The sequence below is a fragment of the Anaerobacillus sp. CMMVII genome (genome assembly GCF_025377685.1).
GTDB lineage: Bacteria > Bacillota > Bacilli > Bacillales > Anaerobacillaceae > Anaerobacillus.
The window spans coordinates 403,701-448,752 of sequence record NZ_JACEHK010000017.1 but is presented as its reverse complement, the minus strand read 5'-3'; the positions used below and the strand labels follow the sequence as shown (position 1 = coordinate 448,752).

The following is a 45,052-nucleotide window of genomic DNA, read 5'->3' as shown; positions in this document are numbered from 1 at the left end:
TTTTGAAACTTCCATAATATGATTTAAAGAATTAATTAACGCGTTATTATTCTTTACGTTATAAGAGAGTGAGCTATAACTCAGTAAATCATATAAACTAATAACTATGATAGAAGGAGAAAATTTAAATATGTCTTCTTTAGACAAAGAATTTATTGAGATAAAAGCATCTTTATATCTTTTATTAAGGTAAGTCCCTCACGGGGTGCATCAATAATTTGAAAAGTAGTACAAGGTTCTCTTTCTCTAAATTCCTCTTTAATCCAATAACCAATGAAACTAGCTCCCCCTAGTATAGTTATCCTCATTGAGTTCACCTTTCCCTTAAGTCTCGTTTTTCTTTAATAACTTTGCAGGGTTTCCTATAAAAACTGTAGAAGATATATCAATATCCTTAGTTACAACTGCTCCGGCCCCAATAACTACATTTTTCGCAATTTTAATAGATGGTAACACAGAGGCTCCTAACCCAATAAATGAACATTCCCCTAACACAACAAAGCCACCAAAATTAACACCAGGAGATACTTGTGAGAAATCTTGAAGGATAACATCGTGTGCAATAGTTGATGCTTTATTAACAATTACATGCTCTTTTATGCATGCATCAGGATCAACGACTACACCAGGCAAAACAATGCTGCCTTTACCAATATTAGAAAACTGCGAAATGGTTGCTTTGTTACTAATAATACTCCTGAAATTCAAGTCAGGATAATCATTCGCAATCTTCTTTCTAATCTTATTATTAGCAATTGCAATTACAAAAGATATTCCTTTTATGTTGCTTAATATTTGAGCTTGATCAACCGTTCCAACCACAGGAACTCCAAGTAATTTTTTACCATGAGTATTTAAATCGTCATCAAGAATCGCTATGTTATTAGGTGAAAAATCTCTATTTCCAAGTATACAATCTACTGTTAACTTACCCAAACTACCTGATCCAATAACGATAATTTTTTCTCCTGGTAATGTTTGATCATACCAACTCTCTATGGTGTTCATCTATATTTCAACTCCAAATATATTAGTTTAAAAACTAAAATTTGATCTAAAGGAAGATAATACAATTAAAAAAATTTAATATATTACTTATAAAATAAATTCATTAAGTTCCAGTTCCTTTAAATCTATCCATCGTAATAATACTATTTTGATTAACATTCTCTTTCTTAAAGACCTTAATAACAGTTTGAATTAATATTTTTATATCTAGGAGAAAGCTCAACTTTTCTACGTAATAAATATCCTTTTGAAATTTTTCTTCCCAAGAAATCGCATTTCTACCATTTACTTGAGCATATCCAGTAATACCGGGACGTACATTATGTCTACGTGATTGCTCTTCATTATATAGGCTTAAATAATCAACTAGTAATGGCCTTGGACCAACTAAGCTCATATCACCTTTTAATACATTTATTAGTTCAGGTAGCTCATCCAAACTAGTACTTCGCAGAAACCTCCCAAATTTAGTATGCCTCAATTCGTTAGGGAGTAATCTACCGTTCTCATCTCTCTCATCGGTCATCGTTCTAAACTTGTACATCGTAAAGATCTTTTCTCCAAGTCCTGGCCTTTTTTGCTTAAACAGCACTGGACTTCCCAATTTAGTCCTTACAAAAAAGGCTACCACTAAAAGAACTGGGCTTAGCACAATAATGGCTGTTAAAGATAACACAATATCCATCATTCTCTTAATAATTTTTCTATAAATACCACCTCTGGATGGTCCCATCACTTAACCCACAGCTCCTTTACAATCTCTACAACTCTCTTCAAATCTTCATCATTCATCTTAGTGTCACTCGGCAAACAAATACCATTCTTAAACAACTTCTCCGATACGTCAGTTCCAACAAAATCACACTTCTCAAAGAAAGGTTGCAAATGCATCGGCTTCCAAATAGGTCTAGACTCGATATTCTGTTCTCCTAAAGCTTCCATAATATCAATAGGCCTAACCTTTCCGTTTAATGTCATTGAGCTTAACCAATAGTTTGGATTATCCCATTCATTGCTAGGCATGAACTCAACACCATCTAAATCACTAAGTTCTCTATTATAAAATTCATAAATATATTTCTTCTTTTCAACCCTTTGGTCTAAAACCTTAAGTTGCCCTCTTCCAATCCCTGCAACAACATTACTCATACGATAATTGAACCCTAATTCGCTATGTTGATAATGCCTTGCTGGGTCCCTAGATTGAGTAGCCCAAAATCTTACCTTAGCTATTCTTTCTTCATTATCGGAAACAAGCATTCCACCACCAGAAGTAGTGATGATTTTGTTCCCATTAAAAGAGAAGATGCCATAATCGCCAAAAGTTCCAGTATGCTTACCTTTGTAGTAAGTCCCTAAACTTTCTGCTGCATCTTCTATTAAAACAACGTTATGCTTCTTACACAGTTCTACTATTTTATCCATGTCAGCAGACAAACCATAAAGGTGGACGACGATAACTGCCTTCACCTCAGGATACTTTTGAAAAGCCTCTTCCAAAGCTTTAGGGCACATATTCCAAGTTGCATAATCACTGTCTATAAATACAGGAATTGCATTTTGATAGATAATTGGATTTGCCGTAGCCGAGAATGTAAGTGTTTGGCAGAAGACGATATCCCCTTCTTCAACTCCTGCAGCTCTCAACGCTAAGTGGAGCGCACCAGTACCCGAAGTTAGTGCCGCTGCAGATTTTGCACCTACCTTAGTGGCCAGTTCTTTTTCAAATCCATTCACATTTTCCCCTAGAGGAGCAATCCAGTTCGTATCAAAAGCTTCCTTTACATATTCCATTTCATATCCCTCATCACTCATATGTGGTGATGAAAGGAATATTCGATCTCCCATTGCTAAAACTTCCTTCCTTAAGTAAATTAATAATTTGTTATTAGTTATTTAGTACTTAATTAGAAGCTTACTTTATCAAACCAACTACTAAGCAACCAAGCACCTATTGCATCCATTTCGGATACTCTATACACTCAAATAAGGTTAGAGAGTAATGTGTTAGTTAGCTAGATATTAGGCACCCTAGCCAACTAACCAACGATTTCTGACTAACTTATCTATTTATCTCAATCACTAATTCCTCACTCCTGAAATTTGCAATATCCAATAATTGATCTCTCAACTCTTCCTTACTCAACTCGTCCAAACTTGCAACCAACTTATGACATACGGTAATATCCACCAACGGCGTCTTCCCAATATAAATCTTGGGATAAATCTGCTCCGGATGTACCTCATCAGCACCTAAGAGTTCCTCAAACATCTTCTCTCCTGGCCTCATCCCAGTAAAGACAATCGGCATCTCTTCTTCCGTATAGCCAGACAATCTAATTAAGTTCTTCGCCAAATCAACAATCTTCACCGGTTCACCCATATCTAGACAAAGATCTCGCCGCCTTTAGCTAACGCACCAGCCTGAAGCACTAATCTTGACGCCTCCGGGATCGTCATAAAATATCTTACCATCTCAGGGTGAGTAACCGTTACCGGGCCACCATCTTGAATTTGCTTCTTAAATAATGGAATAACACTACCACGACTTCCAAGTACATTTCCGAAACGCACTGCAACAAATCTCGTCTCACTTACCATATCCATATGCTGAATCACCATCTCAGCAATACGCTTGGTTGCCCCCATGACACTCGTCGGATTAACAGCTTTATCTGTGGAAATCATCACAAACTTACCAACACGGGCCTCACTCGCTGCTTCGGCAACATTCTTTGTTCCAATCACGTTGTTTTTCACTGCTTCTTCCGGGTTACGCTCCATTAACGGTACATGCTTATGCGCAGCCGCATGATAAACAACATCAGGGATGTATTTCTTCATAATCGAGAACATCTTCTCGCGATCCTGAACATCTGCGATTTCAGTCTCAACATGGATGTTTGGGTATTGTTTCTTCAATTCTAGTTCAATCGAATAAATACTGTTTTCACCATGTCCTAAAAGAATGATCGTATCAGGAGTAAACTTACAAACCTGACGACAAACCTCTGATCCAATCGAGCCACCAGCACCAGTAACAAGAATTGTTTTCCCTGTTAGCTTCTTTCCAATTTGCTCTGTATCAAGTTCAACCGGTTCTCTTCCTAATAAATCCTCAACTTCAACGTCACGGAACGTATTTACTGAAATCTTCCCAACCATCAGATCCTCTAACATCGGAATGATTTGCGTTCTCGCTTTTGTCTTTGAACATTCGACGAAAATGTCATTTAACTCTTTCTTACTTAATGAAGGAATTGCAATAATAATATGCTTAATTTGATTTTCATTCACAATTCTCTCAATATCAGCACTTGTCCCTAAGACTGGTATTCCTAATAACTCTAACCCTTGCTTACTTGCATTATCATCAATAAACGCCACAGGTGAAAGCTCTGCATCATGATTTTGCAGCAATTGTCTAGCTACCATCGTTCCAGCTGCTCCTGCTCCAATCACTAACGTTGGTATTTGATCCTGTCTTCGTTTAATATACGTATCACGGTACAATCGCCAAGAAAAACGCGAACCACCAATTAATAAAATATGAAGCATCCACGTAATCATTAAAGTTCTCATAAACACAGTCTGACTAAAGACTAATTGAACAACTGCCGTTACTAGTATCGAAAACGTAACTACCTTAAAAATCGCTGCTAATTCCCCCATACTCGCATACTGCCAAACACGATTATAGATTTTATAACGTGCTGCAAAAAAGTGATGAGAAATTAATAATGAAATCGAACTAATAAGAAGAATCGGCGCGAAAAAACTCATTGTAGTAGATAAAATATAATAGCCAGCAAAAATAGAAAGAATAACAATTAACGAATCTAAAAACACGAGCGAAAGCAACCTTCTTTTATACGACACAAACTACACCTCCGAAATGATTTGAAAAAGATATACAATAAAAGCTTAAGCAAACAAGCTACTAGTAACTTCCTCGCTTAAACTTTTATTTGGTAATGAAATAAAGTATGAGGCATCGAACCCCCCCTCACACCACACCAATGATGACTTAACATCTAAGGTTAGTACGTACTAACCCACAGCATAGCCGAGTACCTCCATTGATAACGGTCAGGAGACATCACCAAAAACAAATTAACTTTTGTTTAACACTGCTTTTCGACGATCAATCGCTTCAATCACTAGTTGTTTAATCGTATCTAATTGATCATCCGTCGCATCTTGCTTTATATATCGGATGCTCTTTACGATCGATTTGGGTACTTTTTTATCCAAACAAATCACCTATATCTTTTCATTAAATCTAGTAAAGGTGGGGTAACATCAAATATACACAACTCGACACTACCTACAACCAATCGCCAATCTTCTACTAAAAAAACCTGCCTATCTATTTTAACATAGTAATAAAGAACTATTAAGGGAAAGAATTTGGCAAAATAATTGCGCTTTCGACAATCATTAACTATTTTTGTCGAATAATATTAATTTCATGAAAAACATCCGCTCTTTTTACTATTTACACTACCTCTATATGAAAATTGTTCATTCGGTATTTTCATATTCAGGCAATAAAAATAGACTATAGATCAATCTTTTAGTCTACCTTCAAAATCCCTAAGTTGCATAGCACCGAAGATGCGCCTTACCCATCCCCGAATCATCCAAAAATAACTCAAAACTCAACCCTCAAAAATCAAAGCTGCACTTAAAATATCCCAAAAAACTTCTTCCTCTTAACAATTCTCTCCGGTGGCTCAACATAGACATGCTGACCTTTTACTAGTAACTCAGCGTTTTCTTGAAGATGATATCGATAAAAAGAACCACACTCTTGTTCAACTTTTTCGTAAGCTTCTCTTAAGTGAAAAGATCTATTCGTCGTGTTGTGGGCGTCAGATGCTAAAAAGTGAGCGAGATTATGATTAATTAGGTCAATGCTAAACTCTTGAATTTTTTTTCCGAAGCGCCCCGTAACACTTCCAGCAGTCACTTGAGTTAAAGCCCCATCCTGCACAAGCTTATATACTAACTCTTGGTTTTCAATAAGCTCTGAGTTCCGTTCTGGATGGACAATAATCGGCGTCAGCCCTTGCTGCTGTAAATCAAAGAACAGTTTGTTCGTGTATCTTGGGATATGGTTTGATGGGAATTCCACAAGAATATATTTGTCCTGATTATTCAAAGTTAGTAGTTCACCATCCCGATATGATTCTACCATTTCACCAAAGATACGCGGCTCTTGTCCTGGTAATACTTTTAGAGGAATATTAGAAACAGCTAGTAATTCATTTAACTCTTGCACTTGATCTAAAATACTAGTTTTGAGGTTATCAAATGCTCCGTTACCGTGATGCGGTGTTGCAAATATTGTAGTAATCCCTTCTTCTACAGCTTTTTCAGCCATCGCCAAGGTCATCTCTTTATCTTTAGCTCCATCATCTACTGCAGGCAGGATATGACAATGAATATCAATCATTTGAAAACCTCCTCATCTATTATTGTATCCAGTTACCTTCACAGAAAACTTTATGCCAATATAGCATTATTTCCACTAAAAACTAACCGCTATTTATGTTAGTTCACTTAATTTTTTCCATAATAGTAATAATTTTGACTATGTTTAACATCTTTATTGTTTAATACAGCCCCTAAAATCTTTGCTTTCGACATCTCTAATAATTCTTTTGCCTTAATCGCTTGTTCGATTTCTGTCTTCCCACTACTTACAACTAGGACAACACCATCACAAATATTTGCGAGCAGCTGAGCATCAGTTACTACTAGCACTGGTGGTGTATCTAAGAGGATAATATCATACGGTACTGTTGTCGAAGTTAATAATAATTCCATTGATTTGGAACTTAACAACTCAGAAGGATTCGGTGGTACGGGTCCACTTGTCAGGATATCTAAGTTTTCAACGTCAGTTAACATGATCGCATCTTCTAATTGAGCTTGTTTTGTAAGTACACTCGTCAATCCTTTAGTGTTTGGACACCTAAATGTATAATGAACCGTTGGCTTACGAAGATCGGCATCCACTAATAATACTCTGTTTCCTTGTTGCGCCAAAACGACCGCTAAATTGGCAATCGTCGTAGATTTCCCTTCAGCTGGACTTGTTGATGTAACCATAATATTTCGTAACTGTCGATCGATCGAGGCGAACTGTAAGTTTGTTCGGATCGTACGATATTGTTCTGATATTGGCGACTTTGGGTCTACTTTTGTAATTAAAGCTCGAACGGAATTAGACTGTTCTTTTCGTTTTCTACGCACCAATGTTTTCACCTCGTCTTCGTCTTGTTTCTGCTTTCGCGACAGCTTCTCTATCTAATTCAAATGTAGGGATTGAACCGATCACCGCTATCCCCAAATGCTGCTCGATATCACGTTCCGTTTTAATTGTGTTATCTAAATATTCTAAAAGAAACGCAAGTCCTACACCAATCATTAGCCCGACAACGAACGCAATCGCCATATTTAACTTCGGATTCGGTTTAACCGGTGTTGGGTTTTCCGCTAATTTCGCTTCAGAAAGGATACTAACATTATCTACATTCATAATAGCGATAATTTCACGTTGAAACACAGTTGCTACCTTGTTAGCTATTTGCACAGCTAATGCAGGATCTGGATCTAGTACAGTAATCGCAACTACCTGTGAATTCCCTTGACTCCTAACACTAATTTGGCCGTTTAAAGCCCCAGTTGATCTTGTTAACCCTAATTCATCAATAACCTTATCTAAGATAATTGGGGTTTTCATAATCTCGTTATACGTATTAATTAATTCAATGTTTGAACGGATGTCGCTTTGTGTATAGGATTGTTGATCTGATTTAGATTGATTTACTAATAACTGTGTTGACGATTGGTATACCGGTGTTAGTACCAAATAGCTAATTACCCCAGCCACGGCAACGGCCGCCACTGTTATAAGCAAAATCATTAACAACCGCTTTTTTATCGTTTCAAACAATTCTTTTAAACTAATAGTCTCTTCCATTGGTGCCTCCCGAAATGTAACAATTTTTTCACATAAAAGCATTCTATCACATATTTTTGACAAAGTGAGACAAAAAAAGCAAAAAATTTACAGATAAAATATCCCATTAACAATCCCTACTATAATATATGTAACTAATTAATTACATAAATTTATTATCTATTTCCATTGCTAAAGTACAAATTAATACAAATTCCTACTAATTTTTACAGAAAATCCTGGAATGAGACATAATTATATTGCCACTTTTTTACCTACGAGATATAATCAACTAATACTGAATTTTAAATTAGGGAGAATCTGTCATGACAAAGAAAAAGAAAATAATACTGATCATAAGTCTTATTATTGGTCTTCCCGTATTAGCCATTTTAGGCTATGGGTATCATCTATATAGTTCTGTTTTAAATACAATTGAAGACATGCATCAACCAATTGAAAGAGAAACTAAGCGTCCAATTCAAGTAGATATGGAAAAAAGTGAACCACTCTCCTTTTTATTACTTGGAATTGATGCTAGAGGAACCGAACGCGGTCGAACAGATACCTTAATGGTCATCACTGTAAATCCTAATACAGAGTCAATGAAAATGGTAAGCATTCCACGTGATACACGAACACAGATTATCGGCAAAGGTTTTGATGACAAGATCAACCATGCCTATGCCTTTGGCGGACCTGAAATGACAATCCCTACTGTGGAGAATTTCTTAGATATCCCAATCGATTATTATATGACAGTTAATATGAATGGTTTTAAAGATATTGTTGATGCTGTTGGTGGGGTTACAGTAAATAATCCTTTTGCTTTCAGGGATGGCGGTTTTACGTTTGATGAAGGTGAAATCTTCCTAGATGGTACTCAAGCATTGGCGTTTTCACGAATGCGTAAGAAAGACCCACGTGGTGATCACGGAAGAAATGACCGCCAACGTCAAGTAATGAACGCCATTATTAAAGAAGGTGCTCAAATCTCTTCTGTGACACGAATGGAAGAAATTTTAGGGGCTATCGGCACTAATGTGAAGACAGATTTAAATTTCGATAAGATGAAGAAAATTCAATCAAATTATAGTGATGCAAGAAAAGATTCTGAAGAAATTACAATTAAAGGTTCAGGAGCAACAATTAGTGGAATTTGGTATTATGTTGTTGCTGAAGAAGAGCGATTACGTGTTTCTAACCTTTTAAAAGAACATTTAGAGTTAAATTAATGCTTATAGAGGTAAAAATTCAACAAGAGAATTTTTACCTTTTTATTTGTTACAATTTAGATTGTCTATAAAGTAACATTTTATTTGTATGTTTATTAGTTTACCAACATTGTAGCTAACTGGTTAAATTTAATCCTTTACGGTTTCTTCATAATCATTTAAAATAGTTTAGGTTAACCTTTTTTATTAACATATATCTGTATCTTTTTTTGATAGATAACGTCTTATAAGGTAGAAAAATAGATTTATAAATCATATCCTACACAGGAGGCATCTTATGGCAAACTCGAGAATTGATTTTAAAGATACTAAGAAGAAACAAAAAAGATCGAAGATCTTTAAATTTATAGGTTTTACCTTCTTTGCATTATTCATCGTTGCCGGTGCAGCCGTTGGTTACTTCGTAAACAAAATGGCAAATCTCGCCGAAAGTGCTCAGCATGATTTAGATCGTGGTGCCCACTCTGAAAAACGCGACCGTGCCGTCAATCCAAGCAAGGATAACTTTTCAGTCTTATTTTTAGGATTGGACGATCGCGATGGCAGCTTAAAAGGCAGAACCGACGCTCTACTTTTAGCAACATTCAATAAAAATGAACGTACAATTAAAATGGTCAACGTTCCACGTGACGCAAGAGTGGAAATTCCAGGCAGAGACCGTATGGATAAGATCAACCATGCCCATGCATTTGGTGGCTTAGACTTAACAATCGATACAGTCGAAAATCTATTTGATATTCCTGTTGATTATTTTGTAAAACTTAACTTTGATGCATTCCTTGAAATTGTCGATGCACTAGGTGGCATTGAAGTCGACGTTCCATTTACCTTCAGTGAAATGAACAGTAAAGACCGTAAAGGTTCAATCACAATTCACGAAGGAATTCAAACACTTAATGGTGAAGAAGCACTTGCATTTGCTCGTATGAGAAAAAGTGATCCACGCGGAGATCTTGGCCGTGGCGATCGTCAAAAACAAATTATCGAAGCAATCATTCGAAAAGGCGCAACATTCTCATCCATCACAAAATTTGAAGATGTTATGAATGGCGTTGAATCGAACCTTTCAACAAACTTCAGCTTTGGTAACATGCTAAGCCTTCATAATTATAGCTCAAGCTTAAACAACATTGAGTCATTAACAATTAAAGGTGATAACCTCACACTCAACCGCATCTATTATTATGAGCTTAATCCAGAATCTTTAGCCGAAGTTTCAAGCACCCTAAGAATTCATTTAGGACTTGAAGCACCTCCCCAAACTGTTGATAGCACACTTAGCATCGATACAATGGGTAACTAAAGAACACTAATTGACCGTCAAATTTGACGGTCAATTTTTTTATATCTAAAAAGACTGAAAAATTATTGCTATAATGTTTTTAGGTCAATCCATTTATGAAAGGGATTATAGACAAGATGGTTTCTTTAAGAAATGTTCAAAATACAGATTTAGAACAACTGTTACTTATTGAGAATGAAGGATTTTCAAAAGAAGAAGCTGCAACAAAAGAAGCATTTGTGGAGAGGATTCAGTTGATAGCTGATACCTTTATAGTGGCAGAAAAGGACGGAAAGATACTTGGTTATATTAATGGCCCTATTATTAATCAACCTTATATCACCGATAACCTTTTTAAGGAAATTAAGGAAAACCCGAAAAGCCGAGGATATCAAAGTATTTTAGGATTAGCTGTCTCCAAAAATGCTAGAAACCAAGGAATTGCAAAGATTCTAATTGAGAAAATGGAAGAGCTTGTAGAAAAAAATCAAAGAGAAGGTATCACTTTAACGTGTAAACAGGAACTAGTTTCTTTTTATGAAAAATGTGGATTTGTTAACCATGGCTTGTCTGAATCAAAACATGGTGGCGTAAGCTGGTATAACTTGGTCAAATTAAGAAAGGGTATGAATTGATCCTTATACCAGGTAGCGGAGAATGGTTATATTGTCACTTCTGTAAACCTTGTTGATTTTTAGGTCGTCTTTTGAGAATACATGAGCTAAGAAGGCAAATTCATTTGCCGCAATAGCTCATGTATTCTCAAAAGCTTCACGCAAAGCGTGAAGTGCCAAGCTTATGCTTGGCTACGGACTAAAAAGCAACAACTAATATGTATTAAATAAAAAACAGAAAGACATAAAATGCCTTTCTGCTCTATATTACTTATTCTCTTTATAAACATACCGTTTCTGTTCGTTGGTTTTTGTGATTTTGAAAAACTTAAGCAGTGGCTTATAGTTTTTATTGATCAAACCTAAATATTCAACTAGAAGTTCAATCAGTAAGAACACCACTAACGTAATGAAAATCGCGCCCCAAATCGTCGCCATTGAGAAAAGAATAGCCGCCAGACCAAACACCGAGCTTACTAAATAGATAATCAGAACCGCACTACGGTGAGTGAACCCTCGGTCTAATAAACAATGATGAATATGAGAACGATCAGGAATATAAAACGGAACTCGATTCTGCCTTCTACGAATAATCGCAAACAACGTATCAATGATCGGCACACCCAAAATTAATAACGGGATGAAAAGCGACACTAGCGTAATGTTCTTAAACCCTAGTAACGATAATACAGCAATCATAAATCCTAAGAACAATGATCCCGTATCACCCAAGAAAATCTTCGCTGGATAGAAGTTATAATATAAGAACCCTAGAACACTAAATAAAAGGATTAATGAAAATGCTAACACATACATATTGCCCATCATATAGGCCATGGTCGCTACCGTAAACAACGCAATCGACGTCACCCCTGCAGCTAGTCCATCTAACCCATCGATTAAATTAATCGCATTTGTAATCGCCACAATCCAGAAGATTGTCATCGGAACACTGAAAATCCCGAATTCTAAAACGCCACCGAATGGCAGATTAATAAACTCCATTTGAATGCCACCAAAGACCGACACAACGACCGCAGCAGCAGTTTGCCCCACTAACTTAATTTTCGCCGACAATTCATAAATGTCATCCAAAATACCAAGAACTACGATAATTGCCGCTCCAGAAATAATCCAAATGTGATAATTACTCGTCGGGTTAACAATCAGTACCCCAACAAGGAAACTAATAAAGATCCCTAAACCACCTAGACGTGGCATAATCTTCTCATGCACTTTTCGCTTTGACGGCTTATCAGTCGCGCCAATTTTAATTGCTAACTTCTTTATATATGGTGTAATTGCAAACGAGATTAAAAAACAAATCAAAGCCTTTAATAAAATAAACATAGTTTACTCCTCCGTACCAACTTTATTAACAGCGGTATCCATCAAACTATTATATATGAAGCCTATCGAAAATACCAGTATTATTGTAATCTAAATTTAACATTACTTACTAATAATTGGTAATATTAACAATAAATTTAAACATATCTCCTAATTAGACGTTAGCCACCCTAAAAAAGTTTCAAATAACAGAAATAAACTTGTCCCATCCAATACTTACTCATTCGCACAAATCATATACCAACAACCCAAAACCTTTTCCTTATTATATAGAAAATAAAAAGAAGTAACATGAGCTTTTGGTAGTAGCTTTTTAGTCCGTACCAAGCCCCACTTAGTTTTCAGCCGAAGGCTGAACCTTCCAATACTAAATAATTTTTACAATATAAATAAATAAGCCCAATCCCTATAATTTATTAAACTAAAAAATTATAAACATAACCATATCCAAAAGTAGTAAATCCAGCTTTTTAGACCTTAGCCAAGCCCAAGCTTGGCTTTTCGCGCGAAGCGTGAAACTTACGATAATAAAATGAGCCCCGAGACAAATTCATTTGTCTTAAGGGCTCATTTTATTTTCGTAAGACGGTCTAAAAAGCGATTACCACACCATCTTCGAGAAGAAACATGTGCTTTTGGTAGTAGCTTTTTAGTACGAACCAATCTCCGATTGGTCTATAATGCGAGTAACTCCCGTTACTCTAAGCCTTCAGCGCTGCCTTCCGATACTTATCCTTTTCTTTCTTAGACATCTTTTTGTACATCTTGATAAACTCTTCGTACCTAGGAATGATCCCCTCAGCCTGACCATATTCCTTGATTTGGCCAAATTCCAACCAGAGAATTTTGTCGCAAAACTGCTTCATTTGACCTATCGAATGACTAACAAAAATCATCGTCTTGCCCTTCGTCTTAAACTCCCTCATCTTATCCAAGCTCTTCTCAGCAAAAGCCTTGTCACCAACAGATAAAGCCTCATCAATTAACAGAATGTCCGGGTCAATATTCACAGAAATCGAAAAACCTAACCTCGACTTCATCCCACTCGAGTATGACTTCACCGGCTGATCAATAAACCGCTCTAGCTCAGCAAACTCAATAATATCCTGCTCCATCGCCTTGATTTCCTGCTTTGAAAACCCAAGCATCAAGCACTTTAACTCAATATTTTCCCGACCCGTCAAGTCTCCCTTAAGTCCAGCTGCCACAGCAATCAAAGCCGTTTCACCATTGACCGTAACAGAACCACTTGTCTCAGGAACAATCCCGGCGATTATATTGGATAAGGTCGATTTCCCAGAACCGTTAACTCCGAGAAAGCCGACAACATCCCCTTTTTCTACCTCAAAGCTGATATTTTTCAAGGCGTAAAAATCTTCACCATAATCCTTCGGAAGAAGAATATCCAAGATTCGTTCTGATCTCTTTTTATATAATTTATATTTTTTTACTAAGTTTTTTACTACAATAGCTTTCTCCATAGACGTCCCTTCCATTAGATAAAGTCAATGAAATGTCTTCTGAATTTCATATGCAGGATTGAACCAATCAATAGAAGCACGGCTGTCACAATCCAAAAGTATAACGTATATTGCCATTGATCAATAAAGTACCAGCCCAACCCTAGAAACCCTGCTCGGTAACCCTCAATCACATAAAATAACGGGTTGATTTTCATAATGATTTGTAATGATTCCGGTAAAGTCGTAATGGTCCATAGAATTGGCGATAAATAAAGCACCATTCGCAGCGTTGCTTGTAAAAACATCTGGACGTCTCGAACAAACGTCGACAACGTCGATGTAATTAACGCGAGTGCATAGACAAACATAAATGTCGCAAACGTAAAATAGAAAATCTGTAAATAATAAATCGAGATGTAGTAGCCTGAAATTTGCATCACGAGCATCGTAACGATCAACATCACAAGATGAATATAGAACTTCGAAAAGATCACAAAGTTTGGAATGATACTCATCGGAAACTTCATCTTCGAGAGCATCTTTAATCTCGTATAAATCGATTTCGAAGCCTCGATCGTCGACTGATAGAAAAAGAACCAGATAATAATCCCCGGTAGCATCCATTGTAAAAATGGAACCTCTAAGCCATTGCCGACCAAAATCGGTTCGCGCTGACGGATCCCATACCCAAACACAAACCAATAAATCATAATTTGGATTAATGGATTAATAATCTCCCAGGCGATGCCGAGGTAGTTGTTCTTATTTGAGCTGATCAGTTCATACAGCGATAGTCTTCGTACTAAATAAAAATATTTAATCTGTTCTTGAATAACAGAAATGGTGGATTTCATAAATAGGTCCTTCCTTGTACAGTATCTAATCTTTCATATTATACAACAACCTCTTAAAAATACAATAACTCGAATTAGAGCTTTCGTATTGCCTCAAAAATTCGTTTATTGGCCTTTTGATCCTTATATTTCAAAAACTTCTTCGTTCGCTTTTGATATGTTTCATCCATTTGAAAGTCATTTGTTGCATAGCCCTCGAGCGTCTCAATTAGTTTTGCTTCATCCGCGACAATTGGTCCAGGCAAATCCTTTTTCAAGTTCAAATGGGAGCCTTTTTCCCCTAAAAATTTCGTTTTATCAAACTGGTAATATAAGACCGGCTTGTCCAAGAAACTAAAGTCAAACGCCACACTCGAGTAGTCTGTAATCATGATCATGCTTTCCTTTAAGAGCTGCTGCACATCAATCTCACCTTGATTGACGATCTTCACGTTTTCCTGTTGAAAGTGTTTGCTATATTTTTGCATATTCGGATGCAAACAAAAGACGATTTCAAACTTATATTTTTCGGCTAGCTCATGTAATTTCGGATGGTTGATGAGTGCTCGGTAACGATCAAAGTATTCACTTTTTAGAAAACCTTCTTCTTTCGTTAGCCACTCACGCCAAGTCGGAATGATTAACAACTGTTTTTTTACAGGAACATCATTCGCAAATAACGAATCAAAGCGAGACAAACCGGTTACTTTCACTTTCTCTGGTCGATAACCAAAATCACCCACGATCATCTTTTTCTCAAATTCAGAGCTGACAATAAAGAGGTCTGTTTCAAAGTGCTCCGACTCCACGCCATAATAATGAGTGCTATTTCTCGTCCCCATAACGCCGTGCTGTAAAAAGACTTTTTTCGCCTTTACCAATGACTTAAAGCGGTTTGAACGAATCGGATAAAGATAATCTGGATGATGTGAGCCTACAATTTTCGTCGCCATCAACGTGTAAAAAATATGTTTCATTGATTTAAAGAGAACGATGTTGCCTAGTTGTTTCAGATTTCTCATTTCCGGCGAGTTCTCATCAATCACGTAATAAACCTTCTGTTTCGAGTGTTTTTCTCGCATATACTTAAAAAACTGATAGCCTGTATCTTGCGCTTTGTACGGGATCTCACCGACAAGCCAAATCTCTTTGCGCGTAAAAAATGGTCGGAACCACCCAGCAAAGCGCTGCATGAACTGCAAAAAGTAATAGCTCGCTGTTGTGAATTCAGTGACAATCAATGAGAGATTTCCTTTTCCATGAGTGACACGCGGTGTAATCACAAATCGAGATTGGTCTTGTTTACAAACACTTTCACCGGCAGTTTTTATCTCTGGAGCGGTTAACCTCGCTACGACAGTATTACCATCTGTTAAGGTGAGCGATACATAGATATCATAAATATCATCGGTTAAACGCTCTTGCCATGTCGTTGTATCCAATTGAACCGAGAAGTTATAACGAAGTAATCCGAAATAACTTTCATGATTTGCCGCTTCCTGAAATTCATCTAATGGAAATACGCAGCGTTGATTGGAATCTCGCCCAATCCAAAGTAGCTCGGCAGCCTGTGGCTTTGAGTTTCTTACGTATACTGCGCCGGTGAAACTCATTGCTTGGTTTGTTAGTTCAATTGTCTTCACATCGATGATCGGTTTTTGAATAAATTTTTTATTAACAGCAATTGAAAAATTGTTGTTTTTCGTTAAATAAATTAAATTTTCTAGTCCTTCCGTTCTTGTTTTTTCAAACTCTCCTAGTCTAAGACGGATCGTTTCTGAAAACTCAAGATCACTTGGCAGCATTTCTTTGGCGACTCTTTCAAAATCGGTTTGGCTAATGTCTGCTTCTATATAAAGATCGATGTAGTCGGCCGGGTGCTCCTTCAAGATCGTTGGTAAATGCAGCTGATAGGAGAAGTCACTAGAGTTTGTTGCTGAAGAAAACTCGAGTTCTGTTTTCGAAGCTCGTGAAACAAGAACGAGCCTTTTTACCATCCATTGTTTATCTAAGCTACCTGAAATGAAAAGCGTTTCATGGTCTTGCTTTAGGAGTAGCTCTTTTTTGATGCTACGATAATTCTCGGTCAAACCTTCAAAACTTGTATGATTCATCAAATCCTCACCCACTGCTCGTTATTTTACTTAGGCTCTTTTCGTAAACATTGCTCCTGCGGTTACTCGTCGCACAAAAAAACTTGTTGCTTTTTAACAAAAAATACCTTAGATAAAGATATCACCCTATAAATTGAGTAAGAAAAGAGCGCTACTTACTAAATAAGAGGTGAATTCTTAGTGTTTCTTAGAAAGTAACAAACTTTGCGAAAACAGCTTTTAATTAAGATAATACGATTATACACAAACAATAGTTTGAGTTGAAAGGAATTCATTTATGACTCAATTTGGATTATAATAGCTAAAGAACTGTAAGGAAAGGACATACTATGAACTCTCTACTAAAAAAAATAAAGCATGCCGATTTTATTAAGAAGATTTATAAACTGATTTTTATGTTCTTAAGCTTGATGCCAAGGAAAAAAAAGACAATCGTTTTCGAAAGCTTCTTGGGCAAACAATATAGCTGTAATCCAAGAGCGATGTATGAATACGTGATAGAGCATTATCCCGACTATGATTGTTACTGGAGCTACGATCCGGTGTATGTTAAGCAGTTTCAAGGCTATGATCTGAAGCTGATTAGGCGGTTTTCGGTTTCATGGCTACTGACGCTGTCTCGCGCCAAGTATTGGGTCTCAAATAGCCGCTTGCCGCTGTGGATCCCAAAACCACCGAAGACGATTTATTTACAGACGTGGCACGGAACGCCATTGAAGAAACTGGGAGTGGATATTGAGGAAGTTCACATGCCTGGAACGACAACTGCAGCCTATAAACAGAACTTTACGAGTGAGGCAAGCCGTTGGGACATGTTACTTTCGCCAAACGCTTATTCATCGGCGATTTTCAAACGAGCGTTTCACTTTGAGAAAGAAATGATCGAAAGTGGCTACCCACGGAATGATTATTTGTACAACCATTCGTTAATGGATCTTAGTTCGATTCGTAATAAATTAAACATTCCTGTTGGGAAGAAAGTCATTCTTTACGCACCTACCTGGCGAGATAACGACTACCACGCCAAAGGTAAGTATAAGTTCTCTTTGAAGCTAGATCTAAAAAAGCTGCAACAAGAAGTAGGCGACGACTATGTGATTGTTTTACGCCTACATTACTTAATCTCTGACAATCTCGATCTCTCAGAGTTTGAAGGCTTCGCCATTAACGCCTCAACCTACTCTGATATTCGCGATCTATACGTGATCGCCGATTTGTTGATTACCGATTATTCTTCGGTCTTTTTCGATTATGCGAATTTAAACCGGCCGATGATCTTCTTTGTCTACGATATCGATACGTATCGCGATCAACTACGCGGCTTTTACTTCGATTTTGAACGCGAAGCCCCAGGGCCGTTGGTTAAGGATACAGAAGCAGTGATTGCTGAGATTAGGAAACTGACAGGGAGTAGCTTTTCGTTGCCAGATCACTTTACTAGGCAGTTTACCTACTTAGAAGATGGGGCGGCTGCGAAACGGGCGGTTGAAGCGTTGTTGGAGGGGAAGTAAGGGTGGTTGGCGGATTTCGATACCGCGAAGCTCTTTTGGATGAAATAAGGGATCTGGTGGTCCATAACTAAGTGTGATACGGACAGATAGTTGATCGAAAACAGTACAACTGGTGTCCGCAAAACATTAAAACGCCTGTGATGAAAATTCACAGGCGTTTTTTGGTGTAAAGCTTATTTTAATTTCGATTTGTTATAGACAATGACCTCTTCAGCGACATTCTTAGATGCGTTACCATCATCCCATCGACAAAACTCCGCATGAAACTGTTCAAGACGTTCTTGATATGGCCCGTATTCTTGATCAATATTCTTCAGTGTTTTAATGACCTCATCATTTGTTTGCAAAATCGGCCCTGGCCATTCTGTTTCATGATTTAAATAAAAGCCGCGGAGCGTGTCTTTGTACTTGTCTAGGTCGTAGGCGTAGAACAAGATTGGACGTTTTAAATTCGCATAGTCAAAGAACACGGATGAGTAATCAGTAATCAGGATGTCCGAGATCAGATATAGCTCAGCAATATCATCGTAATGCGAACCGTTATAAACGGCATCCTCTACGCCTTCAATGTCAAGCTGGTCGGCGATTAGATAGTGTGTTCTTAGTACAAAGAAATAGTCATCGCCTAATTCCTCTTTTAAACGTTTCAAATCTAATTTTAACGTGAATTTATATTGTCCTTTACCGTAAAATTCATCATCACGCCAGGTCGGGGCATATAGTACAACCTTTTTGTCTAATGGAATTCCAAGACGCTTCTTGATTGTTTCAGCAATGACATCACGGTCGGGAGAGTTAAGAATATCATTTCTTGGATAGCCATATTCTAGCATTTCATTTTCAAATAAAAACGCACGCTTGAAAATTTCACTTGAATACGCATTGGCTGACACTAAATAATCCCAGCGATGAGCTTCATCTGTAAAGTTCTTTTTATACCGTTCCGTCGTCGTGCCAGGCATATGAACTTCTTCTATATCCATCCCTAGCTTCTTTAACGGCGTTCCATGCCAGGTTTGCAGAAATACTTGGCCATCTCTTTTTGCAAACCACGTAGGCATGCGCATATTGTTAACAATATACTTTGAGCGAGCTAAATAATAAAAGTAAGCTAAACTATATTGCTTCACCTTATGTTTCAGCTCAGGCAAATCTTTTCTCTCGCCATCAAAGCTCCAAATATGCTTGTACTTACCCTGATGGTTTTTATTAATATATTCATAAATGTATTTCGGACTATCTGAATAATTTCGTCCTAAAAAGCTTTCATACAAAATGATATCATCTTTCATTTTCAGCTTAGCAAATGCCTTTTGACCTATTGTTACTTTCTTTTGAAGAGCATTTTGACCTAAGAATGTTTTCAGTGAATTTACCGCAATCCTTGTAGAAGCGAGCAATTTTGCCAGTGAAAACTTACCAGATGCCAAGGCCTTTGTTTCAAGGGATGCATAGACCTTCCCATTTCTTAAAGCAGCAGGCTCGACCTGTTTTAAGGCATTTGCCCAATGAGGTAATACGGTTGCTACCTTCTGTTTGCTTCCCTGATAAATATCTCGTAAATAGGTATAATAATAAGCTTTGATTACCCGATTATCTAACGTAATCTTCAAATGCTCTTGGCTTATAAGAGCCTTTGCTTTTGCATACGCTTGAGGATATTGCGAAATGACTTCTTCCTTATGGATTTGAATTAATGAAGGAGGAAGTGCTGGATCAATCCTCGTTTTTTTAAGGTAAATCGCATCTTGATCATATAAAATTTTCGTAGCCTTATCAAAGGCATGGAAATTAAACGGCATCTCCGAATAAATTTTTAAATTGGAATCAAATCTAATTTCATGGTCGTTGATTAATGACTTTTTAAATAAAATATTCAAAGACATAATTGTCAGATGTTTCGGCTTAGCTTCAGTATTTTTGACATGACGATCCTTCAGTAATCGATTGAACATCGTTACATAAGTACTTGGGGCAACTGGAAACTTTGACACCGATTTTGTATTCCCTATGACGATATCAACTTGCTCTTCTTTCAGATTTTCTGCTAGGCAAAATAACGTCTGTTCTGGAATCCGATCATCACAATCTAGAAAGTAAAGGTAGTCTCCTGATGAGTAGGTTATCCCAGTATTTCTAGCACCAGCAACACCATTATCAAACTGATTCGTAACGATTTTCAACTGAAACTCAGAATTTCCTTCGAAGTTAACCGGGACTTCAAAATCGCCATCCTTAATTATAATCCACTCAAAATCTTGATAAAGCTGTTCGGTCAATACTTTATATAAATCTGATAAAAAGTGAATATCCTCTTGTTTCACTGGTGTTAGGATACTTATTTTACTCACAAAAACACCCTTTCCAAAAATATAATCGCTACCCTTGCGATTGAGTCACATGCGAAAGCAACTCAAAAGCCATACTTAACAAGTAATTTTAACATACTACATAAGTCGACACAAAGTAAAAAAACAGACGTAGAAACGTCTATTTTTCACTTAAGCAGCTTTGTTCATTTTTTCTTTTAATTTTGTTTTCTGTCTAGCAATTGGTTCTTGTAAATACGCTCCAATTTTTCTAAACGGATAGAAAATATAGTCAACAATCTTTCCTTCAATAAATGGTTTCATCACCACATTTACTGGTTTTGAACCTAAGATCAGCGCTAACGCTAAAGCGTACAAAGGTAACATCCAGTAATCAACCGTAGTGAACTGATCTGGTAGATACTTTTCATAAACTGTCCTCACGATACCACCATGAAGAATATAAATGTAAGCAGTCCTCGTTCCTAGATGAGTAAAGAACGTTTTCTTTTTCGGTACAAATGCCAAAAAGGCAAACGCCACACTAAGCGACAAGGCATACATCATGAGGCGACCAAGACCTATATCCCAACGGATATAACCCATTTTCGTATAATTTGCATTTCCGAGCACCCAAGCACGTGCTTCTTGCAACGTAAATAATTGTTCGATAGCGATCCAAACACCGACTAACAAAACAGCCCCGACCACTTTTGCCATCGGACGTTTCACCCACTCAAAATGCTCCTTCTTCATGTAAAAGCCTAGCAAGAAAAATGGGAAGAAAGTAAAGATCCGGTGAATCGCAAAGTAATGTCCAGCACCATCACTGTATCCGATAAACACCCCGATTATCACAGCATATAATAGCGGATATTTAATTCTCGTAAACACAAACAATAGTAAATTCCACACAAATAGAGCTAGTAAAAACCATAACGTATATTGAGGCGACAATAAGTCATAATTTAGCGTGGAAGTTCGCTCATATAAATAGTGATAATAATAAGCGTAAGCCACTTGGAAAATAAAGAATGGAATTAAGATACGCTTCGTGATTTTTTCAATATAACCGTCTCTTAGAAAACCTTTTGATAAAAATCCGGTAAGAATAATTAGCGCAGGCATTCGAAATAAAGAAAGGAAGTTATTTATTTCATAGATGACTGGATGATCTGTACGTACTGGACTGATAAAATGACCAAATACAACCAAAACAACTAATATAAATCTAGCATTATCAAAAAATGGGTCTCGTTCCTTTTTAATACTCACATAGACCTCTCCTTTAATTTTTGGACCTTTCCTAGAAAAGGTATCCTGACAACAAAACGTATATTTATGAATTTCATGCTGAAGATTAACACTACAAAGCGCTTGCAAATACAACTTCTAAGTATTTAACATCCAACCTTAAACATAATTATGTTATTTACATCAAATCTCGACAATAATTTTAACATACAACAGACAATAAATGTATGGAATATTTAAGGATATTTAGATAAAAATACATAGAATACATAGGGGTCTCACATAGGGGGTCTGACCCCCGCTGCGGGAAAGCTTTAAAGCGGTGGGGGTCAGACCCCTATGTATGTTTCTTTTCATATTTACCGAGAATAGAATTCTATGTAAGTTCCCAAACTAGAAATAAGGTTAGATAACAAACTTATACATATCACCTTTAAATTGGTAGGAAGAAGGATTGTTATGAAAGTAAGCATTGCTAGTGTATTGATTGGGATATTACTTCTGAGCTTAATCGGGTATGAAATTCAACCTAATTCGTTTCAAAGCAATGAAGGTGACCATATAATAAATGAAACAACCTTGGTTCAAGCGGAGAGACTAATACAGGTCGATACTAATCCAGAAAGTGTGACGGTCCTTGTAAATAAGCATTACAAGCTTCCAGATGAACATACTCCAGAAGACCTGGTTTACCCAAATGTACCGTTTTACTCGGGAGAAAATGTGGAATGGCATAAGATGCGTAAAGAAGCTGCCGATTCGTTGGAAAAGTTGTTTTCGGCAGCAAAGAGGGACGGACTATCCCTACTTGGAGTATCAGGATATCGTTCATACGATACTCAAAAATCATTGTTTGAACATTATGTAGAGAGGCACGGAGAGGAAAAGGCTCGTACCTACAGTGCCGTTCCAGGTCATAGTGAGCATCAAACAGGACTTGCCATTGATGTTACCGGAGGTGATAGGACTTGTGTGGTAGCTCCTTGCTTCGCATATACAGAAGAAGCAAAATGGCTTAAGGAGAACGCAGCTAATTATGGTTTTATTATTCGTTACTTAGAGGGAAAAGAGCAGATCACCGGCTATATCTATGAGCCTTGGCATTTACGTTATGTCGGAATAGAGATGGCAAAAGAAATAGCGACATTGGGAGTATCCTTAGAAGAGTACATGAATGCCGTACCAGTTGAAGTTGAAAGCACAGGGTTTTAACGTTCATTGGGGTCTGACCCCCGCCGCGGGAAAGCTTTAAAGCGGCGGGGGTCAGACCCCAATGAAGAATAGAATAAGACCATTGAGATATAAGCATCCCAATGGTCTTCTCTTTTAAATGATCTTCTAAGGTCTTCTCTTCTAGCGATTTCTAATTTCAAGTAATACACCGTCTGAAATCGCAAGTGTGCCTCCGATTACTGTCACATTTGTGAACTCAGTAATTAGCTCTCTTGTTGCAGCAGGCAAGGTGTCCCTGTTTGTTAAGATAATCGAATCCCCTAAATGCGAGGCTGCTAAGACAGCGCCGGTTAATCCATCAGGGAAATCATTTCCGCTTACAACAAAGGCATTATTTTTCCGCGGATGTAAGTCTCTCACAATTTGCGCCGCCGTCTCAAATCGATTTCGACCATTAAATTGCTTTGTAACATTCGGCATTTTGGCCACAAGTGAGTCGGCGATTACTAGGTCACCACCGATGACAATTGTTCTTTCTGCTTGATCTAAAACAGTTTTTGTCACATTTGGAATGCTTGTTCTATTTGTTAATAGAATCGGCACGCGGTTTCTCGCTGCATAAGGCGCAATCGCCATTGCATCAGCAAAAGCGTCTACATTAATTACGATGACTTCCTTATGCTGTTGCCCTAAGCGATCAGCAATCAGTTGCGCTGTTGCAAACCTTGTTGGGCCAGAAATACGTTCGATTTGTAAGCCCATCTCCCGTAGCTCATCTTCGGCACGTTGACTCACCGCTAAATGGCCACCTAAAATCACCACTCTTTTCGCCTCTAAACGTTCGATCTCTCGTTTTGTGATCGGCGAAAGGCGATCTGTTCTTGTTAATAACATCGGAGCATTTAACATATAAGCAAGTGGAGCTCCTGCTAGTGCATCTGGGAAATCGTCTCCTCTAGCCAGAACAACTGTATCTGCCTTTTCCCAACCTTGCTGGGAAATTAACACCGCTGTTTCATGCCTTGTTTGCCCAGATAATCTTTCATGCACATTTACTAGAAAGCTAGATGCCACGTAACCAGTTCTTGTCACTGAGCCATCTTGATATCTGACAGGATACCAAACATAATGGTTATTATTATTGTTTTGATATTCAAAGTTCCCTGTAATTGTAACCATTTGACCTTTTTGAACCGTCGTGATAATGCTTCCACCAGGGCTTGTTCTTAAATTAACATTCATCGTTGTTCTTAGAAGATCTCCTTGTTTAAACAGATGCTTCGTTTTCGTCATCGGTCCAAACAAATCATATTGCATTTTATTAGTAAAACGCATCACGCTTGAGTTTCTAACTTCAGTGTCATTGTAGAAAATATCTAGTTCATTTTTAGGAACCCCTGGAATATTAAGCAATCCGTTTCTACTTAAATGTCCAAGAAGATGCTGTTGAAAAGGTGGATAACCAGGATTCGTGTTAAAATTCGGGTCATTGATCGCTGAGACGCCGTTATAGGCAATCATCGCAAAATACCAATGATCAATCACGTCCCACGAACCGTCATTAATTCTTGGAAGAATTCGGCCCGTCCAATTCCACTTCTGTAAAAGAATTCGAATACCCATATCGATGTTGTAGTTGATATCCGTTTTTAATCGCTCTACAGCATCGTTTAAATTCAAGTCAATTTCGGCGATCCCCGTTACTCCTGGAGTCACCTGCAAAATCCCAATTCCACGACCATCAAAGCCGATGAGTGGCTCACCCCAACTATTAAATTGTCTCCAGCGACTTTCCTGCCAAGCAATCGCTTTTAAAAGCTCCGGTGGAATATTATTCGCTAACGCTTTTTCAGTTAACAAGCGGTTAATTTCTGCCGCCGTTGGGTTTTGGTAAGTTTGTGTTGAAAAAAGTTGAAACTTCGGTCCTTCATATTCTTGCATAGACATCAAAGTTGGAGCCTTTGCCTTAACGTTTTCACCATTGATTTCTAAGTGTGTAACGGAAACTAGACTTGGTGCCGCAAGACTATCATCAGCAGCATAATTTGGCACTGCTAATTCTAGCTCGGTATTTAAAACTTTTAATATACCTCTAGGGAATTCTTTAGATTGATAGATTACTTGTCCACGATCTTCAGAAATTTTTACAATGTTAAAAAATAAAATACTCCCACTTCCGTGATAACGATACTCAAACAAAAGGTATGTATCTTCCCCTTTCGTAAAGTTCGTCATTCGCTCAACAAAGCCGAATTCAATTTCCTTAAGTAAGTCATTATTAAGAAGTACACGGCTATGCTCTTCACTGTTTTCAACGAAGATCTCTAGCCCACCAACTGTAACATTTGTTGTTTCTTCACCCTTAAATATGAATGTTTCACTCACAGTTAATTCTGAAACTTGGTCTGCTAAAGTGTCTTGATTAAAAACTAAAAAACTAGCAAAAAATAATATTACGACTACAAAATAACTAGAAATCTTTTGTTCCATCTCTTCCTCCTTTAGTAAACCATGCTATGACATGTTCTTTATTCTTTCGCTATAATACCACAATATTCAGCGTAATTCAGTAGGGGATTCTGCCTAATTTTCGTATCTCGAAATGGTACTATAAATATGAAGTAACTAGTTCTAGGTCGCAAAAAAAATTATAAAAGTCTGTTTTCGCAAAGTTTGTTGCTTTCTAAGAAACACTAAGAATTCACCACTAATTTAGTAAGTATTGCTCTTTTCTCGCTTAATTTATTGGGTAATATCTTCATCTACGGTATTTTCCCAATTATTTTAGGTTACAAAGCAACAAGTTTTTTTGTGCGACGAGTAACCGCAGGAGCAATGTTTTAGAAAAGAGCCTTAAAAAAAGACTGTTGAGATGTCCTCAACAGCCTTCGTCATACTATTATCTGATCCCAATGGTCGTATTAGGATAATAGAATTTAAGAATATCTTTATATGTGTGTCCTGCTTTGGCCCTTTCGTTTGCCCCGAATTGGCTCATTCCGACACCATGTCCAAAACCAAGCACTTCAAATGTTAATGTCCCATCCACTAGCTTGGCCTTATCTGAGCTAGTTAGTGAACTTCTCATTCCAAAGAGTGTACGGAGCCCTTCACTCGTGGTCGAAGTAATCGTCACTTCTTGATTGAATAACTGCAATGCTCCGGTCGTATCTAGACGATACACCAAGGTATCTTTAATTACATTACGTGTCTTATCTTCAATAGCCAATTGGCCACCAAGGAAAAACACCTTACTTATAGTTGGTTTCTTTTCAATCAACCAAGTGCTTACAACATCAGGAACTGCTGTCGTTCTTGTTAACAAGATTGGCGCTTGCATTTTTGTTGCTAAAGGCGCCGCCGCTAGCGCATCTGTATGGTCGTCTCCTCTAGCGAAGAAGACGTTCGTATTATTTAACGGGAAACGCTCGCTAATTTTCGTAGCTGTTTCATAACGAGTTCCCCCAGAAATTCTTTCAACAGCGACAAGCTTTTCTAACTCTTTTTCTACTTCCTCTGAAACTACTAAACTACCACCAAGTAAATACACTTGAGTAATTCCATTTTCAACAATATAGTTTTTAATCTCCTTACGCAGACGATTTTTTTCGGTTAAAATAATTGGAACTTGATTTATTCCTGCATAAGGTCCGACTGTTAACGCATCTGGAGATTCCTTATCCCCACTACCATCATAGGCAGGAGCTAAAATGATGCTTTTACTTGCAGAGTTTACTTCTTTCGCTATATCAATAGAGGTAATGTAGCGATTTGAACCGGCAATTCGGATAATTTCCGCTTTTGGTGCAAGCTCTTTGATTTTCTTTTCTACTGTATCTGAAATTGCCAGCTGCCCACCAAGCAGATAAATCTTACTCGGTTGTAGCCTTGTTAACTCCTCGACCATTTGATCAGGAAACTTTTGATTTTGCGTTAATAAAATTGGTGCGTTGTACTTTGCAGCTAGGACGTTTCCAGTTAAAGCATCTGCTGATTGGTCACCTCGTCCAATAATCACTACCTGTTGCTTCTCTTTCCAGCCGTATTGAGTAATTTCTTGATTGGTGATCCAGCGGGTTCGGCCTTGCAACTCAACAACATCAAAAAGAGGTTTATCCTTTTGATAGAATGAAACATTAAAACTTGCATTACGATAGCGCTCGCCAGTGGTCTTGTTCGACAACGTGATCGCATTAATCGCACTAATTTTTACATCAGCGGCTTGTTGGGTAGCCAGTAAATTCGTTTTGATTCGGTTCGCTATTGATGTGTTTGCCTCAGTGGTTGTTGACCACCATGCCCAAGGTGTGCGCAAGTCTCCAGGTTGCAGCTGTTGTTGATTGATCGAGAGTATACTCTTATTTTTCGGGTCAAATGGATCAGCTTTCGCTTGCAAATAGTTTAATTGTGCAGTTCCCCACGCACCACTATTTGATTCTACGAAACCACCGTTACTTGAGGAATAGACAGTTTCAGCGATCGCATTCGTTGAGGTCAACACGACCTCACCTCTAGTATCATTCACGGCTTGCGTTGAACGCGAATTCCACAGGTTTTCAACATTGTTCCCATTTCTCAATTTATAGCCACCATATACCTGGTTCGCTTGAGTATCAAGAATGATATTGGTGCCTCGGCGTACCGCATAACTTCTAGCAGCAAGTGCTTGCGCCTTCAAAGCCTCCAAACTCCAAGAAGCTGGCATCTCTCTTGGAACAACACCTTTTAAATAGTCCTCAAGGGGTAGCGTATTAATTGGTCGGATAAATTGATCTCGAACCTCAAAAAACATATTTCCTAGATAAGCTCTGTTTTCAACAAAGAGATAATGAGCTTCATCATATGTATCTGGCACTAGTGTTAACGTTGTGAAGCTTTTCAAAAGCGTAGTGTTATGAAATAGTTGTAAAGCTCCACTACTATTCATCGTGATATGGTAGTTTTGATTCGGTTGTAAGGTGATCTTTGTATCCTCAGCAACTTTATAATTCCCATTCACAGTAATAGGTACAGTTTTTTTGTTACCTAAATAATTGCTTAACCGAACATGTACGAGTCTCTCAGTCTGAACTAGATTACTAGTGTGGAATAGATACTCTTCTACAAGTTCTATAGGTTCAGTTTCCTCAGAATCAATCGCATGTACTTCTTCCTTAAACAGCCCTGAAGGCAAAAAATTCAGTAAAAAGGCAAGAATTACTGTAAAACCAACGAACTTTAATGTTTTCGTCATCTGCCAAATTCCTCCTGTACTATTTTTTAATAGAGATGTCCCAAAGTGTTTGTCTTGATAGTATAATAGATGAAATTGCCACGTAATCTATCATATCATAAATCAATGAGATTTCTTAGGGTATTAACCTATTTTTAACAGAAGAGAGAGAGATCACTAAAATAAAACAGCGATGTACTACAAAAGGAGAGCATGTTATGAAGATGAAACGCTACCTATTCCTATTACTATTCCTTTTGGGGGTATATTCACTCGGAACAAGTGCCTATATAGAGGAAGAAAAAGAAACAGTCATTATTCTCTACCAAAATGAAAGTGGAAAAAAAGCAATAGAAAAACTTGCAACTGAAATTGAACACCAGTTTGAATCAATACCAGCGTTAGTTGCGACTTTAACAGATTCGCAGATTGAAAGATTAGAAGATTACGACGTACATATTGAAAAAAATCAGAAATTCAACGTCACTACTGAGGAAACATTCACGATCCTTCCAATCACCTCAAGAAGCATACACTCAGCGCAAATCAAGGTGAGGGACGCACACGATCTCTGGAATATCGATCAAGTAAATGCACAAGCTGCCTGGGCCAATGGCTTTACCGGCAGCAAAGTGAAAGTCGCTGTTGTTGATAGCGGTATCGCCCCACACCCTGACTTACATATCGTCGGTGGAGTATCAACCATTCCCTATACAAAATCTTGGACTGATGACAATGGTCACGGAACACTTGTTGCTGGGACAATCGCAGCCAATGGCAACGGTATTTCTGGAGTCGCTCCAAACGTTGAATTATATGCAGTGAAAGCATTGGATCGTGACGGCGAAGGTACCTTGCAAAGTGTCCTCTCTGCACTTGATTGGTCGATCAAGAACGGGATGGATATTATTAATTTTAGTCTTGGGACAGATTCAGACATTCAATCATTAAGAGAAATGATCGATGTCGCTTACAAAAACGGAATCCTGCTTGTTGCTGCTAGTGGAAACTCAGGGAATTCTAATGGCACAGGTGACAGCGTACAGTTTCCTGCCAAATATCAAAACGTCATAGCCGTTGGCGCAGTTGATCAAAATTTAGTACGAGCACCATTTTCATCAACTGGTAACCAAGTTGAATTTGCCGCTCCAGGAGTCAACATCATCAGTACAAGCCTACACCAGCAATATGCTGTAGCAACAGGAACATCATTTGCAGCACCCCACATTGCCGGGATGCTTGCCGTTTTAAAAGAAATGCATCCAGGAAAAACAAATAGTCAGCTTCGGACTGAGCTTCAACAGCTTGTCGTCGATCTAGGCGCACCTGGTAGAGATCCTTGGTACGGCTTTGGCTTTGCAAAGTTCGCCGATACACCAAACCTCTCTAGAATTTCTGGAGCAAACCTTTATGAGACTTCGGCCTTGATTAGTAAAGAAGGCTGGGAAACATCAGAAGTTGTTATTTTAGCGAGAGGTGATCGGTTCTCAGACGCGTTAACTGGTGTCCCTTTAGCAGCCAAATATGACGCTCCGCTTCTATTATCAAGAAGCAATCGCTTAGATACCCATACAAAAAATGAATTGGAGCGACTTCAAGCGAAGCGAGTCATCATCCTTGGTGGTACCCTCGCAATTGAACCGCGAGTTGAAACCGAAATTCGCGACCTAGGAATAAAAGTCGAGCGACTTGCAGGAAGTAATATGCACGCTACAGCTGAGCTAATTGCCAAACAAGTAGCACCGAACGGCTCAGACATCGCCATGGTTGTTACCGACTCGCGCTTTCAAGATGCCCTTTCCGTTGCTTCCTATGCAGGCGTTCGTGGCATCCCAATTTTATTAACGAATACAGACAGATTATCAACTGCGACGAAACGAGCATTACAAGAACTCGGCGTAAAAGAAACCCTAGTGATCGGTGGCGAACTTGCGGTGTCAGGCACCGTTGAGAAGCAATTACCCAATCCAACGCGAATTTCAGGTAGAACCTTGTACCATACGAATATCGAAGCCTTTCGCTATTTTCAACCAAACACTCATAAGGTTTATGTAGCCACAGCTAACAGATTTCCAGACGGACTTTCAGCCGGAGCGCTCGCAGCTAGAGAAAACGTTGGTGTCATTTTTGTTGGCAGTACTCTTCATGCCGTCACAAAAGAAAATTTTTTAAACACTCAATATGGAAAAGTAAAGGTTTTAGGTGGGCATTTAGCGGTTAATGAACAGGTATATGGTGAAATATTTAAGTTATTGAAATAAAAATGTAACAAAACCGTGGAAATAGCGACTACTAACTTAGAAAACATAAATCTGCCACAAACATCCAAGCTTTCCATAAGAAATACTTGAATTTCAGACTAAGAGTGTATAGACTGTTAATAGTATTGTGTTCTTGTAAACATTTAGTTGATTACTAGTAAATTTTATTACAAATCAGTCATATATAGAGGATTTTATACTGTGGCAAGGAGGAATAATCATGAAAAAAGTACTAACATATGGAACGTTTGATTTACTTCACAACGGACATATCAACATTTTAAAGCGTGCTAAAGACTTAGGTGATCATTTAACTGTTGCCATTTCATCTGATGAATTTAACGAACTTAAAGGTAAGAAAGCTTACCATAACTATGAAACTCGAAAACTTATTTTAGAAGCGATTCGCTATGTAGATGCAGTCATTCCTGAAAATGAGTGGGAGCAAAAAATCCGCGATGTTGTTGAAAACGAAATTGATATTTTTGTCATGGGTGACGACTGGGAAGGTAAATTCGATTTCCTAAAGGATTACTGTGAAGTTGTTTACTTACCACGTACAGTCGGAATTTCAACAACAAAAATCAAGAAAGAACTTCAAAAGGTACAAAATGGCTAGAGAAATTGTGATCTCTGTCTACCTCTTGATTTTCAGGATGCTCTTCAATGTCGCGAAGCTATTTCCACAAAAGGAAAAAACGACGTTCATTACTTCATTTGGGGATAATACATTTCATGTAACCAAAGAGCTCCTTGAAAGCTATCACGGACAGGTCATAATTTTGAAAACAGCCAACTGTAAAACAGATTTTACAGCCTTTGAAGACGTAAAAATCGTTGACTTCGAAACCATTAATTTCTTTGCAACGATCAAATCCATCTATCATTTAGCCACATCCAAAGTAGTGTTTGTTGACAATTACTTTGGATGTTTGTCTGTAATGAACTTTAAAGAAAATGTGGTCTGTGTTCAGTTATGGCATGCCGCTGGTGCGATCAAGAAATTTGGCTTACTTGATCCTTCCGTTGCTAATCGCAGCGAGAAATCAAAGAAACGCTTCAAAGAAGTGTATAAACGTTTTCACTATGTTGCCGTCGGCTCAGAAAAAATGGCAAAAATCTTTAAAGCAAGCTTTGAAGTGACAGATGAAACGATTTTACGAACAGGAATTCCACGGACTGATTTCTTTTTTGATAAGGCAGCGAAAGAAGCAGTCGTTGCCGAGTTAAAAGCAACCTACCCTGTGATTACTACGAAAAAAGTCATTCTCTACGCCCCAACGTTTCGTGATGGGCAATTAAGTTCACCAGAGATTGCTGTTGATATAAAAAAAATGTATGAAGAACTAAAGGATGAATACGTCTTATTTTTACGCTTACATCCTGCGGTAAAAGTGAATGTCGAACTAGGTGACTTTGACGGCTTTGTCTATGACGTTTCAAAGCATCAGGACATCAATCATCTTTTACTGATTGCAGATTTATTAATTTCCGATTACTCGTCGATTCCATTTGAATACTCGTTACTTGAAAAACCAATGATTTTTCACGCCTACGACTTAGAGCCTTATTCGTTTTCACGCGGCTTTTGGGAAGATTACAAAAGCAACATCCCAGGAGTAGTGACGAAAACTACCGATGAGGTTATTGAAGCGGTGAAAGCAAATAACTTCAACTACGAAAAAATTCGAAACTATGCAAAGCTTTGGAATCAGTATTCATATGGCAATTCCAGCAAAAACTTAATCATGGAAATTTACCAGCCAAGTGGCGATTATGGCAAGCTAAGGGACTCAATGTGAGTCTCTTTTTTTTATTGACAGGAAGAAATTTACTTTCTATAGTAAAGAAAAGAAAAAGTCCATTGAGGGGGACCAAAATGTCCATACAAAAACTGATTGAAAATCGCTTTCATAAACTTGAGTCGGTAGTAGAAAAGTCGCGTTTACGGGTGCCGTTATACTTGGTCACAATCCTGTTATGTGTTGGATTTTTCGTAGAACCGACACTCTTTGCCCCAACCTATTTTATCTTCTTTTTAGGACTACTGACGTTCTTTGAAACAGTTCATCCGTCTGGCTATACGGTCACCTATTTTAAACCATTTACTCCGAAGTCTTTATCGAATAAAGGTCAGACTAGGCTACTCATTTTCTTTAAATTTATCTTTATCTCACTTGGTCTCTTTTTAATGTTTCTAGGTGCCGCCATCCACCTAAGTGGTTGGTTGTAAAAGTCATATCATCCTCGATATGACTTTTTTCTATACCTTTTTTACCGCGCCAATCCGTTGCAAAAATCTTAGAACAGGTTTATAGGAGGAATTGACAAGTCCAATCGTTTCAACGACAAGTTGCACTCCGACTAAGAAGATCGTCACAATAATTAAAGTTCCCCAGAGCGTCGATTGCGTCAAAACGACCGCTCCTAAACAAAAGACTGCACTCATTGCGTAAATAATAAGCACCGTTTGGCGGTGAGAAAAACCTAGTCGTAAAAGACAATGATGTAAATGCGACTTATCTGGTTCTGATAACGGATTGTTATTGACGATCCGCCGGATAATCGCATAAAACGTATCAGAAATCGGCACGCCAAGGATGATGACTGGAATGAGTAATGAAAATAACGTCACATTTTTAAACCCTAAGAGCGAAATAATGGCAATCATAAACCCAAGGAAAAGTGCTCCAGTGTCACCCATAAAAATTTTTGCAGGATGAAAATTATACACTAGAAAGCCAAGCGTGCTTCCTAACAGGATCATCCCCACTGCGACAACGAAGAAATTCCCCATCATAAAAGCGATCCCTGATAACGTCAAGAGAACGATTGCCGATACCCCTGCAGCTAATCCATCCAATCCATCGATCAAGTTGATTGCATTTGTCACGCCCACGATCCAGAGCATCGTAAGCGGAATCCCAAACCAGCCTAGCTCTAACCTGCCATCGAACGGTAAATTAATAAAATCAACATGCACCCCACCGAGAATAACAATCGTAGCTGCAAGGATTTGCGCACTGAGCTTCCACCTTGCCGACAACTCATATAAATCATCAAGCACTCCAACCACAATCATAATCAAACCACCAACCATAATCGACCTGGCAAATGGACTGTATGGCTCAATAAATAAAAAGCCTACTAGGAACCCTGCATATATCGCTAAACCGCCCAAACGCGGCATTAATGTCTCATGTACTTTACGGTGATCCGGTTTGTCTGTCGCCCCTATTTTCTCCGCTATCGTCTTCACAAGTGGCGTATAGAGAATAACCGTAAAAAAACTAAGCAAAAAGGTCAATAAAATCATGTAAACACCCCTTTGGGATTACGTTCTCCTATTTCAAAGATTTTAGTCATTGGGGGTCTGACCCCCACCGCTTTAAAGTACTAAACTGAAGGGAGCTATCTGGAGAGTTTACCGAATAAATGCGGAAGTTAGCCGAATAACTCAAAAAGTTGTTCGAATAAATGCAAAAGTTGTTCGAATAACTCAAAAAGTTTGCCGAATAACCCAGGTTAGATAACAAAATGTAGTAAAAAACCATAATACTCTTAACAATTTCATCATTTCTGATCTGAGCAAACACTGTAAGAGTACTTTTAGCTTGAAATGTCTGCACCAATTTCGAATTTACATTGAGAGGCGGGCATGATAGCCTGTTAGGCAAGCCAGGGGACTCTCCCTGGCTTCCTGGCTATTTCTCATGCCCGTAGAGGCTCAATGTCAATTCGAAATTAGTTACCATAACTGAAACAGCTTTTGGAGCTTTTGGGGGTCTGACCCCCACCGCTTTAAAGCACTAAACTAAGGGAGCTATCTGGAGAGTTTACCGAATAAATGCGGAAGTTAGCCGAATAACTCAAAAAGTTTGCCGAATAACCCTCGTTACATAACAAAATCTAGTAAAAATCTTAAAACTTTCATCAGTATCACCCGCTATAACCGATGTTTTCATTAGATTCTTGAAATAATTAACCTGGAAAACCAAAAAACTGCTGAGAATTTCTTCTCAGCAGTCACAAAATTTCATTGGCTAAAATCAGAAGGAATACATTATTGATTTAGCACTTTAAAGTACTGGGGGTCAGACCCCCAGTTTCACTACAATTTCAGCCATTTCTGCCCTAACCAGGTATTAACTAGGTACCAGTCGTTCCATTTATGGGTCGCTGTTACTGTTTGGGCACCTAATGAGCTTCGGTGCGTAGCGGCTAATGGCGTATCAAAAATTTGCGTTACCTTTGTTAATTGAATGACCTCATTAACGCGGTCAATTCCACCGATTAGCGGTGCATTAGGTTTGATCCACTTTGGACCAAGCCATGTATTGATCTCGTACCAATCTCCTACTTTCCGCAATGTCGTTACGTTTTGCGGACTAATTGAGCTTCTTTTTACCGTTGATGTCGGTGAGTCAAAAATATCTGTCGTTTCAGTTACATAGATTCTATTTACTTCTGAAGGATCAACGACTGTAATAACAGGTTTGATCCACTTTGGACCCAACCAGGTGTTGATACGGTACCAGTCATTCCACTTGTGTGTTGCTGTAACCTTTTGTGCACCGAGTGAGCTTCTTTGCGTTGTCGCTAACGGTGACGTGTACATCGGTGTTACTTGTGTAAGTTGGATTGTTTTTGAGACAGGGTCAATCCCTCCTACTAGTGGCAGAGTTGGCTTGATCCACTTTGGACCTAACCATGTATTAATTTCGTACCAGTCGCCTAACTTTCTCAATGTCGTTACATTTTGTGGGTTAATTGAACTTCTTCTTGTTGTTGAATTTACTGTATCAAAAATATCTGTCGTTTCAGTTACAAAGAGTCTGCTTGAAAAAACTTCAGGCTGTGGTTCTTGCTTACTTGGTGCTTGTACAATCCCAAAACCAAACAATGAGTCTCTTCCTACTGCCCCTATGTCGAGAGCATCTTTTTGCAACAGCTTTCTTAATTCCTCATTTGATAAATGTGGAAATTTCTCTTTGTATAGCGCTAACGAACCTGTCACAAATGATGCTGCCATCGAGGTACCGCTCATTTGTAGATAACCATTGTGAATGCTTGTGCTGACAATATCGCTGCCTGGAGCGGTAATCTCAACTTCTTTTCCAGTTGATGAAAAAGTAGATCGGTTATCGAAGCGATCAATGGATGAAACCGCAATGACTGATGAATATTGGGCCGGATACATTACATTGCCTGTTGCAGAGAAACCAGAGTTTCCTGCTGCTGCAACTACTAAGATCCCTGCATTATGAGCTTTGTTAACAACCTCTTCTAACACTTTTGAAGCGGTTGATACGCCAAGGCTCATATTTATGATGTCCATGTTATTCGTAATCGCCCATTCGATACCGGCAATAACCGATGATATTGTCCCTGTACCTGTCTTATCCAATGATTTTATCGCGTAAAGGCTTGCACCAGGAGCAACACCTGGATTTCCATGCGTCGTGTGTTTTGAACCTATAATGCCTGCTACGTGTGTCCCATGTCCATTATCATCATAGTAAGAAGTAATTCCTGATATGAAAGAGACACCGTCTACAACATGTAAGTTTGAGTGTGGCGTAATACCAGAATCGATGACGGCAATTTTGACACCTTTTCCAGTTAAGCCTGAATTCCAAGCGAGTGGCGCTTGAATTTTCGACGTTGCCCACGTTCGTTCTACCTCTAGCGTTTTAACCTCTAAGTCCCTCTCAATAAATTTTACCGTCGAGTCATTTTGAAGCTCTTTAAATTCTTGTTCTGTGGCACTAACTGTTACCGCTGGAAAATGTTCAAACTCTTGGAGAATATCTAAACCTTCGACAATTTCTAAGTCAGCCTGCTCGTGAAAATAGACAATATAAGCTTCTTCATGGGAATCAGCCATATATGGAAATGGCAGAGTAAATAACAGAATGAATACTAGTAAAAAACTAAACCATTTATGCAAGCTATATCCCTCCGTGTATAGAAAAAGAGCACTTTAAAAGCGCTCTTTTCCCTTTCTATTAATTCACTTTCAAAAACTCTCCACTTACATAACCTTCACCGTTAAAGCTATCATGCTTGATCTTGTACCAACCATTTTCAAGGCCTAACACTGTTACAGTCGTTCCTCTTGATAATTGTGTGATCGCTGCATGGCTTGTTCCTGGTCCGCGACGGACGTTTAGGGAAGCTACTTCAACCACTCCAGTAGGTTTGATCCATTTAGGACCTAACCAAGTGTTCACAAGGTACCAATCGTTCCACTTATGAGTCGATGTGATTGTTTGGGCACCTAATGAGCTTCTGTGTGTGTTAGCTAATGGCGTGTCAAAAATTTGCGTGACCTTTGTTAATTGGATTGTTTCAGATACTCGATCAATTCCCCCCATTAATGCGGAATTTGGTTTGATCCATTGTGGTCCTAACCAAGTATTAATCTCGTACCACTCGCCCCATTTACGTAGCGTCGTTACGTTTTGAGGGGTAATTGAGCCACTTCTAGTTGTAGCTGTTGGTGAACTAAAAATATTCGTATTTTCTAAAACATATATTCTTCCTGCAAACGCTTCTGGTTGGCCATTAAAGGCACCTTCAGGTTTGATCCACATTGCACCTAACCATGTGTTAATGCGATACCAATCATTCCATTGGTGAGTAGCTGTAACCGTCTGTGGACCTACTGAACTTCTATGATTTGTATCAAGTGGTGAATGGAATAATTGTGTTGTTTTTGTCAAAAGAATGCTTTGATTAACAGCCCTTGCTCCACCCGTTAATATCCCAGTTGGGTTAATCCACTTTGGACCTAACCACGTGTTAATCTCATACCAATCGCCCAACCTTCTTATTGTTGTTACATTTTGAGGGTTAATTGAGCTCGCTCGTGATTGAGTACTTGGCGTATTATATAGATCTGTTGTTTGCGTTACATAGAACGTTTCAACATGAGCAACTGGCTCAGGTGCAGGAGCCGGTGTTGGTACAGGTGTCGGTGTTGGGCTCGTTGTAGTTGTTCCTACTACCTGTGCGCCTGAATAATAAAATGAAATAATATCGCGGTAGTTCAAGCCTTCACGGGACATTTGGTACGCACCATATTGGCTCATTCCAATGTTGTGTCCCCAACCGCCACCATGAATTCTAAACAATGTGTTTGTTTCTTCTACCTGTTTTACATAAGGACTCCACATTCTGTTGCTTCCAAACATGGAACGAATGATATCATGACGATCGTTAATCGTAATCGTATGAACCTTAATGCTATTGTTTTCCATAACGAAAGAATTGCTCGTTTTTGACTTTAAAATATAGTTTAAGGTTACACTACCTGTTAACACATTCGTACCTTGATATTCAGTTGTAAATCGTACTTGTGGAACCTCGACAATTTTACTTTCAAATTGAGAACCAACTAGACCTCGAGCTGCTAACCAATTTTTTACCGTATCCATAATCGCTTGGTCAGCTTCACGAACATCATTCCACCATAAGGCTGGATTTTCTAAGTCGCGATTAGCTAGGCTGATTTGCTCTTTTTGAATAGCAAAATTCCAGTTAATACGCTGGTTGCCAAGGCTTGCCGTTTTTAGATCATAAGGATCGTCTTTCGTATCTAAATACGCTAATTTCGTTGTTCCCCAAACGTTACGGTTCGATAAAATCTTCCCGCCGTTACTTGAAGAATAGAACGTATCAATTAAAACACCATTGTGTCTTGCTACTTCACCAGTTGTGGCATCAACTGCATTGCTCGTTGTTGTCTGCCAATGGAAGCCTCCGTACACTTGATGATTTTGTGTGTCGGTCATCACTGTGTTGGCACGCTTCAACGCATATGTTCTTGCTGTGACTGCTTGTGCTTTTAAAGCTTCCATTCCACCATTGTTGCCCCATGAGGCAAGCATTTCATGTGGAACGACACCTTTTAAATAATCCTCTAAAGGCAGGGTGTTCATTGGTCTAATAACATTCGACTCGATCGCAAATCTCATTTCACCAAGATAGCGTCGGTTATTGATTGTGATAAAATTCGTTTGGCTATACGCAGCCGGATTTGCTGTAAAACTATGATTATATGAGGCTACTCTTTGGCCACCGTCAAAGATGGCAATCGAAGTTCCCTCAATTCGAAAACGATATGTTTTGTTTTCAGTCAGTTGAAAATTATCTTCCTTAATAATATATGTCCCATTGACTCTCACTTCGATGTCCGTTTGATCACCTAGAAAATTACTAAGCTTCACAGAGACATTTTGGCCACTAGCTAGTATGCCATTCGCCGGGACGACGAGAAGTACTACGAGAGCAATGATGATGAACTTTATAAAGAGTTTCTGCTTCATGTAAACCTCCTCGAAAACTATTAAATTACTCTACCAATAGTAAACGGGAAGCTAGTTTAAGTAAATGGTAAATCAACTTAGCAAAACCAAAGTTTGGAAGCATGGGGAAGCGTGGGGAGGAAGCGTGGGGACGGTTCTGGCGCTTCCTAAATAGGAGGAAGCACGGGGACGGTTCTGGCGCTTCCTAAGTAGGAAAGCAAGTAACCAGATGAACCAATAGGTCGGTCTCCGTAATTCTAGATCCAGCTAGTAGTAAGCTAGCTAATTGCTAGCAGAAATTTCTTGGGAAACCCAATAATACCAAGGGTTTTGCTAAAAAGTTAATCAAATGATTGATTAACTTTTTGGAAGCGCGGGGACGGTTCTGGCGCTTCCTAATAAGGAAGCAGCAGAACCGTCCCCGTGCTTCATTTCCTTGAAAGCATCGGAACCAAGTAAATTGCGAGTAAACTTACCGCGGCATGTAAAAAATGTGCGGTCAGTTTATACTCGTCTAGTAGATCAACCTCTGCTGTGTAGGTGTTGAATACAAATCCGAAGATAACTACAATGTAAAACCACAGCAAAGGTTTCTTAGAAATTTTTTGTAGGAAGTAAAAAATGATACTACTCAAAAAGACAGCCGTAAAGGTGGCAAATGTTATAAACACAATATAAAGCGTGTCACGTTCTTGACCGATAAAATTTGCCTCATGACCAAACACAAGCCCAAGTGTAAAAAATAACAAATTGGCTATTACGGTAGTAATAAAGCCCGCAATGAAACCTACTTTTACATATGAAAGAAACATGTTTCTTCACTCCAATCGTTTTGATAGTCTTTTGCATACTGTTCAAATGAAATCGGTGGGCGTCTCAGGATTTTCTCAACTTCAGAAGTTACTTTTTCTGCCGTCCCAAGTCTTGTTAAGACATACAGCATTGTCATTACATTGGCAAATTCTTTTTTTGTCCCTCGTTTAATAATCGTTCTACGAAATTCAAAGATACCTGGATTTTTATACTCTATTTTCCTCTCTAAAGTCTTTGATAAAATTTCAGCAACCTCATAATAATCAATCGCTTTATTGCCTGTTAATGTATAACTTCGCCATAAGTGTCCGTCTTCCGTCAAACAGACCGCTGCAACAGAAGCTATATCTCTCGTATCAATGAAACTCGTTTTTGCGAATCCTACGGGCATGAATAACTCATTGCGAACAGCAATATCTTCCCGATGCGTTGTATTTAAATTTTGCATAAAGAAACCTGGCCTCAAAAATGTATAGGCAATACCCGATTCACGAATCATGTCTTCAATTTTCCGATGTGGTACGATCGGGTTTTTTTCAACGCCCATTAGCGATACAAAGACAATTTGCTCTATTTTTTTCTGAATTAGCAAATTAATAAATGGTTGCATCTCTTGCTTAGGTTTTGCGAGTTGTGGTGGTCGGATCAAAAATACCTTCTTTACTCCTTCTAAAGCCTTTTCATAAGTATCAGGATTTAAGAAATCAAATTCAACCAGATCCACCTCTAGCCCGGCAAAAGTCTCTTTTTCCTTTTTTGGATTGCGAACTGCCACTCTAATCTTTTCTTTTTTAGCAGCTAACTCCAAAACAACATGATAGCCAATATTTCCAGTTGCTCCTGTTACTAATATAGAACCACTCATAATATTTCCCCCTCATTGCAGTTTGTAGACCAGTCTATATAATCATGACGGAAGCGCGGGGACGGTTCTGTTGCTTCCTTATGAGGAAGCAGCAGAACCGTCCCCGTGCTTTATTTCAGTATGCTTGGAATATAGCGCGCCACTTGACGCAGCGGTTCACTATCTTTCCTAGTTAGGGCAATAATAAAGGCCCCTTCAATCAAAGCGTTTATCACCAGCCCTAGCTCATACGCTTTTTCTTTTTCATAGCCAGCATCTATTAACTTTTTGGCAAATACTTCGTGCCAAGTTTCATACGCCTGCTTACATGACATTCTTAATGTTTCACTTGTCTGGGCTGTTTCGAGTACCACCGCTGCAACCGGTAGCCCTTGTTTACTACCTTCTTGCTTTTCAAATTCATCCGCTAAATTCGTTATAAAGGTTTGGATCGCCTCTATTGGACTTTCTTTCTCTTTTAAGCCTTCTTTAATACGGCTGGCTACGAGTTTGGCTGTAGATTCCACCGCAATGCTCGCTAACTGTTCTTTCCCATCAGGAAAGTAATAGTATAAGGAACCTTTAGGCGCACCACTCTCTTTTGTTATTTGATTTAACCCCGTCGCATGATACCCTTGAGTTTGAAATAACCTAGATGCCGTTTCAACAATTTTATCCTTTGATGACTTATTCATTACTGTCCACCTCATTTTATGAAGCGTGGGGACGGTTCTGCTGCTTCCTAAATTACAAAGCTAGTAACCAGATGAAGCAATAGAACCGTCCCGGCGCTCCCTTTTATAACAACTGGTCTATATATAATTTATAATTAACCTTCTACTTTTGTCAACTTTTTCAAGCTACTTTGACAATATATGTTAAAATGAAACGTAGGAATTGGAGCATGGGGACGGTTCTGGTGCTTCCCGTAACATGATGAAGCATTAGAACCGTCCCCACGCTTCCTGGTTATTAATAGAATTAAATTGTAATAGATTCGGAGGGCTAATAATGCAAATTATCAGAGATACTAGGAGAAGTTTTGATTTAGAGCAATTTCTTTCTAAGCCGCTTGTTGCACATTTATCGACACTTGTAGAAGAATTTCCAAGAGATTCTCCTGTTTGGTTTTATTGGAAGGATAATGAAATTTGGATAATAGGGACATCCTCAGATACTTTTCCAGATAGGGTAAAAAATAATCCTAATTGTGCGATAGGTATTGTTGACTTTAACCCTGATACAGGTTTATTTTTACATGCAGGGTTTAGAGGGAGAGCTAAGGTCATACCGTTTAATAAACTCATAGCAAATCAATTATTATCTCGTTATTTAGGACCTGACTTCGAAAAATGGGACCCACGTTTTAAAGGTCTAGATAATAGTAATGTTTTAATATGTTTTGAACCTGAAACAGTAGTTGTGCGTGACCAATCATATTTAACTTCTGGATGAAGCACGGCGACGGTTCTGCTGCTTCCTTAAAAGACGGCAGAAAACGTCCCCGCGCTTCCTAAAAAGATAATTGAAAATAGGGAGGAACTTTTTATGTTCAGAAAATCGAATTCATTATTACTTTTCACACTTTTATTAGGCTCCTACATATTCATTTTATCAGGGTGTTCCTCTACTGCTTCGGAAATACCAAAAGAATTTGAAGAACTAAGACCAGATAGTCTCAATCAATACTACATTATTGGATTTCAGAAGAATGATTGGGAATTAGAAGGCTTAAACAGAGATATCGAACTATTTATTAAAGATCCGGATGTAATAGGTTTAACAATGTTTTATAAAGTATCTGAGGAAAGCAATCTAATTTTAAAGAAGTATAACTATAATCTATCTATTGGATTTGTTGTTTTGGAAAAAGAAGGCGTTCCTTACTATGTAACAGATTATCATAATTTTAAAAGTAAAAAAGTTGATTAGCTCTTATTGCTTTCATTAGGAATTACCAATTCGGTTATTAATAGAATTAAATTGTAATAGATTAGGAGGACGAAGTTATGCCATTTTGGTTCTTATTTTTGATTATCCTTATTTTAGTTATTGTTTAGCTTTTACACTAGAGGGGGTTATTAAGGAGAAAAAGAGTACAGAAGTGATGATGTTAGGGATCGTGTTTATTTTGACAGGTGGAATTTTTCTAATTGACCTAGTCTACTAAAATCATCTTTCCAAACTTACATACAATTAAGTTTTGTTTTGTTTGGTTTTCTCGTAGCAATTCTCGGATTTTTTAAACAGTGACTTTGGATGAAGCATGGGGACGGTTCCTTACACTTTTTTCACATTGACCCATAGATCTTTTAACAACTTACCCGCTATCCTAGCTTGTTCTAATAACTCATCAGTTGAGTGAAACGATTGTAAATCACCTTGGTAATCAGATAGATGCCATTGATGTGAATGTTCATTCAGATGATAGATACTCTCTTGGTAAGAAAAACTAATCATCTCACCAGAATTGAGGTCTTGTTTTAACTGATCAAATGAATAGTTCATTTTTTCCTCAATGAGCTCGGCATACAATCGAACATCTGGATCATCATCGTTTTTAAAATTCTCTACTAATTTTTCAAGTGTTGGGTCGGCTATTCTGTAAGTAAGGAAGTTTGAAACATGATTTGCAACCTCAGCTCTTAGCGAAGCCTCTCGGTGAGTACTTAATTTTACGAGTTGCTCACTAAACCAATTCATATCAACATCTCTTTGGGATAAGAGCAGTAAAGCATTCATTAACCCTTCAATATTGTCCTGTTGTAAAAGTAGTTCAAAATCTTCTTTACTATATTCCTCAATCTCCATGCCAGATCCTTCAAAGTCTTCTACATATAACTGATCTAAAAACTCACGAAAGTTAGCTGCGATTGTGATGATCTGTTCGGTATCATTGTCGACATAAACAATTGATGGATCAGAAGTAACCTGGCGATAATCAAAAGCAAGCCAAGTATGACCTTCTCCGCTAAAAAAAATTAAACCTTCTGGCATGCCCCATTCCTTGATCAAATAATCATTCTCAAGGATGCCATTTCCTACTCCAATCCCACTGATGTATTCAACTGTAACAAACGTTTCTCCCCAAACAGTAGGAAGAGGAGATGGATGAGCATTATATAGTAGGTAGCCACCATTTTGTTCTTTAAGAATAGAAAGATATGCTTCAGGCAGCTTTACTTTGAGTACTTCTTCTGCCTTTTTTATGATCTCATCTGTTAATTGTTCTAACTTATATTCATTAATATCCGTTTGCCATAGACTTTTTGCCAAATGGTCACCTCGTTCGATATTCATTTCATCATACTGAATTCTACACTTAGATGGGTAATCCTTTTCTTGTGGTAAAAAATGAACCGTCCCCGTGCTTCCTATTTAGCTTCAACTACATTGCTACCGAACCAATGAATATAGCCACAACGCTTACAGATTAAAGTAACAGCAGATTTATCTAACCAATCTAAATCAAAAAATGTCAACTCTCGTGAATTGAGGAGGGCTTTACCAAGGTCAAACTTTGTATGTTTACAATGAACGCAGATAATATCAATATCGTTCGATTTATATTCCCGACCGTCTTTCACTACATCCAGCATTTCTTGAGCCTTTTTTTCACCTTCAATTCTCAACCGTTCTAATTCTTCTTTACTATAATAGATAGCGAACACCCCTTTAAAAATTCGGATTTGAAGCGCGGGGACGGTTCTGGCGCTTCCTTTAGGAAGCAACAGAACCGTCCCCATGCTTCTTAAATCCCAAAGTGTATCATGTATTTCTTTGCTTCTCTTGCTTGGGCGATTTTTGTTGCTAAACTTGCTAATTCATCGGATTTTTTGAAGTTTACTGAAGATACGACTACATCATAAAACAGTGAAAGAGATTGAGGGGGAATAATAGTAACTCCACAATATGCTAGATTAAATTCTGGTCTATTATAGGAGTGAAAATAAGTTTTCATATTATTTAAGGATATTGATAAATCTTTAATCAGGTAATCGTCAACTGAAATACAATGATATTTTTTGGGCGCATAACAACCATAATCTTTACGTCTATCAAAATTTTCGATAATGCCAAACTCATGAACAGGAGGCATAATCAACAACCTTTCAAAATAGGAAATAGGTCGAACGTAGGTAACCGCACTTTTTTTTTCGTTAAAGAAAAATTTATTCGCTCTGATCCTTTGAATATGACATGATAAATTCTTTCAAATTAGATGCATACACTTCAAGTTCTCCATCTTCGTGGTACCAAAGGTAAATTTCATTTCCCATTATTCCGTCATTTACTTTTAGGCATAATTTATCATTTTTTAGCCAGAAGACCCCCACTTCAAGGAGTTTACGAGTAAGTGGGAGATGAATGGCTATTTTTTCACAAAAACCAGAACGTATGATCTTATTTTGTGGTATAATATGGATAGAGAGTGAGGTGAAAAATATGGTTGTGAAGAAAGCCTATAAATTTCGTATCTACCCAACAAAGTCACAA

Annotated in this window: 36 protein-coding genes and 1 pseudogene (1 of these 37 running past the window's edge); 12 read left to right on the top strand and 25 right to left on the bottom strand. The window is 38.2% G+C overall.

What is annotated here, in order from left to right; translation table 11 throughout:
• Window positions 1–324: 324 nt before the first annotated feature.
• From H1D32_RS23600 to H1D32_RS23565, 8 genes and pseudogenes are all read right to left on the bottom strand, one after another.
• The gene (locus tag H1D32_RS23600) at window positions 325–1,008 is read right to left on the bottom strand and encodes a NeuD/PglB/VioB family sugar acetyltransferase (protein ID WP_261180625.1); all 684 of its coding nucleotides are present in this window, start codon (window positions 1,006–1,008) and stop codon (window positions 325–327) included.
• Window positions 1,009–1,111: 103 nt separating this feature from the next.
• The gene (locus H1D32_RS23595; RefSeq protein ID WP_314733490.1) at window positions 1,112–1,741 is read right to left on the bottom strand and encodes a sugar transferase; all 630 of its coding nucleotides are present in this window, start codon (window positions 1,739–1,741) and stop codon (window positions 1,112–1,114) included.
• Complete coding sequence (locus H1D32_RS23590) at window positions 1,741–2,856, bottom strand: DegT/DnrJ/EryC1/StrS family aminotransferase (RefSeq protein ID WP_261180624.1); 1,116 nt, start codon at window positions 2,854–2,856, stop codon at window positions 1,741–1,743. Before H1D32_RS23590 ends, H1D32_RS23595 begins: the two co-directional genes overlap by 1 nt.
• Window positions 2,857–3,070: 214 nt before the next feature.
• Window positions 3,071–4,887: pseudogene (locus H1D32_RS23585) on the bottom strand (polysaccharide biosynthesis protein).
• Between the two features lie 234 nt (window positions 4,888–5,121).
• Window positions 5,122–5,262 carry a hypothetical protein gene (locus H1D32_RS23580; protein WP_261180623.1) on the bottom strand — a complete coding sequence of 47 codons (141 nt, stop codon included), beginning with the start codon at window positions 5,260–5,262 and terminating at the stop codon, window positions 5,122–5,124.
• Between the two features lie 433 nt (window positions 5,263–5,695).
• Window positions 5,696–6,466, bottom strand: a complete 771-nt coding sequence (locus H1D32_RS23575; RefSeq protein ID WP_261180622.1) for a tyrosine-protein phosphatase — start codon at window positions 6,464–6,466, stop codon at window positions 5,696–5,698.
• A gap of 107 nt (window positions 6,467–6,573) precedes the next feature.
• Window positions 6,574–7,272: a CpsD/CapB family tyrosine-protein kinase gene (locus H1D32_RS23570; RefSeq protein ID WP_261180621.1), complete on the bottom strand. Its 699-nt coding sequence runs from the start codon at window positions 7,270–7,272 to the stop codon at window positions 6,574–6,576.
• Entirely contained in the window at window positions 7,262–7,999 is a 738-nt protein-coding gene (locus H1D32_RS23565) for a YveK family protein (protein WP_261180620.1), read from the bottom strand. Before H1D32_RS23565 ends, H1D32_RS23570 begins: the two co-directional genes overlap by 11 nt.
• Window positions 8,000–8,304: 305 nt before the next feature.
• Here H1D32_RS23565 and H1D32_RS23560 point away from each other — a divergent pair, with 305 nt between their 5' ends.
• From H1D32_RS23560 to H1D32_RS23550, 3 genes are all read left to right on the top strand, one after another.
• Complete coding sequence (locus H1D32_RS23560; protein WP_261180619.1) at window positions 8,305–9,213, top strand: LCP family glycopolymer transferase; 909 nt, start codon at window positions 8,305–8,307, stop codon at window positions 9,211–9,213.
• Window positions 9,214–9,490: 277 nt separating this feature from the next.
• Entirely contained in the window at window positions 9,491–10,516 is a 1,026-nt protein-coding gene (locus H1D32_RS23555) for an LCP family glycopolymer transferase (protein ID WP_261180618.1), read from the top strand.
• A 116-nt stretch (window positions 10,517–10,632) separates the two neighbouring features.
• Window positions 10,633–11,130, top strand: a complete 498-nt coding sequence (locus H1D32_RS23550; RefSeq protein WP_261180642.1) for a GNAT family N-acetyltransferase — start codon at window positions 10,633–10,635, stop codon at window positions 11,128–11,130.
• Between the two features lie 246 nt (window positions 11,131–11,376).
• On the opposite strand, the gene H1D32_RS23545 is transcribed toward H1D32_RS23550, so the two are convergent.
• The 4 genes from H1D32_RS23545 to H1D32_RS23530 form a co-directional block, all read right to left on the bottom strand.
• Window positions 11,377–12,459, bottom strand: a complete 1,083-nt coding sequence (locus H1D32_RS23545) for a glycosyltransferase family 4 protein (protein ID WP_261180617.1) — start codon at window positions 12,457–12,459, stop codon at window positions 11,377–11,379.
• A 701-nt stretch (window positions 12,460–13,160) separates the two neighbouring features.
• Window positions 13,161–13,940, bottom strand: a complete 780-nt coding sequence (gene tagH, locus H1D32_RS23540; protein ID WP_261180616.1) for a teichoic acids export ABC transporter ATP-binding subunit TagH — start codon at window positions 13,938–13,940, stop codon at window positions 13,161–13,163.
• Window positions 13,941–13,954: 14 nt separating this feature from the next.
• On the bottom strand, window positions 13,955–14,776 hold the full coding sequence (locus H1D32_RS23535) for an ABC transporter permease (RefSeq protein ID WP_261180615.1): 822 nt from the start codon (window positions 14,774–14,776) through the stop codon (window positions 13,955–13,957).
• A 74-nt stretch (window positions 14,777–14,850) separates the two neighbouring features.
• Window positions 14,851–16,869 carry a CDP-glycerol glycerophosphotransferase family protein gene (locus tag H1D32_RS23530; protein ID WP_261180614.1) on the bottom strand — a complete coding sequence of 673 codons (2,019 nt, stop codon included), beginning with the start codon at window positions 16,867–16,869 and terminating at the stop codon, window positions 14,851–14,853.
• A gap of 329 nt (window positions 16,870–17,198) precedes the next feature.
• On the opposite strand from H1D32_RS23530, the gene H1D32_RS23525 reads away from it, so the two are divergent.
• Window positions 17,199–18,380, top strand: coding sequence for a CDP-glycerol glycerophosphotransferase family protein (locus H1D32_RS23525; protein ID WP_396126302.1), 1,182 nt, complete (start codon window positions 17,199–17,201; stop codon window positions 18,378–18,380).
• A gap of 173 nt (window positions 18,381–18,553) precedes the next feature.
• Here the strand turns inward: H1D32_RS23525 and H1D32_RS23520 are convergent, their stop codons facing one another.
• Together H1D32_RS23520 and H1D32_RS23515 are read right to left on the bottom strand one after the other, a co-directional pair.
• Window positions 18,554–20,731: a bifunctional glycosyltransferase/CDP-glycerol:glycerophosphate glycerophosphotransferase gene (locus H1D32_RS23520; protein ID WP_261180613.1), complete on the bottom strand. Its 2,178-nt coding sequence runs from the start codon at window positions 20,729–20,731 to the stop codon at window positions 18,554–18,556.
• Window positions 20,732–20,881: 150 nt separating this feature from the next.
• Window positions 20,882–21,964, bottom strand: a complete 1,083-nt coding sequence (locus H1D32_RS23515; RefSeq protein WP_261180612.1) for an acyltransferase family protein — start codon at window positions 21,962–21,964, stop codon at window positions 20,882–20,884.
• A gap of 438 nt (window positions 21,965–22,402) precedes the next feature.
• On the opposite strand from H1D32_RS23515, the gene H1D32_RS23510 reads away from it, so the two are divergent.
• Window positions 22,403–23,155 carry a M15 family metallopeptidase gene (locus H1D32_RS23510; protein WP_261180611.1) on the top strand — a complete coding sequence of 251 codons (753 nt, stop codon included), beginning with the start codon at window positions 22,403–22,405 and terminating at the stop codon, window positions 23,153–23,155.
• 141 nt (window positions 23,156–23,296) lie between these two features.
• On the opposite strand, the gene H1D32_RS23505 is transcribed toward H1D32_RS23510, so the two are convergent.
• Together H1D32_RS23505 and H1D32_RS23500 are read right to left on the bottom strand one after the other, a co-directional pair.
• Window positions 23,297–25,606, bottom strand: coding sequence for a cell wall-binding repeat-containing protein (locus H1D32_RS23505; protein WP_261180610.1), 2,310 nt, complete (start codon window positions 25,604–25,606; stop codon window positions 23,297–23,299).
• Between the two features lie 409 nt (window positions 25,607–26,015).
• Window positions 26,016–28,349: a SpoIID/LytB domain-containing protein gene (locus tag H1D32_RS23500; protein ID WP_261180609.1), complete on the bottom strand. Its 2,334-nt coding sequence runs from the start codon at window positions 28,347–28,349 to the stop codon at window positions 26,016–26,018.
• 197 nt (window positions 28,350–28,546) lie between these two features.
• Between H1D32_RS23500 and H1D32_RS23495 the strand changes: the two genes are divergently transcribed.
• The 4 genes from H1D32_RS23495 to H1D32_RS23480 all read left to right on the top strand — a co-directional run bounded on the left by H1D32_RS23495 (window position 28,547) and on the right by H1D32_RS23480 (window position 32,822).
• Window positions 28,547–30,589: a S8 family serine peptidase gene (locus H1D32_RS23495; protein WP_261180608.1), complete on the top strand. Its 2,043-nt coding sequence runs from the start codon at window positions 28,547–28,549 to the stop codon at window positions 30,587–30,589.
• 220 nt (window positions 30,590–30,809) lie between these two features.
• Entirely contained in the window at window positions 30,810–31,208 is a 399-nt protein-coding gene (gene tagD / locus H1D32_RS23490) for a glycerol-3-phosphate cytidylyltransferase (RefSeq protein WP_261180607.1), read from the top strand.
• Window positions 31,201–32,391: a CDP-glycerol glycerophosphotransferase family protein gene (locus tag H1D32_RS23485; protein WP_261180606.1), complete on the top strand. Its 1,191-nt coding sequence runs from the start codon at window positions 31,201–31,203 to the stop codon at window positions 32,389–32,391. Before tagD ends, H1D32_RS23485 begins: the two co-directional genes overlap by 8 nt.
• Window positions 32,392–32,468: 77 nt before the next feature.
• Window positions 32,469–32,822: a hypothetical protein gene (locus tag H1D32_RS23480; RefSeq protein WP_261180605.1), complete on the top strand. Its 354-nt coding sequence runs from the start codon at window positions 32,469–32,471 to the stop codon at window positions 32,820–32,822.
• A 30-nt stretch (window positions 32,823–32,852) separates the two neighbouring features.
• Here the strand turns inward: H1D32_RS23480 and H1D32_RS23475 are convergent, their stop codons facing one another.
• The 6 genes from H1D32_RS23475 to H1D32_RS23450 form a co-directional block, all read right to left on the bottom strand.
• The gene (locus H1D32_RS23475) at window positions 32,853–33,905 is read right to left on the bottom strand and encodes a glycosyltransferase family 4 protein (RefSeq protein WP_261180604.1); all 1,053 of its coding nucleotides are present in this window, start codon (window positions 33,903–33,905) and stop codon (window positions 32,853–32,855) included.
• Window positions 33,906–34,700: 795 nt separating this feature from the next.
• The gene (locus H1D32_RS23470; protein ID WP_261180603.1) at window positions 34,701–36,539 is read right to left on the bottom strand and encodes a S8 family peptidase; all 1,839 of its coding nucleotides are present in this window, start codon (window positions 36,537–36,539) and stop codon (window positions 34,701–34,703) included.
• Between the two features lie 58 nt (window positions 36,540–36,597).
• Complete coding sequence (locus tag H1D32_RS23465) at window positions 36,598–38,919, bottom strand: SpoIID/LytB domain-containing protein (protein WP_261180602.1); 2,322 nt, start codon at window positions 38,917–38,919, stop codon at window positions 36,598–36,600.
• 407 nt (window positions 38,920–39,326) lie between these two features.
• Window positions 39,327–39,710, bottom strand: a complete 384-nt coding sequence (locus tag H1D32_RS23460) for a hypothetical protein (protein ID WP_261180601.1) — start codon at window positions 39,708–39,710, stop codon at window positions 39,327–39,329.
• Window positions 39,692–40,576 carry an SDR family oxidoreductase gene (locus tag H1D32_RS23455; protein WP_261180600.1) on the bottom strand — a complete coding sequence of 295 codons (885 nt, stop codon included), beginning with the start codon at window positions 40,574–40,576 and terminating at the stop codon, window positions 39,692–39,694. The genes H1D32_RS23460 and H1D32_RS23455 overlap by 19 nt, the downstream gene beginning before the upstream one ends.
• Window positions 40,577–40,686: 110 nt before the next feature.
• The gene (locus H1D32_RS23450; RefSeq protein ID WP_261180599.1) at window positions 40,687–41,250 is read right to left on the bottom strand and encodes a TetR/AcrR family transcriptional regulator; all 564 of its coding nucleotides are present in this window, start codon (window positions 41,248–41,250) and stop codon (window positions 40,687–40,689) included.
• 316 nt (window positions 41,251–41,566) lie between these two features.
• Here H1D32_RS23450 and H1D32_RS23445 point away from each other — a divergent pair, with 316 nt between their 5' ends.
• Window positions 41,567–42,010: a pyridoxamine 5'-phosphate oxidase family protein gene (locus H1D32_RS23445; protein WP_261180598.1), complete on the top strand. Its 444-nt coding sequence runs from the start codon at window positions 41,567–41,569 to the stop codon at window positions 42,008–42,010.
• A gap of 93 nt (window positions 42,011–42,103) precedes the next feature.
• Window positions 42,104–42,487: a hypothetical protein gene (locus H1D32_RS23440; RefSeq protein WP_261180597.1), complete on the top strand. Its 384-nt coding sequence runs from the start codon at window positions 42,104–42,106 to the stop codon at window positions 42,485–42,487.
• A 348-nt stretch (window positions 42,488–42,835) separates the two neighbouring features.
• Here the strand turns inward: H1D32_RS23440 and H1D32_RS23435 are convergent, their stop codons facing one another.
• The 3 genes from H1D32_RS23435 to H1D32_RS23425 all read right to left on the bottom strand — a co-directional run bounded on the left by H1D32_RS23435 (window position 42,836) and on the right by H1D32_RS23425 (window position 44,654).
• Window positions 42,836–43,831 (bottom strand): SMI1/KNR4 family protein, encoded by a 996-nt coding sequence (locus H1D32_RS23435; RefSeq protein WP_261180596.1) that lies wholly within the window; start codon window positions 43,829–43,831, stop codon window positions 42,836–42,838.
• A gap of 98 nt (window positions 43,832–43,929) precedes the next feature.
• Window positions 43,930–44,301: a hypothetical protein gene (locus tag H1D32_RS23430; RefSeq protein WP_261180595.1), complete on the bottom strand. Its 372-nt coding sequence runs from the start codon at window positions 44,299–44,301 to the stop codon at window positions 43,930–43,932.
• A 5-nt stretch (window positions 44,302–44,306) separates the two neighbouring features.
• Window positions 44,307–44,654 (bottom strand): short-chain dehydrogenase, encoded by a 348-nt coding sequence (locus H1D32_RS23425; protein ID WP_261180594.1) that lies wholly within the window; start codon window positions 44,652–44,654, stop codon window positions 44,307–44,309.
• Between the two features lie 347 nt (window positions 44,655–45,001).
• Here H1D32_RS23425 and tnpB point away from each other — a divergent pair, with 347 nt between their 5' ends.
• Window positions 45,002–45,052, top strand: partial view of an IS200/IS605 family element RNA-guided endonuclease TnpB gene (gene tnpB, locus H1D32_RS23420; RefSeq protein WP_261180641.1) — the 5' end (the start) only. It continues 1,122 nt past the right edge of the window; 51 of the gene's 1,173 nt are visible here — the first part of the coding sequence; it begins with the start codon at window positions 45,002–45,004; the stop codon falls past the right edge of the window.

Coding starts and splice junctions, on each gene's coding strand:
- H1D32_RS23525 (WP_396126302.1), top strand. CDS start 17,199: ATGAACTCTCTACTAAAAAAAATAAAGCATGCCGATTTTATTAAGAAG.
- H1D32_RS23550 (WP_261180642.1), top strand. CDS start 10,633: ATGGTTTCTTTAAGAAATGTTCAAAATACAGATTTAGAACAACTGTTA.
- H1D32_RS23565 (WP_261180620.1), bottom strand. CDS start 7,999: ATGGAAGAGACTATTAGTTTAAAAGAATTGTTTGAAACGATAAAAAAG.
- H1D32_RS23475 (WP_261180604.1), bottom strand. CDS start 33,905: ATGATTTTATTGACCTTTTTGCTTAGTTTTTTTACGGTTATTCTCTAT.
- H1D32_RS23555 (WP_261180618.1), top strand. CDS start 9,491: ATGGCAAACTCGAGAATTGATTTTAAAGATACTAAGAAGAAACAAAAA.
- H1D32_RS23590 (WP_261180624.1), bottom strand. CDS start 2,856: ATGGGAGATCGAATATTCCTTTCATCACCACATATGAGTGATGAGGGA.
- H1D32_RS23440 (WP_261180597.1), top strand. CDS start 42,104: ATGTTCAGAAAATCGAATTCATTATTACTTTTCACACTTTTATTAGGC.
- H1D32_RS23465 (WP_261180602.1), bottom strand. CDS start 38,919: ATGAAGCAGAAACTCTTTATAAAGTTCATCATCATTGCTCTCGTAGTA.
- H1D32_RS23445 (WP_261180598.1), top strand. CDS start 41,567: ATGCAAATTATCAGAGATACTAGGAGAAGTTTTGATTTAGAGCAATTT.
- H1D32_RS23530 (WP_261180614.1), bottom strand. CDS start 16,869: ATGAATCATACAAGTTTTGAAGGTTTGACCGAGAATTATCGTAGCATC.
- H1D32_RS23455 (WP_261180600.1), bottom strand. CDS start 40,576: ATGAGTGGTTCTATATTAGTAACAGGAGCAACTGGAAATATTGGCTAT.
- H1D32_RS23595 (WP_314733490.1), bottom strand. CDS start 1,741: ATGGGACCATCCAGAGGTGGTATTTATAGAAAAATTATTAAGAGAATG.
- H1D32_RS23535 (WP_261180615.1), bottom strand. CDS start 14,776: ATGAAATCCACCATTTCTGTTATTCAAGAACAGATTAAATATTTTTAT.
- tagD (WP_261180607.1), top strand. CDS start 30,810: ATGAAAAAAGTACTAACATATGGAACGTTTGATTTACTTCACAACGGA.
- H1D32_RS23600 (WP_261180625.1), bottom strand. CDS start 1,008: ATGAACACCATAGAGAGTTGGTATGATCAAACATTACCAGGAGAAAAA.
- H1D32_RS23480 (WP_261180605.1), top strand. CDS start 32,469: ATGTCCATACAAAAACTGATTGAAAATCGCTTTCATAAACTTGAGTCG.
- H1D32_RS23425 (WP_261180594.1), bottom strand. CDS start 44,654: ATGCCTCCTGTTCATGAGTTTGGCATTATCGAAAATTTTGATAGACGT.
- H1D32_RS23560 (WP_261180619.1), top strand. CDS start 8,305: ATGACAAAGAAAAAGAAAATAATACTGATCATAAGTCTTATTATTGGT.
- tagH (WP_261180616.1), bottom strand. CDS start 13,940: ATGGAGAAAGCTATTGTAGTAAAAAACTTAGTAAAAAAATATAAATTA.
- H1D32_RS23505 (WP_261180610.1), bottom strand. CDS start 25,606: ATGGAACAAAAGATTTCTAGTTATTTTGTAGTCGTAATATTATTTTTT.
- H1D32_RS23485 (WP_261180606.1), top strand. CDS start 31,201: ATGGCTAGAGAAATTGTGATCTCTGTCTACCTCTTGATTTTCAGGATG.
- H1D32_RS23545 (WP_261180617.1), bottom strand. CDS start 12,459: ATGTTTATTTTATTAAAGGCTTTGATTTGTTTTTTAATCTCGTTTGCA.
- H1D32_RS23500 (WP_261180609.1), bottom strand. CDS start 28,349: ATGACGAAAACATTAAAGTTCGTTGGTTTTACAGTAATTCTTGCCTTT.
- H1D32_RS23430 (WP_261180595.1), bottom strand. CDS start 44,301: ATGGGGACGGTTCTGTTGCTTCCTAAAGGAAGCGCCAGAACCGTCCCC.
- H1D32_RS23495 (WP_261180608.1), top strand. CDS start 28,547: ATGAAGATGAAACGCTACCTATTCCTATTACTATTCCTTTTGGGGGTA.
- H1D32_RS23460 (WP_261180601.1), bottom strand. CDS start 39,710: ATGTTTCTTTCATATGTAAAAGTAGGTTTCATTGCGGGCTTTATTACT.
- H1D32_RS23450 (WP_261180599.1), bottom strand. CDS start 41,250: ATGAATAAGTCATCAAAGGATAAAATTGTTGAAACGGCATCTAGGTTA.
- H1D32_RS23575 (WP_261180622.1), bottom strand. CDS start 6,466: ATGATTGATATTCATTGTCATATCCTGCCTGCAGTAGATGATGGAGCT.
- H1D32_RS23510 (WP_261180611.1), top strand. CDS start 22,403: ATGAAAGTAAGCATTGCTAGTGTATTGATTGGGATATTACTTCTGAGC.